Here is a 56421-nt window from a genome sequence, read left to right on the forward strand (position 1 = left end):
CCCGTGTGCACCCCGCCCCGCCGCCCGCTCTCCGGCCCGCCGTTCGCGGCGGTGACGATGCTCGCGGTGCTCGTGTCCGTTCTGGCGGGGTGCTCGCTGATCGCGCCCGTGGAGCCCGCCCCCGGCAGTCCGCCGGCCTCCGCGCTCGATCAGCTGTTGGCGCAGGTCGCGGTGGTACCGGAGCGCCCGGACGTGCCGGGGTATCAACGCAGCTGCAAGCAGGGCGACGCCTGCGTGTTCGGCCCGGCGTGGACCGACGATCACGACGGTCCCGGTGGTCACGACGGCTGCGGCACGCGGGACAACGTGTTGGCCCTGTCCCTGACCGACCTGCAGTTCCGTCCCGGCACCAACGAGTGCGTGGTGGTGGCGGGGACGCTGGCCGATCCGTACAGCGGCGAGGTGCTGCCGTTCACCAAGCAGAACGCGAACGACGTGCAGATCGATCACATCTACCCACTCGCGGCGGCCTGGGACATGGGCGCCGCGTCGTGGCCGCTCGAGACGCGGATCCGCTTCGCGAACGATCTCGACGTCAACCTCATGGCGGTGTCCGGCGCGGAGAACCAGGCCAAGAGCGACAAGACCCCGTCGGACTGGTTGCCGCCCGATCCCGCGTACCACTGCTTCTACGTGGGCCGGTACCTCACGGCGGCGGTGTCCTACGGGCTGCCCGTCACGGCCGCGGATCGGGACGCGATGGCGGCGGTGGCGCAGGGGTGTCCCTGACCGTGCGGAGGATTATCGTTGCCGACCATGTCGCGGATGCTCACCAAGGACACCCAGCTCTGCATGTCGCTCTCCGGTAGGCCGAGCAACATCGGGACCCGGTTCCACAACTACCTCTACGACGAGCTCGACCTCGACTTCGTCTACAAGGCGTTCACCACCGACGACCTGCCGAGCGCCGTCGCGGGGATCCGCGCTCTCGGAATCCGCGGCTGCGGGGTGTCGATGCCGTTCAAGGAAGCGGTCATCGAGCACGTCGACGTCCTGCACCGGTCGGCCTCCGCCATCGACTCGGTCAACACCCTCGTCAACGAGGGCGGTGTCCTGCACGCCCACAACACCGACTACTCGGCCGTGGCGGACCTCGTCACCGCAGCGGGCGTCGACACCGCCGCCCCGGTCACCGTGACCGGAAGCGGTGGCATGGCGAAAGCCGTCGTCGCGGCGCTGCGCGACAGCGGGTACACCGACGGTGTCGTCGCCGCGCGCAACGAGCGCACGGGCCCGGCACTGGCCGACGCCTACGGCTACCGGTGGCAGTCCGCCCCCGACCCCGCGCCGGGGTCCTTCCTGGTGAACGTCACCCCGATCGGCATGGCCGGTGGCCCGGACGCGGACGCCTCGCCGTTCACCACCGAGGCCGTCGCCGCGGCGACGGCGGTGATGGACGTCGTGGCCGTGCCGAGCGAGACCCCCTTGATCCGCGCCGCCCGCGCAGCCGGCAGGCCGGTGATCACCGGTGCGGAGGTCATCGCCCTGCAGGCCGCGTCCCAGTTCACCCTGTACACCGGAATCACGCTGCGCCCGGAACAGATTCAACGCGCGTCGGAGTTCTCCCGCCGCTGACGTCGGGGTTCTCCGGCGAGAGGAGTCACCAGCCCTGCCACGACGGCTTGTGCTCCGCCGCGTAGCGGTAGTAGTCCGCCAGGCGGAGCCGAGCCGCGGCCGGCTCGTCCACCACGACGGTCACGCGCGGATGCATCTGGATCACCGACGCCGGACAGAACGCCGAGACCGGGCCCTCGACGGCCGCGGCCACCGCGTCGGCCTTGCCGTCGCCGAGTGCCAGCAGCACCAGGTGGCGGGCTTCGCGGATGGTCCCCAGTCCCTGGGTCATCACGTGGTGCGGCACGTCCTCGGCGGAGTCGAAGAACCGGGCGTTGTCCCGCCGGGTCTGTTCGGTCAGCGTCTTCACGCGCGTCCGGGAGACCAACGACGAGCCGGGCTCGTTGAAGCCGATGTGCCCGTCGGTCCCGATGCCGAGCAGCTGGACGTCGATGCCCCCGGCGTCGGCGATCGCGGCGTCGTAGCGCGCCGACTCGGCGGGAATGTCGGCGGCCTCGCCGTTCGGACCGTCGATCGCGTCGAGGTCGATGTCCACCAGCGCCGCGAACTCGGTCCTGATCACCGACCGGTACGACTGGGGGTGCGCCGCCGGCAGGCCCACGTACTCGTCGAGCAGGAACGCCCGCGTCCGTGCGAAGGACAGCCCCTCCTCGCGGTGTCGCCGACCGAGCTCGCGGTACACCCCGAGCGGGGTCGACCCCGTCGCCAGACCCAGCACCGGCCGGTCCGCGTCCCGGCCGGTGCGCACGACCTTCTCCACGATGTCGGCGGCCAGCGCGTGCACCGCCGCGGCGTCGTCGCGAATGACGATCTCCACTCAGGTCACGTCCTCTCCTGCTCGGACCACGCGCACGGGCGCGAGGCGGTCGTCGGTGATCACCAGGTCCGCGCGCAATCCCGCTTCCAGCCGGCCGAGGGTGCCCGCCAGGGCGAGGAACGCCGCCGGGGTGGTCGACCCCATCCGCACCGCGGAGACGAGATCGATCCCGGACTCGTCCACCGCCCGACGGACGATGTCCAACACGGTCGACGTGCCACCGGCGATGGCACCGCCGGTCGTCAACCGCGCCACCCCGTCGGTGACGGTGACGTCGAGCGCGCCGAGGCGGTACGGGCCGTCGGCGGACCCGGCCGCGGCCATGGCGTCGGAGACGAAGGCGATGCGGTCCGGTCCCACCAGGTCGACGACGGTGCGCACGGTGACGGGGTCGAGATGGACTCCGTCGCCGATCAGTTCGAGCATCATCTCCCCGCGCGCGGCCGCGGCGAGGCACGCCGCGACCGGGCCGGGAGCCCGGTGGTGGAACGGCGGCATGCCGTTGAAGAGGTGCGTCGCGGACACCGGTCCGGCGAGTCGCCGCACGATGTCGGTGACGGTCTCCGCGTCGGTGTCGGTGTGGCCCACCGACCCTCGGACGTCGTGGTCGGCGAGCGCGTCGATCAGGTGCTCGACGCCGTCGACCTCCGGTGCGAACGTCATCGACCGCACCGCCCCGTCACCGGCGGCGAGCACCCGGCCCAGCATCGCCGTGTCCACCGGAACGATCGACGCGGGATCCTGTGCCCCGCACCGACTCGCGGCGAGAAACGGCCCCTCCAGATGGACGCCCGCGAGCTCGCCGGACCGCCACAGCGCCGCCAGTGCGGCGGTCTGCCGCACCATCACGTCCTCCGGCGCGGAGACGAGGGAGGCGAGCATCGTCGTCGTTCCTCGTCGGCGGTGGAACCGCACCGCGGTCGGGGCGGTCTCCGTCGACGCGTCGGGGAAGCCGACACCGCCGCCGCCGTGGCAGTGCACGTCGACCATGCCCGGCAGGACGGTGCGGGGGCCTGCCGGACCGGCCTCGTCGTCGAGGGCCGGACCGGTATCGGGGCACTCTGCTGCCGGGCCCACCCACTCGATCCGCTCGCCGCGGACCAGCACCACGCCGTCGTCGATCACGGCGTCGGCGGTGACGACGCGCCCGCGAAAGATGCGCTCGGTCACGCCTTTCCGGACGCGTCGTCCAGCACGGCGTCGTCCTCCCGACCGGGCGTGCGCAGGTTCCACTTCTTGATCACGACACTGAACAGGACGTAGTAGACGACCGCGTAGACCAGCCCGATCGGGATGAGCATCCAGGCCTTGGTGGCGATGCCGAAGTTGAGCAGGTAGTCGATGCCGCCCGCGGAGAAGAAGAACCCGTCGTGGATGCCGAGGGCGTTCGTCAGGGCCATCGACGTGCCGGTGAGCACCGCGTGCACCACGTAGAGGGGCCACGCGACGAACATGAACGAGTACTCGAGCGGCTCGGTGATGCCGGTGACGAAGGCGGTGAGACCGGTGGAGAGCATGATGCCGCCCACGACCTTCTTCTGCGACGGCTTGGCGTTGCGGTAGATCGCGAACGCGGCCGCGGGGAGCGCGAACATCATGATGGGGAAGAAGCCCGTCATGAAGACCCCGGCCGAGGGGTCGCCGGCGAAGAATCGGTTGAGGTCGCCGCGCACGATCTGTCCGCTGGCATCGGTGTAGTCACCGACGAGGAACCAGACGACCGAGTTCAAAATGTGGTGCAGGCCCGTGGGAATCAGCATGCGGTTCGCGAAGCCGTAGATGCCGCTGCCGACCACGGAGTGATCCGCGACGGTGGTGCCGACCCAGTTCAACGCGCTGTAGAAGAGCGGGTAGAGGAACGACATGAGGACCGCGACGATCAGACCCGTGACGGCGGTGAGGATCGGAACCAACCGGCGACCGCTGAAGAACCCCAGGTAGTCCGGCAGCTTCTGGCGGTAGAAGCGCTGCCAGAGCACGGCGGAGAGCAGGCCGATGACGATGCCCGCCAACACCCCGTAGTCGATGGTGGCGGGATCCCCGTTGGCGTCCACCTCACCGGCGAGGACCACGGGCGACATGGCCTCGAAGACGCCGTTCATCACCATGTAGCCGACGACGGCGGCGAGGGCGGTGGAGCCGTCGGCCTTGCGCGCCCACCCGATGGCGATACCGACGGCGAAGATGAGGGGAAGCCAGGTGAAGACGGACTGACCGGCCGCGGAGATGACGGACGCGGCCGTCTCCAGCGGCGAGAATCGTCCGAGCAGGTCGGGCTGGCCGAGGCGGAGCAGAATGCCGGCCGCGGGCAGTACGGCGATGGGCAACATGAGCGACCGGCCGAAGCGCTGCAGTCCGGCCAACGACCGGGACTCCTTCGTGACCGTCGAATCCGCGTTCGGCGCGGGCGTTCCTGTGGAACCGTCGATGGGGGCAGCCATGGGGACCTTCTTCTCGAAGAGTGTTGTGGACCGGCGTCTCCCACGGGTACTGTCCGGTCATAACCAGTTGTAGTTTGGCCAGGTCGGGCAATGATGTCAACCGCCTTCTGTGACCGCGACTACACCGAGAGCGAGAGGACCCCATCCATGGGCAAGGCGGAGCAGATCGTGGCCGGCCTCGGCGGCGCGAACAACATCGTCGAGATCGAAGCGTGCATCACCCGGCTGCGCACCGAGGTGCGCGACGGGTCCCTCGTGAACGAGGCCGCGCTGAAATCCGCCGGGGCACACGGCGTCTTCGCCAAGGGCACGGCCGTCCAGGTCATCGTCGGCCCGGAGGCCGACACGCTCGCCGAGGACATCGAGGACATTCTGTGACGACGGTCGCGGCACCTCTGGCCGGCACGGTGATCGCCCTGGCCGACGTGCCCGATCCGGTCTTCTCGGCCCAGATGGTGGGGGCCGGCGTCGCGATCCGACCGTCGGTGCGGACGGGCGTCGTCGACGTCGCAGCGCCCGTCGCCGGCCGCCTGCTCAAGCTGCACCACCACGCGTTCGTCGTCCTCACCGACGACACGAAGGGCGTCCTGGTCCACATCGGCATCGACACGGTGCAGATGAAGGGCGAGGGCTTCGAGCTCGTCGCCACCGAGGGCGACACCGTCTCGGCGGGCGACGTGGTGGTCCGCTACTCCCCCGAGGCCGTCGCCGCCGCCGGGTACGACGACGTGTGCCCAGTGGTGCTGATGGATTCGGCGGCCGACTCGGTGGACGCGTCGACCGTCGGCACGGACGTCACCCCGGGCGACACCGTGTTCGAGATCTGATCCGGCACACCCCGATTCGCGGGGGGTCAGGGCCGGCGACCCGGACGTCGCTGGCCCTGCACCTCCATCGACAGCTGGTAGCGGTCGCACCGGTACCAGCTCTCGCAGTGCTCGATCGGCTGATCGCCGTGGAAGGACACGCGATCGAAGTACAGCACCGGAGCCCCGCGCTTGGTGCCCAGGAGCGTCGCGACCTCGGAGTCCGCGGCGGTCGCACTGACGGTCTGCTCGGCGCGGTCGATGGTGCGGTCGTAGTGCACCGAGACCGCCTCGTAGATCGAGGCGCTGAGATCGAGGTCGATCAGACCCGGCAGCACCTCGGCGTCGTACCACCCGTCGTCCACGCTGACCGGCTCGCCGTCGGCGAGGCGAAGTCGCTTGATGTGGTACGCCTTTCGGCCCCCGTCGATGCCCAGGGCGGCCACCGTCGCCGCGGAGGGCTCCTCGAGCCGCGCGAACAGCACCACCGTGGTGGGCCGCAGGCCCTGCGCTCGCATCTCCTCCGAGAAGGACGCCAGATGCAGGCGCGACTGCACCGGCCGGCTGGCGACGAACGTCCCCTTGCCACGCACCCGCACCAGATGGCCCTCGTTGACCAGCTGCCCGATCGCCTCGCGCACGGTGATGCGACTGACCCCGTAGTCCTCCATGAGCCGCCGCTCGCTGGGCATGAGGTCCCCGGGCTGCAGTTCCTTGGTGCAGCGGTGCAGCAGGATCGCCCGCAGCTGTTCGTGTTTGGGGACCGCACTGTCCCGAAGATGGACGGGCATCACCACGAGCGTCTCCGGGGGTCTCGGCCGAGTAGGGCGGGGCTGGGCGGGGCGACGATGTCCACCCCGCCGCAGCGGTACGGACTGGTCCCGACCGATCGTAGTCGGGACGTCGTTCCTGCGCGCGCGCTTTCGGTCCGTCCCGCCGCATGATCCCGGGCGGACCGGAGGCCGGTCGCAGATTCCCGGGTGTGGCATTCTCCTGTGCCATGACCACTGCTCCCGAGGCCACCGACTACCCCGTGCTGTGGCCGGTGCCGACGCGGTGGGCGGACAACGATCACTACGGGCACGTGAACAACGTCGCCTACTACTCGTTCTTCGACACCGCGGTCAACGGCTGGCTCATGTCGGCCACGGGCACCGACATTCGCGAGCTGGACGCTGTCGGGGTCGTCGCCGAGACGTCGTGCCGCTTTCTCGCCCAGCTCAGCTTCCCCGACGAGCTGCGTGTCGGCATCGCGGTCGAGAAGCTGGGGACGTCGTCGATCGTGTACTCCCTGGCCGTGTTCCGGGTGCACCAGGACCAGCTCGTGGCGGCGGCGACGGGTCGATTCGTGCACGTGTACGTCGACTCCGCGACCCGCCGACCGGTTCCGATTCCCCCCGACATTCGCGCCGTCGTCGAGCCGCTCACGGCATGACGGAGCCCGCGGCGCGGCCGGTGAGCCTCGCGGTGCCGATCGGCGCCGGCGCGGTCACCGCGCTGGTGGGCTTCACGTCGTCGTTCGCCGTGGTCCTGACGGGGCTGCGCGCGGCGGGCGCAACGGACACCCAGGCCGCCTCCGGGCTGTTCGCCCTCAGCCTCATCATGGGCGTCGGCATCGTGGGTCTCGCTCTGCGCTATCGCATTCCACTGACCCTGGCGTGGTCGACGCCCGGCGCCGCGCTGCTCGCCGGCACCGGAGCGATCGTCGGCGGGTGGCCGGCCGCGGTGGGCGCGTTCGTCGTGGTGGGTCTCGCCATCGTGCTGACGGGCGCGTGGCCGCGGCTGGGTGCGCTGATCGCGTCGATTCCGGTCTCGCTCGCCCAGGCCATGCTGGCCGGCGTCATCCTGCCGCTGTGCCTGGAGCCCGTCCGGGCGCTGGCGGCGTCGCCGGTGGCGGTGGCGCCCGTGGTGCTGACCTGGCTGGTCCTGCAACGCTTCTCGCCGCGGTGGGCGGTCCCCGCGGCCTTCGGAGTCGCGGCGGTGGTCATCGGGGTGTCCCTCCTGCGCTCCGGCACCGCGGTCCCGGCCGACGCGCTGGTCCCGACGCTCTCGCCCGTCGCCCCGATCTGGACCTGGCAGGCCGCCGTCGGGGTCGCCCTGCCGCTCTACATCGTGACGATGGCGTCCCAGAACATTCCGGGTACCGCCGTCATGGCGTCCTTCGGCTACACCGTTCCGTGGCGGGCCTCGATGACGGTCACGGGGGCCGCGACCGCCGCGGCGGCCCCGGTGGGTGCCTTCGCCGTCAACCTCGCCGCCATCAGCGCCGCCCTCGCCGCCTCCCCCGACGCCGAGCCGGACCGGGACCGTCGCTGGATCGCCGCCGTCGCCGCGGGCGTCGCCTACCTGCTGCTCGCGGTGTCGTCCGCGGCTCTGGCCACCCTGGTCACCCTGGCCCCCGCCGGCATCGTCGAGACCGTCGCGGGGCTGGCTCTGCTGGGCACCCTCGCCTCGGCGCTTGCGGCGAGCACCCAGCATCCGGCCGACCGGGTGCCCGCCGCCATCACGTTCGTCGTGGCGGCGTCGGGCGTCGCGGTCGCCGGCATCGGCTCGGCCTTCTGGGCCCTCGTCGCCGGTCTGGCGGTGAGCGCCGTGACCGCCGACCGGACCTAGAGAATCCCTGCGTCCTCCGCGGTGGCGACGGCGCGCGCGACGATCCCGTCGATGAGCGACGTCGTCGGCCCCCCGTCCCGCGCACGGTTGCGCTCGTCCGTCATCGCGCGGCGCAGGACACCCTCGGCGATGATGGACAGCTTCCACAACGCCAGGGCGTGCCAGTACGGCACGGTGGCGGTGTCGCGACCCGTCGAGCGGGCGTAGGTCTCCACGAGGTCGTCCCGACGCGGGAAGCCCGGCAGGGTCGACGCCTGGAAGAAGCCCGGGGTGTCGTCCGACGCCTCGGACCAATAGGCCAGCAGCGCACCGACGTCCGCGAGCGGATCGCCCAGGGTGCACAGCTCCCAGTCGACGACGGCGACGATGGTGCCGTCGCCCCCGGTGATGACGTTGCTCAGATGGAAGTCGCCGTGGACCAGCGACAGCTCCGTCTGCTCCGGCGCGTGGTCGGTCAGCGCCGCGGCCAGCCGCTCGAGCACGGGGACCTCACGGGTCTTGGACTGCTCCCACTGGGCGGACCAGCGCTTGATCTGCCGCGCGGCGTAGGGCTTGTGGCTCGCCAGGTCGGTCAGACCCGTCGCGTCCAGGTCGACGTCGTGGATGCGGCCGAGGGTGGTCGGCATCTCCACCCCGATGGTGCGACGACGGTCCTCGGAGAGTCCGGCCGCCACCGACGGATCGTCCAGGACGACGCCGTCGACGTGGCTCATGAGGACCAGCGGCGCGTCGGTCACCGCGGGATCGTCGGTCAGGGCGATCGTGCGCGGCACCGGAACCGCGGTGTCCTGCAACGCCGACAGGATGCGGAACTCGCGGGCGACGTCGTGCGCGGACGCGAGCAACGTCCCCAGCGGGGGTCGGCGCAGCACCCACCGGTGACCGGCGTCGTCCGACACCAGGTACGTCAGGTTGGACTTGCCGTTGCCGATGCGCTCGTAGGCGAGAGCGCCCTGCGCGCCGACGTCCAACCCCGCGATCCACGACGCAATGCCGTCGGGATTCAGTCCGGCGGGAGTCGGGTCGGTCACGACGACACCTTCCGGTACGGCGCGAGTTCGGTCCGCGCGATGGTGCGCTTGTGCACCTCGTCGGGGCCGTCGGCGAGCCGCAGGGTCCGCAGGTGGGCGTACATCGACGCGAGCGGGAAATCGTCGGACACTCCGCCGCCGCCGTGCACCTGGATGGCGCGATCGACGATCTTCAGCGCCATGGCGGGAGCGGCGACCTTGATGGCGGCGATCTCGACCCGCGCCTCCTTGTTGGAGAACTCGTCCATCATCCAGGCGGCCTTGAGCGTGAGCAGCCGGGCCATCTCGATCTCGATGCGCGCCTCCGCGATCCAGTCCTGGATGTTGGCCTGCGCCGCAATGGGTTTGCCGAACGCGACGCGGGACGACGCCCGCTCGCACATCAGCTCCAGCGCCCGCTCCGCCATCCCGATCGCGCGCATGCAGTGGTGGATCCGTCCCGGGCCCAGGCGGGCCTGGCCGATCATGAACCCGGCCCCCGGACCGGCGAGGACGTCCTTACCGGGAACGCGCACGTTCTCGAACAGCACCTCGGCGTGGCCCTCGCGGTCCTGGTAGCCGAACACCGGCAGCCCGCGGAGCACCGTGACGCCGGGGGCGTCCACGGGCACCACCATCATCGACTGCTGCTCGTACGTCGCCGCCTCGGGCGCGGTCTTGCCCATGACGATCATGACCTTGCAGTTCGCGTGCAGCGCGTTCGAGGTCCACCACTTGCGCCCGTTCAGGATCCAGTCGTCCCCGTCGGCCGTCATCGACATGGCGATGTTGGTGGCGTCCGAACTTGCGACGGCCGGCTCGGTCATGGCGAACGCGGATCGGATCTCCCCGTTCAGCAGCGGGGTGAGCCACATCCGCTTGTGCTCGTCGGAGCCGAACCGGGTGAACACCTCCATGTTTCCGGTGTCCGGCGCCGAGCAGTTGCAGGCCTCCGGCGCGATGGCCGGGCTGCGGCCCATGATCTCCGCGAGGGGCGCGTACTCGGCGTTGGTCAGACCGGGGCCGAACTCGGGATCCGGGTGGAACAGGTTCCACAGTCCGCGGGCACGGGCCTCGGACTTGAGTTCCTCGAGGATCGCCGGCTGGTGGTGCGGGTCGCCGGACTCGCGAATCTGCTGCTCGTACACCGCTTCCGCGGGATACACGCGCTCGTCCATGAAGGCGAGGAGTCGCTCACGGTAGTCGAGACAGCGGTCGGTGAAGGAGAAGTCCATGCGGGTCAGCCCTGTCTGGTGTCGGCGGCGGGGTCGGGGGTGCTGTGTTCGAGAGTGCTTCGGTAGCGGCGCATTCCGGCGATCCACCGGTCGTAGTCGGCGCTCTTGTGCGAGTACATCGTCAGCACCTGCGGGTGCGGGAGAATCAGGAACCGTTCGGCCTCCATGGCCTCGAGCGTCGTCCGCGCGACGTCCTCGGGTTCGAGGACGTCGCCGGCGCTCGTCACCGCCGCGGCGGCCACGGACGCGCCCTCGCGGTCGCTGTCGAAGCCGGAGTTCAGCAGGGCCGTGTTCACTCCCATCGGGCACAGGCAGCTGACGGCGACGCCCCGATCGCCGTAGGTGACCGACAGCCACTCGGCGAACCCGACCGCCGCGTGCTTGGACACCGAGTAGGTGGCCGAGCCGATCTGGGTCAGCAGGCCGGCCGCCGACGCCGTCGTCAGGAAGTACCCGGGCGTCCCGCGCTCGAGCCACCGCGGAATCACCAGGCGCGCGGCACGCACGTGGGCGAGCACGTTGACGTTCAGCGCCGTCGACCACGCCGCGTCGGTGCTGTCGAGGCCCATCCCCGCCGTGGTGCCCGCGTTGGCGACGAACACGTCGAGCGGACCGAAGGTCGACTCCGCCAGATCCACCGCCGCGGCGATGACGGCGTCGTCGGCCACGTCGCCGCCGAGCGCCCGCGCTCGCTCACCGAGCCGATCCGCGACCGCCTGCGCCGCATCACCGTCGAGATCGACGACCACCACCCGATTACCCGCGTCGACCAGCGCCGACGCCAGTGCGGCACCGATGCCGGCGCCACCTCCGGTGACGACCGCGACCCTGTCCGTCATTCGCATCGTTCCGATAGTAGGCACGGGTGAGCCAGGTCACGACAGGAGGGGCGTGGTCCGACCGGAGGCGGCCGGGTCAGAACGAGGTGCGCTTCTTCTCCTGCTCGAGCACGGCGTCGAGATCCTTCAGCCGATCCATCGAACTGACCGCCCGGCGGGTGCGCATGTTCGAGGCCAGCAGATCCCGGTGGCGGTGGGTGAAGGCCCAGTACCCGGCGGTGAAGGGGCACGCGTCCTCGCCCAGCCGCTTCTTGGGGTCGTACGCACATCCCTTGCAGTAGTCCGTCATTCGGTCGATGTAGGCACCGCCCGAGGCGTACGGCTTGGTGGCGATGATGCCGCCGTCGGCGTGCTGGCTCATGCCGACCACGTTGACCGGCATCACCCACTCGTACCCGTCGACGAAGTGTTCGGTGAACCACCGCGTGAGTGCGCGCGGATCGTAACCCTGTTGCAGCGCATGGTTTCCCAGGATCATCAACCGCGGGATGTGGTGCACCCACCCGCGGTCGTGGACACCGGCGAGGGAGTCCGACAGGCAGGCCGCGGTGACCTCCTCCGCGTCGAGACTCGCGAACCACGGCGGCAGCGGCGTGTCCGCGCCCATCTCGTTCTTGTCGATGTAGCTGTCGTCGAGGTGCCAGTAGAGGTGCCAGACGTACTCGCGCCACCCGAGAATCTGTCGGACGAATCCCTCGACGCTGGCCAGGGGGGCGTCGCCGTCCCGGTAGGCCTTCTCCGCGGCGCGCGCCGCCTCGAGCGGGTGCAGCACCCCGAGGTTGAACGGCACGCTGAGCAGCGAGTGCGACATCGTCCAGTCCGCGGCCATGACGGCGTCCTCGTACGGACCGAACGTCGACAGCCGCGTGTCGACGAACGTCGTGAGCGCCTGGCGCGCTTCGGCGGCCGTCACCGCGAAGCGACGGGGGCCGTCCGTGCCGGACCATTGCACGTCCATCCCGTCGAGATCGCTCCGAACCTGCTCGTCGATCTCGTCCTCGGTGGGCCACCACGGTTCCGGGACGCCCAGCGTCGCCTGCTTCTTCGGCGGCTTCTCGCGGTTCTCGGCGTCGAGGTTCCACGTTCCGCCCTCGGGATCCTTGCCGTCCATGAGCACCCCGAACCGTCGCCGCTGATCGCGGTAGAAGTTCTCCATGACGAACGACGTGCGATTGCCCGCCCACTCGGCGAAGTCCTCGCGCGAGAGCGCGAAGGTGGGAGTGGGCAGAACCTCCTCGACCAGGCCCTCCTCCGCCAGGGCCGCGACGAACGCCTCGGCCCGGCGCGACGTCGGCTGATGGACCACCACGGGCCGGCCGACGTTCTCGAGCGCCTCGCGGTAGGTGTCGGTGCGCAGGTGGATCGCGCGGTCCCCGAGCTCGTCGGCGAGGTGCCGCATCCCCGACAGCAGCAGGTGCGCCTTCTGCCGATGCCCGCGCCGGCGCCCCAGCGCACGAGCGGATTCGACGATCACCACCTCGCGGTCCTTCGTCTCGTCGGACGAGTGCACGTGGGGTCCGAGCTGGTCCGCGAAGACCCAGAGCGGTGCGGGTGTGGCCATGGGTGATCATTCCCCGCCGCGTCCGTACCCAATCGAGGCCCGATCGCGGCCGGACCGGGGCCGGTGAAACGAGAGCGGAGGGGGTACGTACCAGCCATGACGTACAAGAAGGGCACCAAGGTTCAGTGGAAGTGGGGAGACAACACCGCCGAGGGCAAGGTGGTGGAGGTCCACAAGGAGAAGGTGAGCAAGAAGATCAAGGGGTCGGACATCACCCGCAACGGCACCGACGACAATCCGGCGTACCTGCTCGAGCAGGAGGACGGCACCCAACTGCTCAAACTGGACAGCGAGCTGGAGAAGGACTGACCGTGCACAGTGGCCGGTCGGCGCAGATGCCGACCGGCCCTACTGCGCACTCTGCCCTGTCGACGAAGTTTCTCTTGCGCATCCGGCTGTGAGGGGCATGCTGTGAAGCACGCCACAGGCGGCACGACCACAGCATGTCCTCGGCCGTTCACGAGACGGCCCGGGCCGGCGCAGGAGGGACACGATCATGACCCCGTCGCATCAGCGGCTCACCGACCTCGTCGGCGAGCCCACGACACCGCACGACCGCCGGTCACGACCGGTGGACCGCATCGCCCACCCCGTCCAGTTGGTGCAGCCCGACGGACGCCGCGTTCACGATCGGGAGTACTGGGACCTCGTCGCCGATGTGAGCGCCGCCGACATGCTCGCCCTCTACACCGACATGGTGGTCGCGCGTCGTATCGACACCGAGGCCACGGCCCTGCAACGACAGGGTGAACTGGGGCTCTGGGCACCGCTCCTCGGCCAGGAGGCCGCACAGGTCGGGTCCGCCCGCGCCCTCGCCCGCGAGGACTACGTCTTCACCAGCTACCGCGAACACGCTGTCGCCTACTGCCGCGGCGTTCCCGTCGAGAAGCTGACGGCGCTCTGGCGCGGGACCGCCCACGCGGGCTGGGACCCCACCGAGTACGGCATCACCAACCCGGCGATCATCGTCGGCGCGCAGGGACTGCACGCCACCGGCTATGCGATGGGGACGCGATTCGACGGCGTCGACGCCGCGACCGTCGCCTACTTCGGCGACGGCGCCACCAGCGAGGGCGACATCTCGGAAGCGCTGTCCTTCTCCGTCGCCTTCGGCGCCGGCGTGGTCTTCTTCTGCCAGAACAACCACTGGGCCATCAGCGAGCCCGTCTCCCTCCAGACCCCGGTCCCGTTGGCGACACGCGCCACCGGATTCGGCATGCCCGCCCTGCGGGTCGACGGCAACGACGTGCTCGCGGTCCTGGCGGTGACGCGGGCGGCCGCCCAGCGCGCCCGGACCGGCGGTGGGCCCACGTTCGTCGAGGCCATGACCTACCGCATGGGCCCGCACACCACCTCCGACGACCCGACGCGCTACCGCCCCGGCGCCGAGCGCGACGTCTGGGCCGCCCGCGACCCGCTCCAGCGGCTCGAACGGCTGCTCGAGCGTGAGAACGTCCTCACCGACGAGGCGCGCGCCGCAGTGGCGGCGACCGCCGACGACGTCGCGGCGCGTCTGCGCGCGGCCACCGTGGCGGCCCCGGATCCCGACCCCGCCACCCTGCTCGACCACGTCTACGCCGAACCTCACGCACTCGTCGACAGCCAGAAGGAGGCACTGCGATGACCACCGCCACCCCCATCCGTCCCGAGGGGCCCTCCTCCGACCGACCGGCGGACCGCGTCACCGGCACCCTCGGCGGAGCGATCAACGCCGGACTGCGCGCGGCGCTGGACTCGGACCCGAGAGTGCTCCTCATGGGTCTCGACATCGGCAAGCTCGGCGGAGTCTTCCGCATCACCGACGGACTGCAGAAGGACTTCGGCGAGCATCGCGTCCTGGACATGCCACTCGCCGAGTCCGGCATGGTCGGCACCGCCTTCGGCCTCGCCCTGCGCGGGTATCGGCCCGTCGTCGAGATCCAGTTCGACGGCTTTGTCTACCCGGCCTTCGACCAGATCGTTTCCCAGGTCGCCAAGATCCGATACCGCACCGCGGGCCGAGTCGGCGCCCCGATGGTGATCCGGATTCCGTACGGCGGCGGCATCGGCGCCGTCGAACACCACTCCGAGTCGCCGGAGGCGTACTTCGCCCACACCGCGGGCCTGCGCGTCGTCGCCCCCAGCACCCCGCACGACGCCTACTGGATGATCCAGCAGGCCGTCGCCTCCGACGATCCGGTGATCTTCTTCGAACCGAAGCGGCGGTACTGGGACAAGGGCGGCTGGTCTCCCGAATCCCCCGACCTGCCCCTCGATCGCGCCCGGATCATGCGCATGGGAACCGACGCCACCCTGGTCACCTACGGGTCGACCGTCGGCACCGCGATCCTGGCGGCGGAGGTCGCCGAGAAGGAGGGACGCAGTCTCGAGGTCGTCGATCTGCGGTCGCTCTCGCCGCTGGACATGGACACCGTGTGCCGCTCGGTGCGGCGCACCGGACGCCTGGTCGTCGTGCACGAGGACACCGGATTCCTCGGGATGGCGTCGGAGATCGCCGCGCAGGTCTCGCGTGAGTGCTTCTACTCCCTCGAGGCACCGGTGGAACGCGTGACCGGATTCCACGTCCCGTATCCGGCAGCGCGGCTCGAGCGGCATCACCTGCCGGACGTCGATCGCATCCTCGCGGGAGTGGACACCGTCCTCGCCTGACCCCAGCGGGGTGATCGAGCTCTCACAGACGGTTGCCAGGATGACAGTCCATCATGGTGTGCCGTGAGCACCTCGACCACCGAGCAGATCGTCCTGTCCGTGCAGCGGTCCACGCCGCGGCTGTGGCTGGCCGCGGCCGCCGGCGCGCTGATCCTCGCCGTTCTCTACGCCGTCCTGCCCCTGGCCGGGGTGGAGTATCCGGCAGCCCGGCCCGTCCCGGGTCCGGTGGCCGGCGGGGCGTCGCGGCTGCTGTCCGTCATCGACGTGACCTCAGTCCTCGTGGTGGTCGCCGCGCTGACGGTGGTGTCGATCGTGCGCACGCTCCCCTACGGCATCGGGGCCGTGCTGATGCTCTGTCCCGGCGCCCCGCTCACCGCCGCGGCCGCACGCTCGTGGTTGCCGGACTCCGTGCTCGCGTCCGCCCACCCCGACGGTCGGATCGTGGCGGTCGCCTCGCTGGTCGCGGCGGCGTCGCTGGTGGTGTCGCCGCGCGTCCGTCCGGCCGTTCTGGGACTGGGGCTCGCCGCCACGGTCGCCGTCGCCGCGGCGGCCGTCGTCACGGCCGCCGCGTCGGTCGTCGGCGTGCTCGGTGCGCTGGCGGTCACCGGAACCTGGTGGGCACTGGCCGCCGTGGTCATGGCGCACTCGCCGATCGCGGCCCGCCGCGAACACAAGAACCCTCTCGACACCGCAGCCCTGAAGCTCCGCCGCTGAGGGCGGGACTCCAGGGCTGCCGAGTGGTCGGGACGTGTCGCGGGCCGGAGGAACTCAGAGCGCCTTGAGCTCCTCGATGACCGAGTTGACGGACTTCTTCGCATCGCCGAACAGCATCGACGTGCGGTCCGCGGTGAACAGCGGATTCTCGATGCCCGCGTAGCCGGAGCTCATCGACCGCTTGAGCACGATCACCGACCGCGACTCGTCGACGTTGAGAATCGGCATCCCGTGGATGGGCGAGCTCGGATCGTTGCGGGCCGCGGGGTTGGTGACGTCGTTCGCGCCGATGACGAGGGTGACATCGGTGCGGGAGAACTCCCCGTTGATGTCGTCCATCTCCTTCATCGAGTCGTATTCCACGTCCGCCTCGGCCAGCAGCACGTTCATGTGCCCGGGCATGCGACCGGCCACCGGGTGGATCGCGTACTTCACCTCGACGCCCTTCGACTCGAGGATCGACGCCATGTCCTTGACCGCGTGCTGCGCCTGCGCGACGGCCAACCCGTAGCCGGGCACCACGATCACCTGCGAGGCGTAGGCCATCTGGATGGCCGCGTCCGCCGCGGAGGTGGACTTGACCGTTCCCCCGCCTTCGCCGGCGACACCCGCCGCGGCCGCACCGCCGCCACCGAACGACCCGAAGACGATCGCCGGGATGGACCGGTTCATCGCCGTCGCCATGAGGTTGGTGAGGATGGTGCCGGACGCGCCGACGATCATGCCCGCCACGATCATCGCGGTGTTGTTCAGCGCCAGACCCGCCGCTGCGGCCGACAGACCGGTCAGCGCGTTGAGCAGCGAGATGACCACCGGCATGTCCGCGCCGCCGATCGGGAACACCACGAACAGACCCATCAGGCCCGCCGCGACCAGCACGATGACGATCCACCAGACCGCCGTGCCCTCACCGGGAGTGGCGTGGATGCCGATCCCCACCGACGCGGCCACCGCCACGAGCAGCAGCACCATGTTGAGCAGCTGGAACGTGCGGGCACTGGCGACGAACGCCTTCTCCACCTTCTTGTTCAGCAACTCCTGCAGCTTGGCGAACGCCACCAGCGAACCCCAGAAGGACACCGACCCGATCACCGCGGCGAACAGCGACCCGACCACGATGTGGACCGTCGGCTCCTCCCCGTGCTGGAAGGCGGAGAACCCGTCGGTCTCGAGGAACTCCGACCACGCGATCAGCGCCACGGTGCCACCGCCGACGCCGTTGAACAGGGCGACCAGCTGCGGCATCGCCGTCATCTTCGTGCGCTTGGCCGGCGGCACACCCAGGATCACACCGATCGCCAGACCCGCGGCGATGAGGATCCAGTTGATCGCGGCGGTGTCGCGCACCTCGATCAGCGTGGCCACCACGGCCACCCCCATACCGACGGCGGCGATCCAGTTGCCGCGCACGGCGGTCTTGGGACCGGTCAGGCCCATCAGGCCGTAGATGAACAGGGCGAAGGCGGCGATGTAGAGCACCGCGACGAGGTTGTTCACTGCTCCGCCCCCTCACGCGCGACGGGCTTGGACTTGAACATGCCCAGCATGCGGTCGGTCACCAGGAAGCCGCCGACGACGTTGAGGGTGCCGAAGATCAGGGCGACGAACGCGATGATCCGCACGCCCCACGACGCGTCCTCGGGCAACCGCCCCAGGACGATCAGCGCGCCGAGCACGACGATGCCGTGGATGGCGTTGGTGCCCGACATCAGCGGCGTGTGCAGCGTGTTGGGCACCTTGGAGATCACGGCGAACCCCACGAACCCGGCGAGAACCAGGATCGCGATGTTCGCGAGCAGGGACAGGTACATCAGGCGTCCGCCTTCTCGGTGGTGGTGACGTTCCGGGTCACGCAGGACTTCTCGAGAACCTCGTCGGAGAAGTCGGGTGCGAACGTCCCGGAGTCGTCGAGCATGAGTTCGAGCAGCGCGGACACGTTCTTCGAGTACAGCTCGCTGGCGTGCTCGGGCATCGTGGCCGGCAGGTTGAGCGGCGAGCAGATGGTGACGTCGTTCTTCACCACGGTGCGGCCGGGCTCGGTGAGCTCGCAGTTGCCGCCCGTCTCCCCGGCGAGGTCGACGATCACGCTGCCCGGCTTCATCGCCGACGCCGCCGCGGCCGTGACGAGCCGCGGCGCGGGCCGGCCCGGCACCAGTGCGGTGGTGATGACGACGTCGAACGTCGCGATCGCTTTCTCGAGCGCCGCCTGCTGCTGCGCGCGTTCGTCCTCGGTGAGCTCGCGGGCGTACCCGCCCTCGCCCGCCGCGTCGATGCCCAGATCGAGCCACTGGGCACCGACCGACCGGACCTGATCGGCCACCTCCGGCCGCACGTCGTACCCGGTGGGCCGCGCACCGAGGCGCTTGGCCGTGGCGAGGGCCTGCAGTCCGGCGACACCGACACCGAGCACCAGCACCGTCGCCGGCTTCACCGTGCCCGCGGCGGTGGTGAGCATGGGGAAGAAGCGTGTCGACTCCGACGCGGCGAGCAGCACGGCCTTGTAGCCGGCCACGTTGGCCTGCGAGGACAGCGCGTCCATCACCTGCGCGCGGGAGATGCGGGGAATCGCCTCCACCGCGAACGCCTGGACGCCGGCCGCGGCGAGCGCCGGGATGACGGTGTCGGCGTTGCGGGGCGCGAGGAACCCGATGAGGGTGGTGCCCGACGCGAGCCGGCCCACCTCGGACTCCGACGGCGGCGCGACCTTGACCACCACGTCCGCCGACCACGGGTCGCCGATCTCGGCTCCCGCGTCGACGTACAGCTGGTCCGGGATGAGGGCGCCGAGGCCGGCACCGGCCTCCACGACCACCCGCACACCCTTGTTCACCAACGACGACACGACCTTGGGCACCAACGCCACCCGCCGCTCGCCCTCCGCGCTCTCGCGCACGACACCGACGAGCGGCCCGGCGCCCGGAGAGTTCTCCACCACTGACGACTTCCTCACGAACGACAATCGGGGTCCCGACGTACGACGAGACGTCGGGGGAACGGCCTGCGCATCGCCGACGCAGCCCGTGGTGGGGCCCGGTCGGCAGGGCCGTGGCCATGCGAGAAGGAACGACGGAGGACGGGGGCGGTTCGCTCGCGCCACGTCACCGATCGGTTCCGCATCACGGCCGGATACGGCCGACCAGAAACGTAACGCACACCACAGACACACAGAGCCATACCGGACACCGATTGTGAGAGAACTCATAACACCCGCCGGGTCCGGTCACCGGGCACACTCGACGGCGTGACCGCTTCCCTTCCCGACGACGTCCTCGCCGCCCTGGCTCGCGCCGACTCCATCACCGTGCTGACCGGAGCCGGCATGTCCGCGCAGTCGGGTATCCCGACGTTCCGCGACGCGCAGACCGGCCTGTGGTCCCGCTTCGATCCCGCCGACCTGGCCAGTCACGCCGCCTTCGTGCGTGACCCGGACCTGGTCTGGGGGTGGTATCGCCGGCGCGCGGCGCTGGCGGCCCGCGCGGAGCCGAACGCCGGGCACCTCGCGGTGGCCCGGTGGCAGCGGCACGCCGAGGACCGCGGCGCCCGGCTGACCATCGCCACCCAGAACGTCGACGATCTGCACGAGCGGGCGGGCGCCGTGGTCGCCGCGCACGTGCACGGGTCGCTCACCGCCGTGCGCTGTTCGATCTGCGAGGCGCCGTATCACGGGCCGCTCGACGACGTCGACGTCGACGACGCCGACGCCGACGCCGACGCGACCATCACCGCCGGCGAGGCCGGCACTGCCGACACCGAGGACGACATTCGGGTGCCGCCCCCGTCGTGCGCGGAGTGCGGCAGCCCGGTGCGGCCGGACATCGTCTGGTTCGGCGAGGAACTGCCCGAGGACGCGTGGCGCGCCGCCGAGAGTGCGGCCGAGGACGCCGACGTCGTGCTGGTGATCGGCACGTCCGGGGTGGTCTACCCCTTCGCCGGGCTGCCGGCGCTGGCCCGCAGTGCCGGTGCGCTGGTCGTCGAGATCGACCCCGCGGAGACGGCCGTCTCCGACATGGCCCACCACCACCTGCGCGGCGGCGCCGCCGACGTGCTTCCCGCGCTGCTGCAGAGCGTCCTGGACCAGGGAGACCCGCGATGACCCCCGAGTGCGTCTTCTGCGACATCGTCGCCGGTCGCGCCCCCGCCACCGTCGTCCACGAGACCGACACGACGCTCGCGTTCCTCGACATCCGACCCGTCACCACCGGGCACACCCTCGTGATCCCCAAGGTGCACTCGTCCGGCCTCGCCGACCTCGACCCCGCGGTCGCGGGCGAGGTCTTCCGGACCGGGCAACTACTGGCCCGGGCCGTGCGGCGCGGCCTCGACGCGGACGGGGTCAACCTGGTGATGAACGACGGTCGGGCGGCGTTCCAGACGGTGTTCCACTCGCATCTGCACGTCGTCCCGCGGCACGACGGCGATCGCATCCGATTCGTCGCGGGGTTCGTCACCCGGCGACCGGGGGATCTGGCCCGCACCGGTGACGCCATCCGGGCCGCTGCGGCGGCGGACTGAGTCGAGCCCGGCCGCGGGCTCTTGTTTGTCGATGTCGACCCCCGCCGCGGCCGAGTCAGCCCGCCGCTGCCTCCGCACCGGCCGCGAAGAACCACGCCACCGCCAGCGCGCCGGGGTCGACCACGTCGCGGGCCGCGTCGCCGACGTAGCTGGCGCGGCCCCGTCGTGCGGTCATGGTGGCCGTCGCCTCGGCTCCTCGCGCGGCGGCGTCCGCGGCCGCGGCGAGCGCCGCCGCGACGGATTCGCCGCGTGCGCCGTCGAGGGCGTCGGCCGCGGGCGCGAGGGCGTCGACCATCGTGCGGTCACCCGCCGACGCCCCACCCAACTGCACGACGATCTCCAGCGCCCCGCGGACGGCATCGGCGAGGACCTCGGCGGTGAGGTCGCGTCCGGCCGTCGCGTCGGCCATTCGGTGGAAGATCGCCCCGAACAGTGCGCCCGACGTGCCGCCCGCGTTCTCGAGGAAGCTGCGGGACAGCCGCGAGAACGTCGCGGCGGGCGAGAGCGGCGTCGACGGATCCGGGGCGTCCCGCAGTCCGGCGTCCATGGTGACGCCGAAGTCGCCGTCACCGGCGCGGCGGTCGAGGTCGGTGAGCTCGTCGACCGCGCCGCGCACCCGCTCGGTGAACCGGGCGACCCAGGCGGTCACCGTCGCATCCGCCTCCGCGGCGTCGTCCTCGCGACCGCCGTCCGCGTCGGACTCCCCGTCGACCACCGCGTCCTCGGCCGGCTCGCCGGCCGGTCGGCCGGGCCACGCGGGTGCCGCGGTGGGCGCGTCCCAGAGCGCGAGGACGTCGTCGATCGGGAGCTCGTCGCCGCACCGCACCACCGTCAGCGACACCCCTGCCATGTCGAACGCGGTCACGAACGTGCCCACCAGGTGCCGGCGCACCCGGATTCCGCGCGCGGCCAGCAGCTCGAGGGCGTCGCCGAACACCACGGCGATCTCCAGCGCATGCGTGCCGCCCAGACCGTTGACGACGAGGATCACGTCGTCGCCCTCGCCGGCGTCCAGCGCGTCGAGCACCGGACCGAGCAGCGCCTCGACCACCTCCCGGGCCGACAGGGTCCCGGTCCGCCCGGTCCCGCGTTCGCCGTGGATGCCGACGCCCAACTCCACCTCGTCGTCACCGAGGTCGAACGACGGGGCGGACGCGCCGGGCACCGTGCACGCCCGGAAGGCGACGGCCATGCTGCGCGCGGCGGCCGCCACCCGTCGGCCGAGCGCGGCGACGGCGGCGAGGTCGTCACCACGGGCGGCGGCGGCACCGCAGAGCTTCTCGACGACGACGGTCGCCGCCGTGCCGCGGCGACCCGGCCCGTCGGGGTCGGACGAGTCGGTGGCGACGTCGTCGTCGACCAGGACGGTCTCGACGTCGATACCGTCCGCGCGGCACAGGTCGGCCGCGACCCCGAAGTTGATGACGTCGCCGGTGTAGTTCTTCACCACGTGCACCACGCCGGCGCCGCCGTCCACCGCTCGGGTGGCGGCCGCGACGGCCAGGCTGTTCGGCGAGGTGAAGACCGCGCCGGGAACCGCCGCGTCGAGCATGCCCGCGCCGACGAAACCGGAGTGCATCGGCTCGTGGCCGGACCCGCCGCCGGACACCACGGCGACTCGGCCGGCGCGAGCGTCGTCGGCGGGAACCCGGCGGGTGAAGTACCCGGGCCGCTCGACCCAGCGCAGGCCCGCGGACGCACGCGCGGTGGCTCGGCAGGCGTCGGAGACCACGGAGCCGGGATCGACGATCTTCGAGGACGACATGGCCTCGACCCTACGGCCGACGGCCGTCCCGGACAGGTGGATGCGAGGCTGGACCCCATGCGACTGTTCCTGGCGTCCTACCGATTCGGCGCACACCGTTACCGCCTGCTCGACCTGGTGGGCACACCGGGCCGGATCGGCGTGATCGCCGCGGCCGCCGACGCGTGGCCGGCGACCGCGCGGGAGTCGGCGGTCACCAGTGAGTTCGCGATTCTCACCGCGGCGGGGTTCGACCCCGTCGAGGTCGATCTCCGGTCGGTGACACCGGCGACGGCGGACGCCGCCCTGCGCACCCTGCCGGCGGTCTGGGTCCGCGGCGGCAACACGTTCGTCCTCCGCCACCGGTTGGCGGCGTCGGGTGTCGATCGGGTTCTGCGCGAGCGGCTTCGGCGCGACGATCTGGTCTACGCGGGGTACAGCGCGGGCGCCTGCGTCATGGGCCCCTCGCTCACCGGCGTCGACGCCGCCGATCCGCCCGCCGAACTCGCGGAGATCACCGACGATCCGGTGCCGCGGGACGGACTGGGGCTGATCGACGACGTCCTGGTCCCGCACTGGCCGACGGCGACGGCGCCGTCGGAGCTCGATCCCGACGGCGCGGTCCGGGCCATGGCGGCGGCCTGCCGGGCGGCGGGCGTTCCGTATCGGACCCTGACCGACGACCAGGTGTTCGTGCGCACCGACGCCGACGACCGGGTGTACTGACGCCGTTCCACCGCGAAGGGCCTACCCGGCGGCTCTCACCCGATGTGCGCGATGGGGAAGGTGAAGGGGGCCAGTCGATCCATCGCGGCCCAGGCCAGTCGGCAGCGTCGGACCGTCATCTCGTCGGCGTCCGTGAGCAGCGCGTCGAGAAGCAGTGACGGCCGCTCGGACCACTCGCGGGCCACCGCGGCGACCTCGTCCGCACCGAGCAGGCCCGAGTGGGCGAGGGCTTCGATCCACGGGGTGATCTCCCCGCGGTGGAGGGCCTCGAGGGTGTCGTAGTCGACCCCGTCCTCGACGAAGTCGTAGGAGAACATCGCCGCGGCGACGGCCGTCGCACCGGAGCCGGACGTGCTGCGCACAGGCGCCGATGTCGGTGATCGTCGCGTGCTGTGAGACCTGGCCATGAGAACCCTCCTTACTCGCCCCCTCGGTGTCGGCGGAGGTGCCGAGTTGCCGTGGTCCCGACGCTAATCCCACGTCGCATCGTTGTCGGCAGCTCGCGAGGCACGATCTGGTAACAGAGTGAACACTGTGACTGTTGTGGACTGATGTGACTCGGCCCGTTCCGTGACCGCACCGCCGCCGACCGAGCACCTCAGCAACTTTCCTCGTCGCCCGGACGGGCGCGGGTAGCGTCGGTCGTCGGGCGCCCACGCAGGGGTGCCGCGCGTGGAGGGGACCGTAGATGACCGACGCACGAGTGCAGGAACTCATCGGGCTGCTGGACGAGAAGGTCGTGGTGACCGACCCCGACATCCTCGTCGGCTACCGGCAGGACTGGGCCCGCGATCCCGACGCCGGCACACCGCTGGCCGTGGTCCGCGCGCGCAACACCGACGACGTCGCGGCCGTGATGCGCTGGGCCACCGCGCATTCCGTCCCGGTGGTCCCGCGCGGAGCCGGCTCCGGCCTGTCGGGCGGAGCGACCGCCGTGGACGGCGGCATCGTCCTGTCCACGGAGAACATGCGGGCCATCACCGTCGACCCGATCACCCGGACCGCGGTGGTGCAGCCCGGTCTGCTCAACGCCGAGGTCAAGGCGGCCGCGGCGGAACACGGGCTCTGGTACCCGCCGGACCCGTCGTCGTTCGAGATGTGCTCCATCGGGGGCAACGCGGCCACCAACGCCGGCGGTCTGTGCTGCGTCAAGTACGGCGTGACCACCGACTACGTCCTCGGCCTCGAGGTGGTGCTCGCGGACGGCGTCGTCGTGCGGCTCGGGGGCGCTCGGCTCAAGGACTCGGCCGGTCTGTCGCTCACCAAGCTCTTCGTCGGCAGCGAGGGCGTCCTGGGCGTCATCACCGAGGTGACACTGCGCCTCATTCCGGCGCAGCCCCCCGCCAGCACCGTCGTGGCGACGTTCGCCGACCTGTCCGACGCCACCGACGCCATTCTGGCGATCACGCGGTCACTGCGCCCGGCAATGCTCGAGTTCATGGACCGCACCTCGGTGAACGCCGTCGAGGACGCGATGAACATGGGCCTCGACCGCGACGCCGCCGCCATGCTCGTCGCGCGCTCGGACTCCCCCGGCGCCCACCGCACCGAGGAAACCGAGATCATGGCCGCCGCGTGCACCGAGGCGGGCGCGGCCGAGGTGTTCGTCACCGACGATCCCGACGAGGGCGAAGCCTTCGCCGCCGCACGCCGTTTCGCCATCCCCGCCGTGGAGCGAACGGGATCGCTGTTGCTCGAGGACGTCGGCGTTCCACTGCCGGCGCTCGCCGATCTGGTGCAGGGCATCGAGAAGATCGCCGACGCGCGGCAGGTGACGGTGGCCGTGATCGCGCACGCCGGGGACGGCAACACCCACCCGCTGATCGTCTTCGACCCCGACGACCGGGAGATGGAGCAGCGGGCGCACCAGGCGTTCGGCGAGATCATGACGCTCGCGATCTCCCTCGGCGGCACCATCACCGGTGAGCACGGGGTGGGCCGACTGAAGAAGGCGTGGTTGCCCGACCAGGTCGGCGACGACGTCATGGAGCTCACCCGGCGAATCAAGAATGCGCTCGATCCGGCGGGAATTCTCAATCCCGGCGCCGTGCTCTGATCGCCTCGAATCATTTCGTCACGGACGCGTTGCTGAAAGGCAGCCCATACTCAGGTCAGCCTGACCTTGCTGGTGAGAGGCCTTTTTCTTCGTTACGGTCGTTCCACGACGACCGACCGCGTCACTCGAAACGGAGAATGTCATGGCCACTCTGGAAATGCCCGAAGTCACCGACTGTTCGGTGAGCAGCTGCTCCTACAACCACGACGGTTGCCACGCCTTCGCCATCAGCGTCGGCGGCTCCAACGGCACGGCGGACTGCGCCACGTTCATCCCCCTCTCCACCAAGGGCGGACTCGACGTGGTGTCCCCGCAGGTCGGCGCCTGCCAGCGCGCGGACTGCGCCCACAACAAGGACCTCGAGTGCACGGCCGCCGCGGTCCGCATCGGCGCCGGCGAGTCCTCCGACACCGCCAACTGCCTCACCTACAGCAAGGCCTGATCAGCTGAAGCCGAGGACCTCGTCGCCCCACACCTCGCGGAGTTCGCGATCGGGGTCCTCGACCAGCGAGTCGCGGGTGTCGATCAGCAGCGTCCGACGGCGAGAGTCGTACGGCGCCCAGTGTTTCGAGCCGTCCAGCGCGGCAGGTACCCCGTGCCAGGCGAAGGCGACCCAGCGTCGCTGGATCCGGCGGGAGACCTGCCGCGCTGCTCGTCGTCCCCCGAGCCAGAACGTCGGGTCGCGGTCGAAGGTCCCGAAGTTGCCGAAGACGTAGGGCAGTTCGGTGGCATGGCCCGCGCCGATCCGCGCGGCCCGCAGCACCGGCGTCGCGTGATCGAAGCGATAGACGAAGGTCGGTGACCGTCGGCAGTGGGCGTCGGCGATCCACAGGCTCGGCATCCGGAAGCCCGCGTCACGGGCGAGTCCGGCGGCCCCCGCGCTCGCGTCGCGTGAGAACGCCTGCAGCGCAGCGTGTCCGGTCGGATCGGGGTACGCGGCCATGATCTCCGCGATGCGCTCGGGGCTCAGATCCGGATGATCGGCGGCGATGGCCTCGAACATCGTCGCCACCGTGTCGGACGTGACCGGCATCAGCGGCGACTTCATCAGCCGGAACACCGAGGCCTCGTCCTTGTTGGACCCGATGATCAACGGAACGGGATGCGAGTACCCCTTCCGGAACGCGGCCACCGGGTAGCGGGGCACCACGTCGCCGTCCACCACCGGCGCCAATCCCAGTGTGCCCGGCACCTTCTCGGGAATTTCGTAGACCAACAGGTCGGACGCTTCCACGAGCCGCTCGACCGGCATGTCGCGCAGGTCCTCGACGTTCTCCGGACGCAGGTCCAGCAGCTCGAGAAAGCGTTCCGCCACCGTGCGCGCCCGGTCCGGCCCGTACACCGAGGTGGCCGGTGCGCTCTGCGCGATCGCCTTGTGGAACAGGCCCGCCGCGGGCGGCGAGGTCATCAACGTCGTCACCGAGGCACCGCCCGAGGACTCGCCGAAGATCGTGACGTTGCCCGGATCGCCCCCGAACGCGGCGATGGCCTCGCGCACCCACGTCAGCGCGGCGATCTGGTCCCGCAGCCCGATGTTCGTGTCGAAGCGGTCCCCGCCGAGCGTCGGGTCCGACAGGTCGAGCCAGCCCAGTGCCCCGATGCGGTAGTTGACGGTCACCACGACCACCTCGCCGAGATGGGAGAGGTGATGCCCGTCGTAGATGCGCTGCGCGGACGACCCCAACGAGTACGCGCCGCCGTGGATCCACACCATCACCGGACGCAACACGCCGTCGGGCACCGGCGCCCACACGTTGAGCGTCAGGCAGTCCTCGTCGACGGGCAACGTCGCGTCCATCGGCACCGGGCCGTCCCGGCCCTGCGGCGCCATCGCGCCGAACACCGAGCCATCGTGCTCGCCGTCCCACGAGACGGGCGGTCCGGGCCGACGGAACCGCCGCGGCCCCACGGGCGGCTCGGCGTAGGGCATGCCCTTGAAGGACACCACCTCGCCGCGCACCACCCCGCGCACACGGCCGAACGGACACTCGATCACCAGGGTGCTCTCGCTCTGCGGCACCCGGCCGACGCTACCCGCCGGCCAACGACCCCGACGCGGTGGCGATCACGGCCTGACCAGTCCCCCGAGCGCCAGGTAGGCGGCCGGGGCGTACGCCAGCACGATCGGCGCCAGACCGTCGACCGTGAGCCAGGTGGCGGACCCGCCGCCGCGCGCCTCCACCCCGTGTTCGAGGGTCAGGCCGGCACTACGGGCGCCGATCCACGCACGCCAGGTCCACGTCCGCGCGACCTCGTCGACGGCAAGGACCTCGAAGGACACGCGAACGCCCACCGGACCCTTCACCGTGCCCGTCGTCCCGGTCGTCAGACGATCGGTGGACGCGTCGACCCCCAGGATCTGCGGCGCCCACGTCGGCCACAACGAGATGTCCGCATAGCGCTCCCAGGCCGTGTCCGCCGAGGCCTGCCCGCGTCGTCGTAGCGTCGTTCTCACCGCGGGCGGATAGACCCGCCGGCGACCGTTCAAACCCGCGGCGACACCCGTGGGGAGTCTCGGACCACGGGGTACGCCCGCGGCGTAGTGTCCGAGAACGGACCACGTCGCTTCGAGAAACCAGGTACGCAGATGACCACTCAGGCTTCGGCCAACCACACCGCGAAAGTCATCGGCGTCACCGTCGCCGCGGCCGTGGGCGGCTTTCTCTTCGGCTTCGACTCGTCGGTGATCAACGGCGCGGTCGACGCCATTCAGGGCCATTTCGTCCTCGGTGAGTTCCTCACCGGCTTCACCGTCGCCATCGCCCTGCTCGGCTGCGCCGCCGGTGCCTGGTTCGCGGGCGGGCTGGCCGATCGGTGGGGCCGCAAGAAGGTGATGCTGCTCGGCTCCTTCCTGTTCATCGTCTCCTCGATCGGATCGGGCCTGGCGTTCAGCGTCCCCGACCTCATGGTGTGGCGCGTGCTCGGCGGACTCGGCATCGGCATCGCGTCGGTGATCGCCCCGGCCTACATCGCCGAGATCTCCCCGGCGCGCATGCGCGGCAGCCTCGCCTCGCTGCAGCAGCTGGCCATCACCGTCGGCATCTTCGCGGCGCTGCTGTCCGACGCCGTACTCGCCAACAGCGCCGGCGGCGCGTCCAACGACTACTGGTTCGGCATCGAGGCGTGGCGGTGGATGTTCATCGTCGGCGTCGTGCCCGCGGTGGTGTACGGCGTTCTGGCCCTGCTCATTCCGGAGTCACCGCGCTACCTGGTGGGCAAGCACCTCGACGAGGAGGCCGCCCGCGTGCTCGCCGAGGTCACCGGTGAACTGCACCCCGACGAGCGCATCCACGAGATCCGGCTGACCCTGCGCAAGGAGAAGCAGTCCTCGTTCGCCGACATCCGCGGTCCCCGCTTCGGACTCCAGCCGCTGGTCTGGGTCGGCATCATCATGGCCGTCCTGCAGCAGTTCGTCGGCATCAACGCGATCTTCTACTACTCGACCACCCTGTGGAAGTCCGTGGGCTTCAGCGAATCCCAGTCGTTCACGACGTCGGTCATCACCTCGGTGATCAACGTGGCCATGACGTTCGTCGCCATCCTCTTCGTCGACCGGGTCGGACGACGAAACCTGTTGATGGCCGGGTCCATCGGCATGTTCGTCGGGCTGTTGCTGGCCGCCGTCGCGTTCTCGCAGCAGATCGGCAGCGGCGACGACGTCTCGCTGCCCGAGCCGTGGGGCGTGGTCGCCCTGATCGGCGCCAACCTCTTCGTGGTCTTCTTCGCCGCCACCTGGGGACCGGTGATGTGGGTTCTGCTCGGCGAGATGTTCCCCAACCGGATGCGCGCCATGGCCCTCGGCATCGGCACGGCCGCCAACTGGGTGGCGAACTTCGTCATCTCGCTGATGTTCCCGCAGCTGACGCAATGGGTGGGACTGTCGATCGTCTACGGCGGTTTCGCATTCTTCGCCGCCGTGTCCTTCTTCTTCGTCAAGGCCAAGATTCCCGAGACCAAGGGTCTCGAACTGGAGGACATGAAGTTCTGACCGGTTCCCCACCGCGCACGACTCCGCCCGCGAATCCGCGGCCCCGCACCCGGGGGCCGCGGATTCGTGCGTCGTGCGCCCGCCCGCGCCGGTGACGGGGCCGCCCGCCGGCGGCGGTGCTGACGGGGCCGCCGTCGGCGGCGGCGGTGCTACTGTCGCGGCGTACCGACACGGGGTGCTTCGCCGAGTACGGCGAGGCTGAGAAGACACCCGCGAACCTGATGCAGATAATTCTGACGAAGGGATGTCCGGCGATGCCGCACACCACGCTGCCCGAGAACGCGCCACCCGAGAGCGCGGCGCACCCGCGATTCACCGACCACCTCTGGGACGTGACCGCCGATCTGCGCCAGGCGATCGACGATCTGGAGTTCCTGCGCCGACTCGGCGACGGCACCCTCCCCGTCGAGAGTTTCCGCACCTACATCGAGCAGGACGGTCTCTACCTCGAGGGCTACGCGAAGGCGCTCGCCCTGCTCGCGTCCCGCGCCCCGGACCCGGTCGACGGCGCCTTCTGGGCGACGTCCGCCGCCACCGCGGTGACCGTGGAGAAGTCGCTGCACGCCGACCTGCTCGACGATCCCCGCCTCGGCGTCGCCCCGTCCGCACCGGAACACAGCCCCGCCTGCCTCGGGTACGTCTCGTTCCTCACCGCCACCGCCGCCACGGACAGCTACGCCGTCGGCGCCGCCGCCGCGCTGCCGTGCTTCTGGATCTACGCCGAGGTCGGCCGCGCGCTCGCGGCGTCGGCCCGCGAGGTGCTCGCGGCGAATCCCGACCACCCCTACGCGCGGTGGGTGACCACCTACGACGCCGAGGACTTCCAGACCTCCGCCGCCCGCGCCCGCGAGGTGGTCGACGCGGCCGCACTCGCCGCCGGACCGGAGGAGCGCGCGCGGATGACCCGCGCCTTCGTCGTCGCGCTGCGGTACGAGCTGCTCTTCTGGGACACCGCACTCCACGTCACCCCGTGGCCCGCCGCATGAGGGCGCGCGCGGTGGCGGCCGCCGTTCTGGTCCTGGCGTCGTCGCTGGCCGGGTGCGCCTCGTCGGACGCCTCCGACGGCACCGTCCGGTTCGCGTTGGACTGGACCCCCAACACCAACCACACCGGCTTCTTCGTCGCCCAGCAGGAGGGCTTCTTCGCCGACGCCGGTCTCGACGTCGAGGTGCTGCCGTACAACAGCACCTCCCCCGACACCCTCGTCGACTCGGGCAACGCCGAATTCGGCGTCAGCTTCCAGAGCTCGGCCACGCACGCGAAAGCCGCCGGGGCGAACATCGTGTCGGTGATGGCGCCGCTCCAGCACTGGGCCACCGGCATCGGGGTGCGCGCCGACCGCACCGACATCGCGTCGCCGCGCGACCTCGACGGCAAGACCTACGCCGGGTTCGGCGACGCCGGCGAATCGGCGTCGCTCGCCGAGGTCATCCGCAACGACGGCGGCACGGGCGATTTCGAGACCGTCGTGCTCGGCACCAGTGCGTACGAGGCCGTCTATTCCGGCGAGGCCGACTTCACCGTGTCCTACTTCGCGTGGGAGGGGCTCGAGGCCGAGCGCGCCGGCACGCCGATGAAGTACTTCGACTACACCGACCACGGCTTCCCCGACGCGTACGCCATCGTGATCGACGGCAACGAGGACTGGCTGGCCGAGAACACGGACCGCGCACGGGCTTTCGTGCAGGCGCTGCAGCGGGGGTACGAGTTCGCGGCCGAGAACCCCGAGGCGGCGGCGCAGGATCTGATCGACGCGAATCCGGGCGCGTTCCCGGACGAGAACCTGGTGATCGAGAGCCAGCGCATCCTCTCCGAGCGGTACCTGCGCGACGCCGACGGCCGGGTGGGGACGCAGACCCTCGACACGTGGTCCGGCTTCTCCCGGTTCCTGTACGAGGCCGGTGTGCTCACCGGTCCCGACGGCGCACCGTTGAGCACCGAACCCGACTGGTCGACGTACTTCACCGATGAGTATCTCGCCGACTGATCGGGTCGCCAACGATCGACCTGCGGCGCCCGCCTCGCGTCGTCCGGCAGGCGTGCGTCCGGCGCGGTGGGCCCCGTCGATGATCCTCGTGGCGATCCTGATCGCGGTGTGGGAGAGCTACGTTCGGCTGGCCGACGTCTCACCGCGGGTGTTGCCGGCGCCGAGCCGCGTCGTCGTCCAGGGGTGGGCGAACCGCGAGGTGATCGCCGGTCACGCCGCGTCCACCCTGCAGGTGACTCTGCTGGGTTTCGCACTGGCGCTGGCGGTCTCGTGGATCATCGCGACGTGCGTGGACTTCTCCCCCTGGCTCCGCCGCGCCGTCGTTCCGCTGCTGGTGATCTCGCAGACCCTCCCGATCGTCGCCCTCGCCCCGTTGATGATCATCTGGTTCGGCTTCGGCATCCTGCCGAAGCTGCTCGTGGTCGCGCTGGTGACGTTCTTCCCGATGACGGTGGGACTGGTCGAAGGGTTTGCCTCCGCCGACCGTGATTCCGACCGACTGCTGCGCAGCATGGGCGCGTCGCGGCGTCAGCAGTTCCGCTACGTCCGGTTGCCGTCGGCGATCCCCCGCTTCTTCACCTCCCTGCGCATCGGCATCACCTACGCCGTGGTGGGCGCCGTGTTCGCCGAGTACGTCGGAGCCAGCAGCGGTCTCGGCATCTACATGAGCCAGCAGAAGAACGCGTTCCGGACCGACCTGGTGCTCGCGGCCGTCGTGGTGACGGCCCTGTGCTCGGTGGTGCTGTTCCTCTCGACCTACCTCGTTCAGCGGATCGTGGCGCCGTGGGCCGCCGAGGACGAGCGATGACGGCGCGGCCGGTGGTCGATCTGCGGGGTGTGCGGAAGGCGTTCGACGGCCGATCGGTACTCGACGGTGTCGACCTCTCCGTCGAGGCGGGTCGCTTCGTGTCGCTGCTCGGTCCGAGCGGTTGCGGAAAGTCCACGCTGTTCTCGGTGATCGCCGGGTTGGACGACGCCGACGCCGGGTCGGTGACGGCTCCGCGCTGCGCCTACATGCCGCAGAAGGACCTGCTGTTCCCGTGGCGCACCGTCCTGGCCAACACCACGTTGGGTCTCGAGGTGCAGGGCGTCCCGGCCGCGCAGGCACGCGCCGCCGCGAACGACCTGTTCCCGGTGTTCGGCCTGGACGGGTTCCAGGACGCGCGGCCGTCGGCCCTGTCGGGCGGCATGCGCCAACGCGCCGCGTTGCTGCGCACGGTGGTGCAGGGTCGGGAGGTGATCCTGCTCGACGAACCCTTCGGCGCGCTCGACTCCATCACCCGCGCGGCCATGCAGGACTGGCTCGAGGAGGTCTGGCAGCGCTACCGCTGGACGGTCCTGATGATCACGCACGACGTCCGCGAGGCGGTGCATCTGTCGGATCGCGTGGTCGTGCTGTCGCCGCGACCCGCCCGCGTCGTCGACGACGTCACCGTCTCCCTGCCCCGTCCGCGCGGCGCGGACCGCGTCACGACGCCCGAGTTCGCCGAGTACGAGCGTCGACTCACCGCGGCGCTTCGCGCTGTTCCTGCGCCGTCCGAGTACTCGTCGAGCACTCACCCGGGCCGGACCGGCCCGAGTAGATTCGCCCCATGACCGAATCCGGAGAGACCACCCGCGTCGAGCATCACACCGACCGGCAACGCTTCGAGATCCTCGTCGGCGACGAGGTCGCCGGCTACGCCGAGTACCGCCCGACCGCCGGGGAGCGCGACTTCGACCACACCGTCACGCTGCCGCAGTTCCGCGGACGGGGTCTGGCGGCGGTCCTCGTGCGCGAGGCGCTCGACGACACCCGCTCCGCCGGGTTGCGCGTGGTTCCCAGCTGCAGCTACGTGCGGCACTTCGTCGACACGAACCCCGAGTACCAGGATCTCGTCGCGGGCGCCTGACCCACCGGTCCGCCACGGGCGATTCTGTCGGTGGTCACCGCTACGGTCGCGGCATGAACGAGGTGGACACGCTCGACGGCGCGACCGACAGCGCCTGGGCGACCTTTCGCAGCCTGCTCGCCGACGGTCTGGCGTCGCTGGAATCGGGTGACACGCTGCTGATCTCCTGCCCGGAGACGCCGTCGGATTCGGCGCCGCCGTGCGTGCAGTTCCACGGCTGGGACGCCGACGTGGTCCGGTGCGAGGTGCTCGCCGACCCGTATCTCGCACCCCATCGCGCCTGGACTCCGGCGGGGGCGGCTCTCCTCACCGAGCTCGGTTTCCGTGCGCCGCCCGAGTCCGCGGGCGCGGCCCCGGAGGACCGGTCGGTGCCGGTCAACTGGTTCCTCGATCTCCCCCGCCGGTACGCGGACCGCGCCGCGGACGCGGCGGTGCGAGTCCTGCGGGACGGCTGGCAGGTGCTCCATCCGAGCTTCCTGACCGTGACCGGGCCCGCCGACGCGGCGGTGTGCGGGATCGGGGGGACGGTCGCCTCGAACGCGCCGGACGCGCCGCCCGTGCCGGCGTTCGACCCGTTCGTCGCCGTGCGCACCGCGGACGGTGCGGGCCGACGCGCCATGGTGGAGGCGACCCTCCGGCACCTGCTCGGCTTCCTGCCGGAGCCGGACGAGGACGGTGACTACCCGTTCCGGCTCGGCCCCGCGTGGCTGTACCTCTGCCCCACCGAGGACGCGCCGTTCGTGCAGATCCTGGCGCCGGTCGCCGCGGGCGTCGAGGACACCCGGCACGCGGCCGCGGTCGTCGCCGACGTCAACCGGCGGTGGCCGCACGTCAAACTGGTGCTCGACGAGGATCGGGTGGTCGCCACCATCGACATCACCGTCGTGCCGTTCGTGCCCCAGCACGTACTCGACATGCTCGCGGTGATGGAGAAGTTCGTCGCCGAGGCCGCGGACGGCGTCGTGGCCGCCGTCGGTGCGCGGCCCTACCTCGACGGCACGGGCGCCGTCACTGCGGATCGAGACCTGCGGCTGCCCCAGCTCCCGGAATCGTTGTGCCGCGTGGCCGAGGCGGTGTGGGAGCGCGGTGCGGACGTGACGGTGGCCGACGTCATCGCCCTGTGCGGGCCCGACCGCGCTCGGATCGCCGACCTGCTCGCTCTCGCCCGCGGCTGCGAGACCGCCTCGCTCACCCGCACGGTGCGGGACGACGAGCGCGTCGCCGCCGCGGCGGGCCTCGACGCGCGGGTGTGGCGAGTGACGGCGACGCTGCTGACCGCCGCGCACCGCCGCCTCGTGGCGGACGAGCGGGACGGATCGTCCACCGTGCAGCTCGACCTGTTCGGTGGGGTCGATCCGTCGGGCGGTGTCGGTGACACGCTGTTCGACTGACCCTGGCCGGCCGGGTGATCCGGTTCGCCCGGGTAGCCTCGGACCGATGGCCTCCCCCCTGGTGTCGGTGCCCCGCTACGGGGAGAGCACGCTGTCCGATCTGCTGCCCGCCGTCCTCGCGGGGTTGACGGGCGGGGAGGACCCGCTGGGGCTCGGTCTCACCGGGGTCCGCCGCGTCTGTGTCCTGCTGATCGACGGGCTGGGCGCGCTGCAGCTCGCGGCGCGGGCGGAGTACGCGCCGATGCTGACGTCGATGCGGGCGGGGACCTTGACCTCGACGTTCCCGTCCACCACGGCCACCAGCCTCGCCTCGCTCGGGACGGGCAGCCCGCCGGGGCGTCACGGCATCGTCGGCTATCTGACGGCGGTCGAGGGGTACGACCGTCCGATGAATCCGCTGCACTGGCGGTTGCACGGGCAGGCCGGAGGCCGGTCGGGAGGGGACGGGCAGGCCGGAGGCCGGTCGAAGAGTTCGCGGTCGGATCTGTTGTCCACCCTGGTGCCGGAGGAGTTCCAGCCGCAACCCACGGTGTTCGAGCGAGCCGCGGCGGCGGGCATCGCGGTGACGCGGGTGGCGCCGTCGTATCAGCAGGAGTCCGGTCTGACCCGAGCGGTGCTGCGCGGCGGGGAGTTCGCCGCGTCGGTGTCGGCGGGCGATCTGGTCGCGCGGACCGTGAGCGCGCTCGGCCGGGGCGACCGGTCGCTGGTGTACTCGTACTGGTCCGAGCTGGACCTCACGGGACACGTCCGGGGTCCGTCGTCGGATGCCTGGAGTCACGAGCTGCGCCAGGTCGATTCGATCGTCGAGGCCGTCGCGGCCCGATTGTTGGCGGACGCCGCCCTGGTGGTCACAGCGGATCACGGGATGGTGGACGTGGCGGACCGCGTCGACGTGGACACGACGCCGGCGCTGTCGCAGGACGTGACGATGATCGCGGGTGAGCCCCGCGCCCGGCACGTGTTCGCCCGGTCGGGCGCGGCGTCCGACGTCGCCGACCGTTGGCAGGCGACGCTGGGCGAGGACTATCTGGTGATCGGCCGGGACGACGCGATCGACCGCGGGTGGTTCGGGCCCGTCCGTCCGGCCGTCGCCCGCACCATCGGAGACGTCCTGGCGCTGGCACTGGGGTCCGGCGCCGTCGTGCGGTCCGGGGCGGAGCCGAATCAGTCCGCCCTGCTCGGTCATCACGGCTCACTCACCAAGGCGGAGGTGCGAATTCCGCTGCTGATCGCGCGGGGCTGACGTCCCAAAGCCGGTCGGGCGAGGGTTCGAATCGTGGCGAGCGCAATCGTGGTCGGGGTGTCCCACCGGTCCTAGCCTCGACCGAGTGACTGTCGACAGCGCGCCGCGCCTGCCCTCTCTGGCTCTGCACTGGTTCCTGCCCACCTACGGCGACAGCCGGTCCATCGTGGGCGGCGGTCACGGCAGCCGTGTGGGCGCCGCCGGTGGTGACCGACGCGCCACCATCGGGTACCTCTCCTCGATCGGGCGGGCCGCGGAGGAGTTCGGGTTCACCGGCGCGTTGACGCCGGCAGGAGCCTGGTGCGAGGACGCGTGGATCACCACCGCGATGCTCGCCCGGGAGACCGAGAAGCTGGCCTTCCTCGTCGCGTTCCGTCCCGGCCTGATCAGTCCGACACTGGCCGCGCAGATGGCGTCGACCTTCACCCGCCACGCCCCGGGCCGTCTGCTGCTCAACGTGGTGACGGGCGGCGAGGCGCACGAGCAGCGGCAGTACGGCGACCATCTGAGCAAGGACGAACGGTACGCCCGCACCGACGAGTTCCTGTCGGTGGTGCGCGGGCTGTGGCGCGGCGAGTCCGTCACCCATCGCGGCACCCACATCCAGGTGGAGGACGCGTCGCTGCCGTTCCTGCCCGATCCGATTCCGCCGCTGTACTTCGGCGGATCGTCGCCGGCGGCGGGTCCCGTCGCGGCCGACCACACCGACGTCTATCTCACCTGGGGTGAGCCCCCGGCGGCGGTGGCCGCCAAGATCGCGTGGATCCGCGACCTCGCCCGCGAGCGGGGACGGACGGTGCGCTTCGGTATCCGGCTGCACGTGATCACGCGCGACACGGCCGCGGACGCCTGGGCGCAGGCGGGCGCCCTGGTCGACGCCCTCGGTGAGGACACCGTGGCCACGGCGCAGGCGAATCTGGCCCGCAGCGAGTCGGTCGGCCAGCGGTCCATGCTCGCCCTGCACGAGGAGAGCCGCCGCGACGGGTCCTGGAAGGACCCCCGCGCCCTGGAGATCGCGCCGAACCTGTGGTCCGGCGTCGGCCTGGTCCGCGGCGGGGCGGGCACCGCGCTCGTCGGCAGCCACACGGAGGTCGCCGACCGGATCGCCGAGTACGCGGCCCTGGGCATCGACGAGTTCGTGTTCTCCGGCTACCCGCACCTCGAGGAGCTCTACTGGTTCGGCGAGGGTGTGCTGCCGATCCTGCGGCGTCGCGGTCTGGTGCCCGCCGACACGCGCACGGACGGTGCCGGCCACACCCCGTTCCTCCCGGCCGCCCGGTGACACCGCCCCTGCTCGACGACGACGCCGCGATCGCCGCCGCGGAGTCGCTGCGGCCCGTGATCGCCGCGGGCGCCGCGGCACGGGACCGCGATCGCATTCTGCCGCGCGCGGAACTGGACGCGCTGTCGCAGTCGGGGCTGCTCGGCATCACGGTCCCCGCCCGGTTCGGCGGCCGACCGGTCGCCACCGCCACCGTCGCGCGAGTGGTCGCGACGCTGGCGCGCGGCGACGCGAGCGTCGCCCAGATTCCCCAGAGCCACCTGACGTTCCTCGACGCGCTGCGCCGCACGGGTACCGACCTGCAGCAGAAGCGGTGGTTCGGCGAGGCGCTGAGCGGACGGCGATTCGCCAACGCGCAGAGCGAGCGAGGGACGCCGACGGTCGGCATCGACCACACGTCGTTCGTGCCGCGCTCCGACGGGTCCTATCGGCTGAACGGGCGCAAGTACTACTGCACCGGCGCTCTGCTCGCGCACTGGCTCGTCGTGCGCGGCGTCGTCGGCGATCACCGTGCGTCGGACGCACAGCGCCGAAAGGTGTTGGCCTACCTGCCCGTCGACACCCCCGGCATCGTCGTCGAGGACGACTGGGACGGGCTCGGTCAGCGAACCACCGCCTCTGGCACCGTCGTGCTGTCGGACGTCGACGTGCCCGCCGACGCGCTGATCCCGTACTCCGCCATCTTCACCGAGGCCTCCACCTACGGTGCTCGCGCGCAGCTCGTCCACGCCGCGATCGACGTCGGGATCGCCCGGGCCGCGATCGACGCGGCTCGGACCGCCGTGGCCGGCGCGCGTCCGCCGGTGGACGCCGGAGTCGAGACCGCCGATCGAGATCCGTTGCTGCTCCAGCAGTTCGGTGACCTCGAGATCACGGTGCGGTCCGCGGAGGCCCTGCTCGTCGAGGCGGGCCGGGCGATCGACCGTGCCGAGGATCCCCGAGCCGAGGGGCCGGGGACCACCGATCCCGAGGTGGCCGCCGCCGCGTCGATCGCCGTGGCCGCGGCCAAGGTGGTCGCCACCCGAGCCGCCCTGGACACCACCGCGTCACTGTTCGACGCGGGCGGAACGCGCAGTGCGGCAGCGTCGTCGGGCACGGACCGGTTGTGGCGGGACGCTCGAACGCACACCCTGCACGACCCGTCGCGGTGGAAGGTGCAACACGTCGGGCGTTACGCGCTCACCGGCGCGCACCCGCCGCGGCACGGCCTCGTCTGACCCGGAGCGGCGCAGCCGCAAGTCGAGTCACAGCGGCGCAGCCGCGGGTCGGGGCTCAGCGGCGCGGCCGCGGGTCAGGGCTCAGCGACGCGGCCGCGGTCAGGCCGGAGTGACACCGAACGGCCGCCCGAACTGCGTCCGCACCCCGGGCGACCACAGCACCGAGTCCGGCGCCCGGTCCGTGATGCCGGGCAGACCCGCCGCGGCGACCAGATCGTCCCGTAGCCGCACCACCTCGGCGTCGTACAGCGGCCACCGCCGGTGCGTGTTCGGGACGTGGAGCGGCCGACCCGCGACCGCGGTGTGCATCCCCCACCGGGCGGTGAGGAAGACCGCCAGCGGGTCGTTGCTGCGGTCGTCGGATCCACGTCGGACGGCGAAGTCGGTGGCGGCGCCGCGATGCGGCGGGGCGATCCGCGTACTCGCGTACCCGAACACGACGCCGTCGTCGGCGATTCCGATGCGCGAGAACCGATACGGCACACCCGCGAGATTGGTGCCGAGCACGACGGCGAGTCGCGTCGCCTCCAGCGACCGGAACACCACGCCGCGCCGACCGTCGCCGTCGCGACTGTAGAGACGGACGTTGATCTCGCCGAACGTGCCCAGGTACGGCACCGGCAGACCGTAGCCCGGCCCGGCCCCCACCATGTGGAACCCGATCAGGCCGACCCAGCTGGACCCGTCGTACTCGTCGGGTAACACTCCCGGCGGGAGCAGCGGCGCGACGTCGGCGGCGTCGACTCGCCAGTGCAAAAACAGCAGTCGTTCCCAGCGCTGGTCGAGCAGAACGGGTCTCGGCAGGATCGGAGGACGCGGCCAGAGCCGCGGGCCGTCCGACCGGTCACCCACCGAACAGGTTCTTCGCCTTGAGGATCAGCTCGTAGAGGCCCCAGGCGAAGGGCACGCCGACCCACAGCCAGGACAGGACGATCACCGGGGTGGCGACGGCCGACGGCGGCGACGCCTGACGATCGGTGCTCATGCGCGGACACCTTCCTCCCGCGTCGGGGCGGCTTCGGAGTACTTCGGATCGACCGGCTTGATCAGCTCGTTGGCGACGAACCCGATCGAGAGCAGGACGATCATGGTGACGAACGCCGGCACGTAACGGCCGGTGGTCCCCGCCTCGCCCAGGTCGGCGATGGCGTTGACGATCAGCGGTCCGAGCACCCCGGCGACGGACCACGCGGTGAGCAGGCGGCCGTGGATGGCGCCGACCTGGTAGGTCCCGAAGAGGTCGCGCAGGTAGGCGGGCACCGTCGCGAAGCCGGCGCCGTAGAACGAGAGGATGACCATGGCGCTGACCAGGAAGAGAACCTTGTTGCTGTTGGTGAACAGCGAGATGTACAGGTAGAGCAGCGCTCCCACCCCCAGGTACATCCGGTAGATGTTCTTGCGGCCCACCAGATCCGAGACCGACGACCACACGAAGCGGCCGAGCATGTTGGTCAGGGAGAGGAACGCCACGAACCCGGCCGCGGCCGTCGCGACGGACTCGGGGGCGACCGGATCCGGGAAGAAGTCGGTGTAGATGCCGGCGGCGCGCTCGAGGATGCCGATGCCCGCGGTCACGTTGAAGCACAGCACGATCCACAGCAGCCAGAACTGCGGCGTCTTCACGGCGTTGGCCGCGGACACGCGCTGGGTGTGCTCGCCCTCCTTCGGTTCCGGCGGGGTCCAGCCGGCGGGCCGCCAGTCGTCGGCGGGTACGCGGATGAGGACCACCCCGAGGGCCATGAAGATCGCGTAGCCGATCCCGAGGGTGAGGAACGTGGTGGCGATCGACGACGTCGTGTTGCCGCCGTAGGCGGACAGCAGCTTCGTCGTCAACGGGGACGCCACGAGGGCGCCGCCGCCGAAGCCCATGATGGCGATTCCGGTGGCCATTCCGGGCCGGTCGGGGAACCATTTGATGAGCGTCGACACCGGGGAGATGTAACCGATTCCGAGGCCGATGCCGCCGATCACGCCGTAGCCGACCACGACGAGCCAGAACTGCCCGATCGACATGCCGAACGCCGAGACCAGCAGGCCGGAGCAGAAGAACAGCAACGACATCGTCATGGCCCACCGAGGACCGTGTACCTCGACCTTGGTGCCGAGCACGGCGGCCGACAGGCCCAGCATGACGATGGCGAGCTGGAACGGCAGCGCCGTGGCGGTGCCGCTCAGACCCAGTGCGGTGTCGGACGAGATGGCGGCCTTGAACACGCTCCACGCGTAGGCCTGGCCGATGGCCAGGTGGATCGCGAGGGCGGCCGGCGGGATCAGCCATCGGCTCCACCCGGGTCGGGCGACGATGCGGGCACGTTCCAGAACAGCGGGCATGGGGCGACGCTTCCTCTCCGACCGTCGCCTCGTGGATCGGCGGCGACGCACCTATCCGATCATTCGGAGGGGGGGCTCATGTCGGATTCGCTCGGATCCACCGCTCACCATTGGTCGCGGGAGATCTGATCGGACACCGAATGGGTGTTGTCGGCCGAGATCTCGCGATCGCCGGACCGGCCCAGCAGATCCTCGATGCGCCGATCCAGCCCCTCCGTCTGCGCCAGCACGTCGAGCGAGCGGTGCTCGACCTCGGCGACGGCGATCTCGTCGACGACGCGCGACAGCGCGGCCACCCGGTCGATCACCTGATCCCACACCGGGATGAGATCGCCGCGGCGGCGCAGGATCTCGCGGCGACCCTCGTCGTCGATCGCGTCGCCCTGCGCCTCGAACGCCGCCGTCAGGTCGGCGTCGAGCTGCGCCAACGCCACCACGTCGACCGCGATGCCGACCAGTTCCAGTCCGGGGTCGAGCTGGGCCCTCGCCACCGCGAAGAGGTCGGTGTGCCAGATGCGCGCACCGAGAATGCGGTCGTGGTACGTCCCGGCGAGGAACCCGATCGTCTCGTAGCGGTCCGGGAAACGATCGACGTCGGTGCCGGCCACGGACCGGGCGAGCGCCGCGCCGCGCTCGTGCACGGGGTCGAGGCGCTCGGCCGCGAGTCCGCCGAGGATCTCGCGCGCCCGCCCCACGGGCCCCGGGCCCGCGCGGAGCGGAGCGGGCGTGTGACACAGCGCGTCGAACAGCGCGGTGCGTTGATCGACGTCGAGGTGCAGCCCGTCGCGCCGATCCCGCCGGATCGCCCGCACCCCCGTCGCGTAGTGGTCCGAGCTCATGACGAAACGCGTCCGCAGACCCCCGAGGCGCCGCGACAGCAGCGCCTTCCGCTGCATCAACGCCACCCGCGTCGGACCCGAACGGCCATGGGTCAGTCGCTCCTCGATCCAGTCGAGCTCGCGCACCAGCGGCCGCAACGCCGCGAACCCCCCGATGGCCGGAAACCGTCGCCCGGCGCGCAGGCGCGCGAGAGCCACGGTTCGCACCGTCTCGTCTACCCGGCCCATCGCGTAGAGCAGGGCGGCGCGGTCCGACAGCGGCTCGTGCACGGCGTCGATGCGGGCCGACTCCGCGATGCGGCGCACCGAATCCGCGCGACGCGCGCGGTCGTCGGTGGGATCACCGGGCATTCGTCTCACCTCGCAGCTGGATCGGGCCGGTCGCACCGGACATCACCATCGTTCCAGACCCGCGCCCCGGACCCCGGTCGTCCCCGTTCCCGCGATGCCGCCGTCGTCGGTACCCACCTCTACGATCGGTCGGGTGACCGACATCGACCGCCTCCGCACGCTCGCCGACCTCCACGGCGTCGCGACGTCGTACGAAGGGTGGGACAAGACCCGTCGCGACGTCGCCGAATCCACCCTCCGCGCGGTTCTCGGCGCGCTCGACGTCGACGCGAGCACCGACTCCGCGGCCGACGCCGCCATCGCCGCGCACGACGAGGCGCCGTGGCGACGCACGCTGCCCCCGTCCGTCGTCACCGTGGCGGGCGCGGACCGGGACGTGCCCGTGCACGTCCCGCACGGCGCGTCGGTGACGCTGTCGATCGAGACCGAGAGCGGCGGCCGCCGCGAGACGCAGCAGCGCGACGTGTGGGTCGATCCCCGGGAGATCGACGGCGCCCTCGTCGGCCGGGCGACGTTCGCCCTGCCCACCGACCTGGAACCCGGGTGGCACACGCTCGTCGCGGAGGTCGACGGTGCCGACGCGCCGTCGTCGTGCACCCTCGTGGTGACCCCGCCGGTGCTCTCGACCACCGCGGGCCTGGCCGACCGTCAGCGGTGGGGCGTTCTGGCTCAGCTCTACTCCGTGCGGTCCCCGCAGTCCTGGGGCGTGGGCGATTTCGCGGACCTGGCCGACATGGCGTCGATCCTCGGCGAGGACCACGGCGCGGACTACGTACTGGTCAACCCCCTCCACGCCGCGGCGCCGCGCCCGCCGATCGAGGCCTCGCCCTACCTGCCCACCACCCGACGGTTCGTCAACCCGCTCTACATCCGGGTCGAGAACATCCGGGAGACGGCGATGCTCCCGCGCGACAAGTACGCGCGCATTCGTGACGCCGCCCGGCGCCTGCACCGCGCGAACACGCGGACCGACACGATCGACCGGGACAAGTCCTTCCGCGCGAAGCTGCGCGCCCTCGAGGCCGTGTTCCTGGTGCCGCGCAGTCCGGCCCGTGAGGCGGCGTTCGCCGCGTTCCGCCGCGAGGAGGGCGAGGGGCTCTACAACTTCGCCACCTGGTGCGCGCTGACGGAGAAGTTGTCGCCGTCCGACGAGCGGTGGCGGACCAAGGCCGCCGGCCCCCGCACGCCGTGGGTCGAGCGGCAGCAGGTGAAGCTGGCGCACCGCATCGACTTCCACTGCTGGCTGCAGTGGATCTGCGACGAGCAGCTGGCCGACGCGCAGGCGGCCGCACACACCGCCGGCATGGACATCGGGGTCGTGCACGACCTCGCCGTCGGCGTCGCGCAGGGCGGCGCCGACGCCTGGTCGCTGGGCTCCGCGCTGGCGGAGGGAGTCACGGTCGGAGCCCCGCCCGACGACTTCAACCAGCAGGGGCAGCAGTGGAATCAGCCGCCGTGGCGTCCCGACCGCCTGGCCGAGCTGGGCTACGCGCCCTACCGCGACATGCTGCGCACCGTCCTCAAGCACGCCGGCGGACTGCGGGTCGATCACATCCTGGGGTTGTTCCGACTCTGGTGGATCCCCACCGACGCGGCGTCGCCGGCGGAGGGCACGTACGTCACCTACGACCACGAGGCGCTGATCGGCATCCTCGTCCTCGAGGCCGACCGGGCGGGCGCCGTGGTGGTCGGCGAGGACCTCGGCGTGTTCGAGCCCGTGGTGCAGGAGTACCTGGCGTCGAGAGGCGTTCTGGGAACGTCGATTCTGTGGTTCGAGCGGGACGAGGACGGTCCGATCGACCCGGCCGACTACCGCGAACTCTGCCTCACCTCGGTCACCACCCACGATCTCCCGCCCACCGCCGGATACCTGGCGGGCGAGCACATCGACCTGCGGGCACGCCTGGGACTGCTCGAACGCGACGTCGACTCCGAACGCGAGCAGGACGAGGCGCAGCGGGAGTCGGTGCTGGACCTCGCCCGTCGGCACGGACTGCTCGCCGACGACGCGTCGCCCGACGACACCGTCGCCGCGCTGCACCGCCTGATCCAGCGCAGCCCGTCGCGCCTGCTGGGCGTCGCGTTGGTGGACATGGTCGGCGAACACCGCATCCAGAATCAGCCGGGGACGGACGAGACGCAGTACCAGAACTGGCGGATTCCGTTGGCGGACAGCGCCGGCCGAGCGGTATCCGTGGAGGACCTGCGCCGTGTGCCGTCGCTGATCGAGGACTGAGCACGGCGCGGGTGCGGCGCTGCGCCGCACCCGGCCGGGGTCACAGGGCGCCGACGAGGTCCTCGCGGGAGCGCGGGGCGTCGGACTTCAGCATCTCCTTGGCCTCGTCGAGGCCTTCCCAGACGTTCCACATCAGCACCCCACGCAGCACCGAGTTCTCGTCCAGGTAGTAGACGACGCCTTCCTTGCCCGGCGTCTTCCAGTCCTCGACGGTGGTCAGCTCGGTGCTCATCGTCCCGACGGCCTGGTAGCCGTTGTCGTAGACGTCCGAGTAGAAGTACGGCGTGTACGTGTAGGGGTCGGTCGAGCCCGCCATGATGCGGCCCGCGGTCTTCCCCATCTCGTTGGCGTTGTCGACGTGCTCGATGCGGCGACGGCCGAGGATCGCGTCCGGGTAGTTGGCGACGTCGCCGGCCGCGTAGACGTCGGGATCCGCGGTCCGGAGGTGCTCGTCGACGACGATGCCGTTGTCGACCTCGAGACCGGCCTGCTCGGCGAGGTCGACGTTGGGCTTCACACCGAGACCGAAGACGACGGCGTCCGCGTCCAGCGTCGACCCGTCGTCGAGCGTCAGGGAGACCGACGAGCCCGACTGCTGTCCGGAGGACACCTTCACGCCCATGCGGATCGTGACGTCGTGGTCGACGAAGGTCCGGTGGAACTCGCGCGCGAGGGTCTCGGGGAACATGTGGCCGCCGACGACGTCGTCGCTGGTGACGAGGGTGACGGTGACGCCGTTCTGGGACAGCGCGGCCGCGATCTCGGTGCCGATGTAGCCCCCGCCGACGACGGCGACGTGCGTGCCCTCGGACGCGAGCGCCCGCAACCGGCGGTAGTCGGCGAAGGTGCGGAAATAGACGACGCGCTCCGACGGCGGCAGGTCGAGCTGCGTCGGCGAGGCACCGGTGGCGAGCAGGAGCGACCGGTAGGTGTGGGTGTCGCCCGCGTCGGTGGTGATCGTGTGCGCCTCACGGTCGAGGCCGGTCACCGTGGTGCCCGTGACCACCGTGGCGCCCGTCTCCTCGGTACCGAGGGGCACCTTGTCGGTGGTGAACTCCTCGTCGGTCCACAGCTTCTTGCTCAGCGCGGGACGGGTGTACGGCGCGTCGACGTCGTTGCCGACGACGAGGATCGAGCCCGTCGGGTCCTGCTCGCGAATCCCCTTCGCGGCATTGTCGGCGACCATGCCGCCCCCGACGATGATGTAGTCGTACTCGGACACCGCGAACCCCGTTCTGTCGTCTACCTGCGAACGCCGAGGGCGGAGTCGTCAGACCACCGCGCCCGGCCGTGACGGTCGAATAGCCGCACGCGTTCCTTCTTCAAACCCCCGGCCCTCCGAACCCCCGTCTCGCGACGTGACCGTGTCGGTGGCCTGTGGTGCGATGAGTTTCGAGGGCGGCGGCGGTCCATTCGGAGGTCGGCTCGGATTCGAGGATCGTCGAGCAGGGTCGAGCAGAGCAGGGACGCCGGGTCCCACCGGTACCGAGAAGGGGAGTCATGGGTACACGCGGAGAGGCCGAGACGGCCATCAGAGCCACGGGCCTGGTCAAACACTACAAGGACGTTCACGCCCTCGACGGGCTGGATCTCGAGGTCCAGCAGGGCACCGTCATGGCCCTGCTCGGGCCCAACGGGGCGGGCAAGACCACCACCATCCGCGTGCTGACCACTCTCCTGCGGGCGGACAGCGGCGCGGCCACCGTCGCCGGGCTCGACGTGGTGAAGGACGCGGCCGAGCTGCGCTCGCGCATCGGGGTGTCGGGGCAGTACTCGGCGGTGGACGAGTACCTCACCGGGTTCGAGAACCTCGACATGGTCGGTCGGCTGTATCACCTGGGCGCCAAGCGCAGCCGAGCGCGGGCACGGGAGCTGCTCGAGCGGTTCGACCTGGTCGACGCCGGGGATCGGCCCGTCAAGGGCTATTCCGGCGGCATGCGTCGGCGGCTCGATCTGGCGGGCGCGCTGGTCGCGGATCCGCCCGTCCTCTTCCTCGACGAGCCGACCACCGGACTCGACCCGCGGGCTCGCATCGATCTGTGGGCGGTCATCGACGAGCTCGTGGCGGCCGGCACCACCCTGCTGCTCACCACGCAGTACCTCGAGGAGGCGGACCGACTCGCGGATCGCATCGCGGTGATCGACCGCGGCGTGGTGATCGAGCGGGGTACGGCGGACGATCTCAAGTCCCGCGTGGGTGGCTCGCGCATCGACCTGACCCTCGCGACGGCGGAGGACCTGAGCGCAGCGGTGGAGATCCTCGGCCGACCGGCCGGTGAGGTCACGGCCGACGAGTCGTCGCGGCGACTCACGCTGCCCGCGTCCGACGGGGCCATCACCCTGTCCGACGCGTTGCTCGCCCTGCGGGAGCGAGGAATCGTGCCCACCGACGCCTCGCTGGCCAAGCCCAGCCTCGACGACGTGTTCCTCACGCTGACCGGTCGCGCCACGGCCGACAGCGCCGATGCCACCCCTGCCACCGACGCCACCCCTGCCACCGACGCCGGCGCGTCCGCCTCGACAGGATCCACCCGATGACCACTCCCCTGCTCGCCCTGTCCGACGGCGCCACCATCGCCCGCCGCAATCTCATCAAGCTGAAGCGCGTACCGGACCTGATCGTGTTCACGCTGCTCTCGCCGATCATGTTCGTGCTGGTGTTCGCCTACATCTTCGGTTCGGCCATCGACGTCCCCGGAACGTCGTACCGCGAGTTCCTCATCGCGGGCATCTTCGTCCAGACCGTGATCTTCGGGTCGACGTGGACCGGCCTCGGGCTGGCCGAGGACATGCAGAAGGGCATCATCGATCGGTTCCGCACCCTGCCGATGGCGCCGTCCGCCGTGCTGGTCGGACGGACCAGCAGTGACATCGTGATCAACGTGATCTCGCTGGTGGTCATGTCGCTGACCGGGCTGGTGGTCGGCTGGCGGATTCGCTCGTCGTTCCTCGAGGCCCTCGCCGGGTTCGCGTTGCTGCTGCTCTTCGCCTACGCGCTGTCGTGGGTCATGGCGGTCATCGGGCTGTGGATCCGGACACCGGAGGTGTTCAACAACGCCACCTTCATCGTCATCTTCCCGTTGACGTTCATCGCGAACACCTTCGTTCAGAGCTCGGACCTGCCGGGTCCCCTCCAGACGGTGGCCGAGTGGAACCCCATCTCCGCGATCACCCAGGCGTGCCGCGAACTGTTCGGCAACACCAGCGCGCAGGTACCGGTTCCGGAGGCGTGGCCGCTGCAACACCCCGTCCTCGCCACCCTGGGGTGGTCCCTGTTGATCCTGGTGGTGTTCGTGCCGCTCGCCATCCGTCGTTACGCCAAGGCGGTCAGCCGCTGACCCTGCCCGGGGTCGTTCACAATCGCGTCTCACGAATGTCGTGTAAACACTGAGGGCTGTGACGGCCATCGAGAACGCGTCGACCTCTGCTGCCGCATCGGCACCCGCCCGTGCCGGTGCGGCAGCCCGTGCGCGGGCGTCGGGGTCCACCGCAGCGCGAGTGGGACGCTCGCGGTTCGGGCGTGCCGAGGTCCTGCTCCCGGCCGTGGCGTTCCTTCTGCTGGCGCCGCTCTACGCCGCCCTATCGGTGACGGGCCACTACCAGGGCCGCACGTCCGGGTTCGACCTCGGCATCTTCGTCCAGCAGATCTCGTCCTACGCGGACGGGCGTGCCCCCACCTCGGATCTGCTCGGTACCGGCTGGAACACGCTCGGTGACCACTTCTCGCCGATCACGGTGCTCCTCGCCCCGCTGTACGCGGTGGCTCCCGCTCCGGACACGCTGCTGGTGGCGCAGGCCGTGCTGTTCGCCGTCGGTGTCGTCCCGCTGACCCGATGGGCGCATCGCACGCTCGGCGTCGTTCCCGCGGTGGTGGTCGCCGTGGGGTACGGACTGTCGTGGGGACTGCAGTCCGCCCTGAACTTCGACTTCCACGAGATCGCGTTCGCCGTCCCCCTCCTCGCGTTCGCGATGTCCGCCCTGGGCCAGGGGCACTGGCGCAGCGCAGCCCTGTGGACGCTGCCCCTGGTCTGGGTGAAGGAGGACATGGGCCTCACGGTCGTCGTCATCGGAGCGCTGATCGCCGTGTGGACCGGCGGGCGCGACCGGCTGATCGGCGTGCTGACCGCGGCGTGGGGCGTCCTGTGGACCGTGCTCGCGGTGGCGGTGATCGTGCCGGCGCTCAGCCCGGACGACGCCTACGGACAGGGATCCAAGCTGCCGCCGCTCTCGGAAGGCATCGCCGACACCACCCACGGTCTGGTCAGCGGCGACCCCCGCGCCGCGACCATCCTGCTGCTGCTCGCGATCACCGGCTTCGCCGCCCTGCGGTCCCCACTCACGCTCGTCGCGGTCCCCACGGTCGCGTGGCGCTTCCTCAGCGACAACACCAACTTCTGGAAGCCGATCTTCCACTACAACGCGGTGCTCATGCCGATCCTCTTCGCCGCCCTGATCGACGCGCTGGTCCGCGGTCGGACGCGGCGCGAGCTGTCGCCGCGCGCGGAACGCATCGTGCTCAGTGCGGTCGCGGCGGTCACTCTCATCGCGCTGCCGTTCCAACCGTTGGCGCGGCTCGCCTCCGCGGACGGATGGCGGATGGACCCGCGCATCGACACGGTGCGCGACGTGAGCGCGGACATCCCCCGTGACGCGCGCGTCGCTGCGTCGAACGATCTGGTTCCGCACCTCGTCGCCACCCACCCGACGACGGTCTTCCCGCAGCGGCCGTCGGACTCCACGACCCCGGAGTGGATTCTCGTCGATGAGGCGAATCCGCCCGGGTGGCCGCAGAATGCGGAGGGTGACCGGAAGGCCGTGAGCGAGGCCCTCGCCGACGGCTACCGCGTGGTCGACGACGTCAACGGCATCCTGGTCCTGCGGCGCTGACCTCGCTGCGGGGCCGGCAGGTGGCCTCGGCGCCGAAACGGGGTATCAGGCGCGTATGGCAACGACGACGTCCTCCCTGTTGACCCGTGCACCGCGCGTGCTCGGCGCCCTCACCGTGGCGTACAGCGCCGTGGTCCTCGCGTCCCCGCGCACCCTGGCCGTCCCGGCCGGTCTCACCTCCGACTCCGGGTTCGTCTCCCCGTCCGTCGCCACGGCGGTCCGGGGCATCGCGCTGCGGGACATCGCAAGCGGCGCGGCGATGGTGGTCGCACGGCGGGGCGGTCCGTTGCGCACCGCGATCGGCGTTCGGGTCGCCTCGGACGTCGGCGACGCGGCGTTGTTCGCGCTCGCCGCTCCCGACGCGACGACGCGGGCCAAGGCCGTCGGCGTCGCTCTCGGCTGGGGTGCGCTGTGCGCGGCGTCGTCACGCGTCGCGGGCTGACACCGGCCGCGCTGTTCGGATTCGCGCCCGGCGCGGCGGTCAGCGGGGCGACGGGTTGATCCACCCCGTGTCGCCGGGACGGCCGCTGTCCCCGGTGTCCGGGGGTGCCGGATTGGCCCACGACGACGTCTCCGACGCGTCGCCCCCGTGACGACCGCTGTGACGATCGGCGTGACCGTTGCCGGCGGAGCGGTCGGGCCCGTCGGGGCCGTCGAGATCGCGACCGTCGTGAGTGTCGTCGGGCGTTCCGGGATCGGACCGGTCGGGATCGGGCCCTCCGGTGTCGGGATCGGGGCCGGGCGCACCGCCGCCGTGCGGTCCGGTCCCGCCGCTCGGCGCCGTCGGCGCCGACTGGACCTGCGGAGTGGCCGGCAGCGGTGCCGGGCCGGGCGCCGGAGCGCGCTGCGGTTCGGGGGCGGGTGCGTCGCCGGGCGCGCCGGGCACGCCGGGCCCGGCCGACGCGGCAGGATCCGGGGACTCCGTGGGTGGAGCGGGCGCCGGCAGCTCGGGGGGCGCCGGCAGCTCGGTGCCGGTCGACCAGGACTGCTCGGCCGCCGGGTCGACGGGCGTATCGACGGCCGGGGGTGCAGGCGCCTCGGTGACGGCCGGGTCGGGCACCGGCGCTGCGGGCGGTGGCGGCGGGGTCAGGCCCGGCACGGCGAACGGCAGAGTCGGGAGAGGTGGCAGCGGCAGAACCCACGGCGCGGGCGCCCCCGGGTCCGCTTCCGCGTCGGCCGCGACGGCGTCGGCGAGTGCGTCCCGCTCCACCCGCGCCTCGTCCTCGCGCCGCTCCTCCTCGGCGCGATCGTCCGCGGCTCGGTCTCGTGCGATGTCCTCGCTGACCCGTTCCTGGAAGGTCATGTGCGAGCGCCGCTCGTCGTCCGCCTTCTGCTCCGACAGCGACATCGCGTCGCGGTCGGCCGTGGACGGATCCTCCTCGTCGGAGGACGACGGGGCGGCCACGGCCGAGCTCGGTGCCGCGACCGCCGTGGCCAGCACGCCGCCGGTCACCAGTCCGGCGGCGGCGAGCACCGGCATCACGCCTCGGGTCAGTCGCGGCCATCGGGCTCCGCGCAGCGACGTCATGGTCATCTTCCTGTCTCCCCGGTGGTGTCGGTGGTCGCGGAACACGGTGCGCTGCACTCGATCTTGCGGACGATCGTGTACCCGTCGGCGCCGCGGCGGACGGTGAACTGCTGGTCGTAGTCGAACCGTCGACCGTCCGGCGTGGTGAGGGTGAGCAGGGCGTCGTAGACGTCCGGCGTCACGGTCGGGCGCAGGTCGAGCCGGTGGGTGGTGCCGCGTTCCACGGCGTCGATGGACGCCTCGAGGTCGGCGACCATGCTCGCCCGGTCGACCCCCGCGGGCAGCTCCCACAACGCCGCGGCGGCCGCGGCGTCCCGGTCGCGGTAGTAGAGGTCGTCGAAGCGGGCGATGACTCCCGGACCGTCGAGCGACTCGACACCCGACGTCGCGCTCGCCGCATCCGTCCGGGCCGAGACGGGCGGCCCGTCCCCGCGTGCCGTGGATACCGCGACGGCGGCACCGAGGCCCACCACCAGGGCGACGATGGCCGCCGCGGCCGTGACCCCGACCGGTCGGCGCCGATGCTCGTCGCGGCCGACCCGTCGCCGGTCGCCGGTCGACCGCGCCCGCAGGGTGGCCGTGGTGTCCTCGAAGGACGTGGCGGGGTCCACCGGCGCGTCGGTCCCGGCAGTCGGTCGCGGTCGCAGTATCACGGACGCGGCGCGGGACCACTCGGCGGCGACGTCGTCCGAGCGCTCGGCGGTGTCGTCGGCCGAGCGCTCGGCGGTGTCGTCAGTCGTGGCACCACGGCCGACGTCGAGGACGGTGCCGATGCCGGCTTCGCCGAGACGGCGACGCACGTCGGTGGAGCGGTCGGCCGACCCCGTGGGCCGGATCACCGTGATCCGCCGGGCGGCGACGACGGCCGTCAGCGCGATCGCACGGGACACCGCGTCCTCGTCGAGGACCGGAACCACCACCGCATCCGCGTCGTCCGCGAGGACACCGAACCACGGCTCGTCCGGGCACGCCCGGACGACCACGGTCTGGCGAATCGCGGACAGCGTCGCGGCCGCCGCCGCGACGTCGGCGCTGGTGAGCGGGCGCGCCGCCCGCCCCGCCACCACCTCGTCGACACCCGAGCGTCGGGGGCGGAGGACCTCGCGCGAGGGCGCGACCACAGCGGAGCCGTCCGGAGCCACCACGGCGAAGCCATCCGAACCCAGCGCGAGAGTGGCAGACACGTCGTCGGCGGGATGCCAGAGAACGACACTGCCCGGCCGGTGCCGCGCGATCGCGTCCGCGAGGCCGACCGCGACGCGGCACGCCGCGTCGGGGTCGGCGACGCTGCGCGCCGCGTCGGAGGCGTGGGCGCGGCACGCCGCGTCGGGGGCGTGGCCCGGGTCGACGATCACCACGCGCTGACGCAGTGGCAGCGGTCCTGCGAGCACGCGCTCGACGCCGCGGTCGGCGCGATCGCCGCGGGCACTGCGCGTCGAGGCGCCGTCACCGCGCCCGCTGCGACCCGCGGAACCGAGCCCCGCGACCACCGACGACCTCATCAACCGCCCCCCGCCGCCGTTCGCGGCATCAGTGCAGTCCCCCCGACTGCGAACGCCGGTGAATATAGCGCACACGCACGACACCCGCCGGGCGTCGCGCGCGGCCCGCGGCCGCTAGGAGCCGTGCCCCACGGGAGTCCCCACCTCGCGGCGAAGCCCGCTGGCGCGCAGGACCCGACGCCCGACCCCGCTGCGGACGGCGTCCTCCGACCCGAGCACGCGAACCACCGTCTTCGCCCGGGTCACCGCCGTGTAGAGCAGTTCGCGGGTGAGCAACGACGACGTGTCGTCCGGAAGCACCACCGAGACGGTGTCGTACTGACTGCCCTGTGATCGGTGGATGGTCATGGCGTGCACGCTCACGACACCCGACAGGCGACTCGGGTGCACGGTGAGCGGGCTCTCGCCGCGGGCGAAGGCGGCCAGTACACCACCGGCCCCGTCGCTCACCACCACCCCGGTATCGCCGTTGTAGACCCGGTTGTCGTGGTCGTTCACGGTGACCAGCAACGGGCGTCCGACGTACCAGGACTCCTCGTCGAGGAACGATCCGCGGTCCGCTCCGATGCGCTCGGCCGCGCGAGCCGACCACTGTCGGACCCCGTGCGGGCCCTCGCGATGCGCGCACAGAATGCGGTGCTGCTCGAGGGCCGCCAATGCCCCGGCGGCGTCCCCTGCATCGGCGGCGGTGAAGACCGCCCGCGCCGTGGCCACCACGTCCCTATCGACGGCGTCCGTCGCCGCGTCGGGGTGGAACTCGATCCCCGGCGGCCCGGCGCGCAACAGGTCGATCGCGGCGTCGGCGTCCCCGTCGCGCACCGCCACGGCGAGGTCGGCGATGGCGCCACCGAAACGCCGGCCGCGACTGAGCCGCACGATGCCCGCGGCCAGCCGGTCGCGCTCGCGGGTGCCGAGCGCCCGTTCCGGTCCGTCCCCCGGGAAGTCGTCGGCGAGGTCCCGCCCGGCCAGGCGCGCCACCGCGTCCGGTATCGGACCGGTCACCGGCCGCGCCACCAGGTCGGCGAGCACGGCACCGGCGTCGACCGACGTGAGCTGGTCGGGGTCGCCCACCAGAATCAGGCGGGCATCGCTGCGCATCGCCGCGAGCAGTCGGCTCATCATCGTCGAGGACACCATCGACGTCTCGTCGACCACGACGACGTCGTAAGGCAGGCGGTTGTGCGCGTCGTGTCGGAACCGGCTGCGGCCCGGCCGCCACCCCAGCAGGCGGTGCACCGTCATGGCACCGGGGACGTTCTGCAACCCCAGTTCGTCGCTCTGGTCCTCGACCGATTCCCGCAGCCGCGCGGCGGCCTTACCGGTCGGTGCGGCGAGACCGATCCGGAGCCGGGGCCCGTGCATCGACTGCAGCAGCGCGAGGATGCGCGCCACGGTGTGCGTCTTGCCGGTGCCGGGACCGCCGGCGATCACCGTGGTCCACGCGGTGGCGGCCACGGCCGCGGCGAGTCGTTGCCGGTCGGGCGGCGCGCTGCCCGGGAAGTACCGGTCGAGCGCGGCGGACACCGCCTCGACGTCTACCTCGGGCGCACTGCGCGCCCGCTCGGCGAGAACGTCGCGGATGATGCGTTCCTGCAGGTAGTAGCGCTGAAGGTAGAGCAGGGGGCCGTCGGCGGTGTCGATCAGCAGGATGGGGCGCAGCGGTCCGGCCTCGCTCCCGAGCACCAGCGGACTGCGTCGAACGGCGTCCAGCACGGCGGCGTCGTCCGGCCAGGGCAGTGCGTCGAGGTCGACGTCCTCGTCCGCCGTGACGTCCCGCATTCGCGTCATGTCGAGACACACCGAGCCGGCGCGGACGGCCCGGACGGCGAGCGCCACCGCGAACAGGGCGACCTGGTCGTCCTCGCCGCCGAGCTTGCCCAGCCGGAGGGCGACGTGGACGTCCGCGGCCGTGAGCACCCCCGCCTCGTCGAAGGCGCGGAGCAGACCCTTGCCGCGTTGCGCGACCGACACCGGGTACCGATCGTGGTCGGTCATCCCACCCCTCCCGCCACGAGATCCGACAGGTCCGTCACCAGAGCGGGCGAGGGCTGCCAGGCGAACACGCCCCGACCCGGTGGGGTGCGGGGCCCGGCCATCCCCCGGACGAAGTGGTACTGCACTCCGCCCAGATGCACCTCGGGCCGGTATCCGGGCAGCCGCCAGCGCAGGAACCGATGCAGCGCCACCGAATACAGCAGCGCCTGGAGCGGATAGTGCGCCGCGATCATCTCTCCCGCCATGGCATCGGTGGTGAAGTGATCGACGGTGAGGTCGCCCGCCACGATGCGATTGGTCTTGTAGTCGACGACGACGAACCGCGGCTCGCCTCCGCCCTGTCCCCCACGCACCCGGATCACGGAATCGATACTGCCGGTGAGGTACCCGCGCAACTCGCGGTCGTCCAGGCGACGGAGTCGAGTCGAGTACGCGCCCAGGACGTCGTGGGTCGGCACGTGACGGTCCAGCAATTCGGCGATGTCGTGGACCGAGGCACAGCGGCGTCCCGCCCGGTCCCCGCCGGCGAGCGGAAGCTCGAAGTCGAGCTCCGACAGCCTGTCCGCGGGGGCGACGTCGGCCAGCGTCCCGAAGCCGAGCGGAGTCCGGAGCACCGCGCCGAGCGCGTGGGCGAGATGGGCCGGATCGAGGTCGGCCCCGTACCGCGTCACCGCGTCCCGACAGCGAGCGTCGAGCTCGGCATCGAGGTCGGGTGCGGCGGTGTCGACGAACTCGAGGACGTCGTGCACCAACGTGCCGAACGCCGCGCCCGCCGGCAATCCGTTCATCGGCGACGCCAGGGCGGCCTCGGCCGGGGCCACGCGCTCGCCGCCGGCGACGAGCACGCTCTCCGGCTCGTCGACGACGCCGGGAACCTCCGACTCGTCGACCGCGTCCTCGGCGTCCGCGCCGTGATCGTCGTGCGCGCCGGCGGTCAGTGCCGTGTACGAGGTGCGATGCCAGGCGTGATCGAGTCGGCGGTCGAACACCGCGGCAGCGAGGGGCGCGGGGCTACCCGCGGCGCCCCGTCGAGTCAGGCGTGCACCCGTCGGAGCGCCCACGGCCTCGACGGTCGTGCTGTCACCGGCCCGCGCGACGAGAGCCGACAGCGCGGCCTCGTCCGCCGGCAGCCGAATCGACCGCTCCGGAGCCGGCACCCCGTCGACCCGACCGAACAGCAGACGATGCAGCGGGCCGTTCTTGGTGGTGTACGAGGGCGCCCACCACACCACGACCTGGCTGCGGGCGCGGGTGAGCGCGACGTACAGAAGGCGGAGTTCCTCCCCCGCCGCCTCGTCGTCGTGCAGCACACGCCGCGCGGCGTATCCCCGGGCGGTGGGGCCGCCGACGTCGAGGATGCGGCGGCCGTCCTCGTGATACAGCAGGGTCGGCTGATCGAATCCCCCGCTCGCGGCCCACGCGAACGGCACGAAGACCACGGGGTACTCGAGGCCCTTCGCCGAGTGCACCGTGGCCACCTGCACCGCATCGGCGTCGCTGTCGAGGCGGCGACTGCGGTCCGACGCCGACCCGAGCGACGGGTCGGCCACCCGATCGGCCAACCACCGGCACAGCGACGCGACACCGTGTCCGGCTTCCTGGAACTCGCGGTCGAGCAGCTGAGCGACGTGGGTCAGATCGGTGGCGTCGCGCTCACCGCGATCGCGGGCCAGCAGGCGGGCCTGCAGGTCGGTCGCGCCCGTGAGCACCTCGACCATGGCCGCGAAGCCGACCCGCTCGACCACCCCGGCCAACTCACGGAAGCGGGCACTGAGCTCGGAAGTGGCGGCGTCCCCCGCCGCGTCGAGACGATCGGCCGTCCACCCCAGCAGCGGCGTCAGCGCCGCCCGGCGCACCACGTCGGCCCGGTGCGGTTGCTCCACGGCTTCGAGCACCCGGAGCCACTCCGCGGCCGCGGGCGTCGAGAACACGTCGGCCCCGCCCGTCAGCACGGACGGCACCGCCGCGTCGTCGAGCGCCGTGCGCACCAGTTCCGCCTGCACCTTCGTCCGTACCAGGACGGCCACGTCGCCCGGCCCCACGGGAGTGCCGTCGACCGCGGCGCCGCTGGTCAGCAGCGCGACGATCTGGTCCGCCACGTCCGTCGCGATGCGCTGCCGGATACGCGGCGCCGAGGGGAACCCCGACTTGTTGAGCGGCCCGCACCCGGTTCTCGGGAGCACCCGCAGACGCATCGGATCCGTCGTTCCCGCCGGTCCCGTCAGCCGACGGCTCCGGTGGGACGCCGACACACTCGTCACCACGATCTGGTCGGCACCGAGGGCGGCGCCCTCGTACAGGTGGGCGAGCGAGCGCACCACGGCCTCGTCGCTGCGCCGGTTCGTCGTCAACGCCAGGCGGTGGTCGGCCACCGCGACGGCGTCGAGGTAGCTGGTCACCTCCGCCCCGCGGAAGGCGTAGATGGCCTGCTTGGGGTCGCCCACCAGTACCAGG

General features: G+C 71.5%; 54 protein-coding genes (1 of these 54 only partly in view). 30 read left to right on the forward strand and 24 right to left on the reverse strand.

All coding sequences use genetic code 11. The features are described 5' to 3' along the window. The first annotated feature begins 57 nt into the window (after positions 1–57). Positions 58–729: an HNH endonuclease family protein gene (locus tag HQ603_RS06495; RefSeq protein WP_222683961.1), complete on the forward strand. Its 672-nt coding sequence runs from the start codon at positions 58–60 to the stop codon at positions 727–729. A gap of 27 nt (positions 730–756) precedes the next feature. Continuing rightward, complete coding sequence (locus HQ603_RS06500) at positions 757–1575, forward strand: shikimate 5-dehydrogenase (protein ID WP_222683749.1); 819 nt, start codon at positions 757–759, stop codon at positions 1573–1575. Between the two features lie 25 nt (positions 1576–1600). Here the strand turns inward: HQ603_RS06500 and nagB are convergent, their stop codons facing one another. From nagB to HQ603_RS06515, 3 genes are read right to left on the reverse strand one after another with little or no spacing between them, the layout of a single operon-like run. Next, positions 1601–2392: a glucosamine-6-phosphate deaminase gene (nagB, locus tag HQ603_RS06505; RefSeq protein WP_222683750.1), complete on the reverse strand. Its 792-nt coding sequence runs from the start codon at positions 2390–2392 to the stop codon at positions 1601–1603. Beyond that, complete coding sequence (locus HQ603_RS06510; protein ID WP_308126386.1) at positions 2393–3562, reverse strand: N-acetylglucosamine-6-phosphate deacetylase; 1170 nt, start codon at positions 3560–3562, stop codon at positions 2393–2395. Further along, positions 3559–4722, reverse strand: coding sequence for a PTS transporter subunit EIIC (locus HQ603_RS06515; protein WP_261773511.1), 1164 nt, complete (start codon positions 4720–4722; stop codon positions 3559–3561). Before HQ603_RS06515 ends, HQ603_RS06510 begins: the two co-directional genes overlap by 4 nt. Before the next feature lie 204 nt (positions 4723–4926). On the opposite strand from HQ603_RS06515, the gene HQ603_RS06520 reads away from it, so the two are divergent. Then, a complete protein-coding gene (locus tag HQ603_RS06520) occupies positions 4927–5211 on the forward strand; it encodes a glucose PTS transporter subunit EIIB (RefSeq protein ID WP_222683964.1) in 285 nt (94 codons plus the stop codon). Further along, the gene (locus HQ603_RS06525) at positions 5208–5660 is read left to right on the forward strand and encodes a PTS sugar transporter subunit IIA (RefSeq protein WP_222683751.1); all 453 of its coding nucleotides are present in this window, start codon (positions 5208–5210) and stop codon (positions 5658–5660) included. Before HQ603_RS06520 ends, HQ603_RS06525 begins: the two co-directional genes overlap by 4 nt. Positions 5661–5686: 26 nt before the next feature. Here the strand turns inward: HQ603_RS06525 and HQ603_RS06530 are convergent, their stop codons facing one another. Further along, positions 5687–6433: a GntR family transcriptional regulator gene (locus tag HQ603_RS06530; protein ID WP_308116000.1), complete on the reverse strand. Its 747-nt coding sequence runs from the start codon at positions 6431–6433 to the stop codon at positions 5687–5689. A 206-nt stretch (positions 6434–6639) separates the two neighbouring features. Between HQ603_RS06530 and HQ603_RS06535 the strand changes: the two genes are divergently transcribed. Together HQ603_RS06535 and HQ603_RS06540 are read left to right on the forward strand one after the other, a co-directional pair. Then, entirely contained in the window at positions 6640–7074 is a 435-nt protein-coding gene (locus tag HQ603_RS06535) for an acyl-CoA thioesterase (RefSeq protein ID WP_222683752.1), read from the forward strand. Further along, entirely contained in the window at positions 7071–8252 is a 1182-nt protein-coding gene (locus tag HQ603_RS06540) for a benzoate/H(+) symporter BenE family transporter (protein ID WP_222683753.1), read from the forward strand. Before HQ603_RS06535 ends, HQ603_RS06540 begins: the two co-directional genes overlap by 4 nt. Here HQ603_RS06540 and HQ603_RS06545 read toward each other — a convergent pair. From HQ603_RS06545 to HQ603_RS06560, 4 genes are all read right to left on the reverse strand, one after another. Next, a complete protein-coding gene (locus tag HQ603_RS06545; RefSeq protein WP_222683754.1) occupies positions 8249–9283 on the reverse strand; it encodes a phosphotransferase family protein in 1035 nt (344 codons plus the stop codon). The genes HQ603_RS06540 and HQ603_RS06545 overlap by 4 nt on opposite strands. Further along, a complete protein-coding gene (locus tag HQ603_RS06550; RefSeq protein WP_222683755.1) occupies positions 9280–10497 on the reverse strand; it encodes an acyl-CoA dehydrogenase family protein in 1218 nt (405 codons plus the stop codon). The genes HQ603_RS06545 and HQ603_RS06550 overlap by 4 nt, the downstream gene beginning before the upstream one ends. A gap of 5 nt (positions 10498–10502) precedes the next feature. Beyond that, on the reverse strand, positions 10503–11342 hold the full coding sequence (locus HQ603_RS06555; RefSeq protein ID WP_222683756.1) for an SDR family oxidoreductase: 840 nt from the start codon (positions 11340–11342) through the stop codon (positions 10503–10505). A 70-nt stretch (positions 11343–11412) separates the two neighbouring features. Next, positions 11413–12897: a cryptochrome/photolyase family protein gene (locus tag HQ603_RS06560; protein ID WP_222683757.1), complete on the reverse strand. Its 1485-nt coding sequence runs from the start codon at positions 12895–12897 to the stop codon at positions 11413–11415. Between the two features lie 96 nt (positions 12898–12993). Here HQ603_RS06560 and HQ603_RS06565 point away from each other — a divergent pair, with 96 nt between their 5' ends. The 4 genes from HQ603_RS06565 to HQ603_RS06580 all read left to right on the forward strand — a co-directional run bounded on the left by HQ603_RS06565 (position 12994) and on the right by HQ603_RS06580 (position 16260). Then, the gene (locus HQ603_RS06565) at positions 12994–13206 is read left to right on the forward strand and encodes a DUF2945 domain-containing protein (protein ID WP_222683758.1); all 213 of its coding nucleotides are present in this window, start codon (positions 12994–12996) and stop codon (positions 13204–13206) included. Between the two features lie 187 nt (positions 13207–13393). Then, positions 13394–14521, forward strand: coding sequence for a pyruvate dehydrogenase (acetyl-transferring) E1 component subunit alpha (pdhA, locus tag HQ603_RS06570; RefSeq protein WP_222683759.1), 1128 nt, complete (start codon positions 13394–13396; stop codon positions 14519–14521). Continuing rightward, entirely contained in the window at positions 14518–15546 is a 1029-nt protein-coding gene (locus HQ603_RS06575; protein ID WP_222683760.1) for an alpha-ketoacid dehydrogenase subunit beta, read from the forward strand. Before pdhA ends, HQ603_RS06575 begins: the two co-directional genes overlap by 4 nt. A 63-nt stretch (positions 15547–15609) precedes the next feature. After that, complete coding sequence (locus tag HQ603_RS06580; protein WP_222683761.1) at positions 15610–16260, forward strand: hypothetical protein; 651 nt, start codon at positions 15610–15612, stop codon at positions 16258–16260. Between the two features lie 54 nt (positions 16261–16314). Here HQ603_RS06580 and HQ603_RS06585 read toward each other — a convergent pair whose 3' ends face one another. Genes HQ603_RS06585 through HQ603_RS06595 form a run of 3 tightly spaced genes read right to left on the reverse strand, consistent with a single transcriptional unit; the run spans position 16315 to position 19210 of the window. Further along, a complete protein-coding gene (locus HQ603_RS06585; protein ID WP_222683762.1) occupies positions 16315–17757 on the reverse strand; it encodes an NAD(P)(+) transhydrogenase (Re/Si-specific) subunit beta in 1443 nt (480 codons plus the stop codon). Beyond that, on the reverse strand, positions 17754–18071 hold the full coding sequence (locus tag HQ603_RS06590) for an NAD(P) transhydrogenase subunit alpha (RefSeq protein WP_222683763.1): 318 nt from the start codon (positions 18069–18071) through the stop codon (positions 17754–17756). The genes HQ603_RS06585 and HQ603_RS06590 overlap by 4 nt, the downstream gene beginning before the upstream one ends. Beyond that, entirely contained in the window at positions 18071–19210 is a 1140-nt protein-coding gene (locus HQ603_RS06595) for a Re/Si-specific NAD(P)(+) transhydrogenase subunit alpha (protein WP_308126387.1), read from the reverse strand. The genes HQ603_RS06590 and HQ603_RS06595 overlap by 1 nt, the downstream gene beginning before the upstream one ends. 291 nt (positions 19211–19501) lie before the next feature. Between HQ603_RS06595 and HQ603_RS06600 the strand changes: the two genes are divergently transcribed. Next, positions 19502–20353 (forward strand): SIR2 family NAD-dependent protein deacylase, encoded by an 852-nt coding sequence (locus HQ603_RS06600; protein ID WP_222683764.1) that lies wholly within the window; start codon positions 19502–19504, stop codon positions 20351–20353. Further along, positions 20350–20772, forward strand: coding sequence for an HIT family protein (locus tag HQ603_RS06605; RefSeq protein WP_222683765.1), 423 nt, complete (start codon positions 20350–20352; stop codon positions 20770–20772). The genes HQ603_RS06600 and HQ603_RS06605 overlap by 4 nt, the downstream gene beginning before the upstream one ends. Before the next feature lie 55 nt (positions 20773–20827). Here the strand turns inward: HQ603_RS06605 and HQ603_RS06610 are convergent, their stop codons facing one another. Further along, positions 20828–22537, reverse strand: a complete 1710-nt coding sequence (locus tag HQ603_RS06610) for a dihydroxyacetone kinase family protein (RefSeq protein WP_222683766.1) — start codon at positions 22535–22537, stop codon at positions 20828–20830. A gap of 57 nt (positions 22538–22594) precedes the next feature. Here HQ603_RS06610 and HQ603_RS06615 point away from each other — a divergent pair, with 57 nt between their 5' ends. Then, entirely contained in the window at positions 22595–23242 is a 648-nt protein-coding gene (locus tag HQ603_RS06615; RefSeq protein ID WP_222683767.1) for a Type 1 glutamine amidotransferase-like domain-containing protein, read from the forward strand. 35 nt (positions 23243–23277) lie between these two features. Here HQ603_RS06615 and HQ603_RS06620 read toward each other — a convergent pair whose 3' ends face one another. Then, the gene (locus HQ603_RS06620; protein ID WP_371830986.1) at positions 23278–23649 is read right to left on the reverse strand and encodes a hypothetical protein; all 372 of its coding nucleotides are present in this window, start codon (positions 23647–23649) and stop codon (positions 23278–23280) included. 281 nt (positions 23650–23930) lie between these two features. On the opposite strand from HQ603_RS06620, the gene HQ603_RS06625 reads away from it, so the two are divergent. After that, entirely contained in the window at positions 23931–25298 is a 1368-nt protein-coding gene (locus tag HQ603_RS06625) for an FAD-binding oxidoreductase (RefSeq protein WP_222683768.1), read from the forward strand. 142 nt (positions 25299–25440) lie between these two features. After that, on the forward strand, positions 25441–25740 hold the full coding sequence (locus tag HQ603_RS06630; protein ID WP_068099845.1) for a DUF1540 domain-containing protein: 300 nt from the start codon (positions 25441–25443) through the stop codon (positions 25738–25740). Here the strand turns inward: HQ603_RS06630 and HQ603_RS06635 are convergent, their stop codons facing one another. After that, on the reverse strand, positions 25741–27318 hold the full coding sequence (locus tag HQ603_RS06635; RefSeq protein WP_222683769.1) for a carboxylesterase/lipase family protein: 1578 nt from the start codon (positions 27316–27318) through the stop codon (positions 25741–25743). It lies immediately after the preceding gene. Positions 27319–27363: 45 nt separating this feature from the next. Next, entirely contained in the window at positions 27364–27753 is a 390-nt protein-coding gene (locus HQ603_RS06640) for an SRPBCC family protein (protein ID WP_222683770.1), read from the reverse strand. A gap of 132 nt (positions 27754–27885) precedes the next feature. On the opposite strand from HQ603_RS06640, the gene HQ603_RS06645 reads away from it, so the two are divergent. The 10 genes from HQ603_RS06645 to HQ603_RS06690 all read left to right on the forward strand — a co-directional run bounded on the left by HQ603_RS06645 (position 27886) and on the right by HQ603_RS06690 (position 38298). Further along, positions 27886–29286 carry a sugar porter family MFS transporter gene (locus HQ603_RS06645; protein ID WP_222683771.1) on the forward strand — a complete coding sequence of 467 codons (1401 nt, stop codon included), beginning with the start codon at positions 27886–27888 and terminating at the stop codon, positions 29284–29286. Between the two features lie 254 nt (positions 29287–29540). Continuing rightward, the gene (locus tag HQ603_RS06650) at positions 29541–30272 is read left to right on the forward strand and encodes a TenA family protein (RefSeq protein WP_222683772.1); all 732 of its coding nucleotides are present in this window, start codon (positions 29541–29543) and stop codon (positions 30270–30272) included. Next, on the forward strand, positions 30269–31273 hold the full coding sequence (locus HQ603_RS06655; RefSeq protein WP_222683773.1) for an ABC transporter substrate-binding protein: 1005 nt from the start codon (positions 30269–30271) through the stop codon (positions 31271–31273). Before HQ603_RS06650 ends, HQ603_RS06655 begins: the two co-directional genes overlap by 4 nt. Positions 31274–31352: 79 nt before the next feature. Next, positions 31353–32081: an ABC transporter permease gene (locus HQ603_RS06660; protein ID WP_261773514.1), complete on the forward strand. Its 729-nt coding sequence runs from the start codon at positions 31353–31355 to the stop codon at positions 32079–32081. Continuing rightward, entirely contained in the window at positions 32078–32869 is a 792-nt protein-coding gene (locus HQ603_RS06665; protein WP_222683775.1) for an ABC transporter ATP-binding protein, read from the forward strand. Before HQ603_RS06660 ends, HQ603_RS06665 begins: the two co-directional genes overlap by 4 nt. Beyond that, on the forward strand, positions 32866–33165 hold the full coding sequence (locus HQ603_RS06670; protein WP_222683776.1) for a GNAT family N-acetyltransferase: 300 nt from the start codon (positions 32866–32868) through the stop codon (positions 33163–33165). Before HQ603_RS06665 ends, HQ603_RS06670 begins: the two co-directional genes overlap by 4 nt. A gap of 53 nt (positions 33166–33218) precedes the next feature. Then, entirely contained in the window at positions 33219–34556 is a 1338-nt protein-coding gene (locus HQ603_RS06675; protein ID WP_222683777.1) for a T3SS (YopN, CesT) and YbjN peptide-binding chaperone 1, read from the forward strand. A gap of 46 nt (positions 34557–34602) precedes the next feature. Further along, a complete protein-coding gene (locus tag HQ603_RS06680; protein ID WP_222683778.1) occupies positions 34603–35799 on the forward strand; it encodes an alkaline phosphatase family protein in 1197 nt (398 codons plus the stop codon). 85 nt (positions 35800–35884) lie between these two features. Beyond that, complete coding sequence (locus HQ603_RS06685) at positions 35885–37081, forward strand: LLM class flavin-dependent oxidoreductase (RefSeq protein ID WP_308126388.1); 1197 nt, start codon at positions 35885–35887, stop codon at positions 37079–37081. Further along, a complete protein-coding gene (locus HQ603_RS06690) occupies positions 37078–38298 on the forward strand; it encodes an SfnB family sulfur acquisition oxidoreductase (RefSeq protein ID WP_222683779.1) in 1221 nt (406 codons plus the stop codon). Before HQ603_RS06685 ends, HQ603_RS06690 begins: the two co-directional genes overlap by 4 nt. A gap of 99 nt (positions 38299–38397) precedes the next feature. Here the strand turns inward: HQ603_RS06690 and HQ603_RS06695 are convergent, their stop codons facing one another. The 4 genes from HQ603_RS06695 to HQ603_RS06710 form a co-directional block, all read right to left on the reverse strand. Next, complete coding sequence (locus HQ603_RS06695) at positions 38398–39150, reverse strand: YqjF family protein (RefSeq protein ID WP_308126389.1); 753 nt, start codon at positions 39148–39150, stop codon at positions 38398–38400. After that, a complete protein-coding gene (locus HQ603_RS06700) occupies positions 39143–39283 on the reverse strand; it encodes an MFS transporter small subunit (RefSeq protein WP_222683780.1) in 141 nt (46 codons plus the stop codon). The genes HQ603_RS06695 and HQ603_RS06700 overlap by 8 nt, the downstream gene beginning before the upstream one ends. After that, positions 39280–40629 carry an OFA family MFS transporter gene (locus HQ603_RS06705; RefSeq protein ID WP_222683781.1) on the reverse strand — a complete coding sequence of 450 codons (1350 nt, stop codon included), beginning with the start codon at positions 40627–40629 and terminating at the stop codon, positions 39280–39282. The genes HQ603_RS06700 and HQ603_RS06705 overlap by 4 nt, the downstream gene beginning before the upstream one ends. Before the next feature lie 104 nt (positions 40630–40733). Next, positions 40734–41819: a hypothetical protein gene (locus tag HQ603_RS06710; protein WP_222683782.1), complete on the reverse strand. Its 1086-nt coding sequence runs from the start codon at positions 41817–41819 to the stop codon at positions 40734–40736. Positions 41820–41913: 94 nt separating this feature from the next. Here HQ603_RS06710 and malQ point away from each other — a divergent pair, with 94 nt between their 5' ends. Then, positions 41914–44055, forward strand: a complete 2142-nt coding sequence (malQ, locus tag HQ603_RS06715) for a 4-alpha-glucanotransferase (RefSeq protein ID WP_261773486.1) — start codon at positions 41914–41916, stop codon at positions 44053–44055. A 40-nt stretch (positions 44056–44095) separates the two neighbouring features. Here the strand turns inward: malQ and HQ603_RS06720 are convergent, their stop codons facing one another. Next, positions 44096–45277, reverse strand: coding sequence for an NAD(P)/FAD-dependent oxidoreductase (locus HQ603_RS06720; RefSeq protein WP_308126390.1), 1182 nt, complete (start codon positions 45275–45277; stop codon positions 44096–44098). A 278-nt stretch (positions 45278–45555) separates the two neighbouring features. On the opposite strand from HQ603_RS06720, the gene HQ603_RS06725 reads away from it, so the two are divergent. The 4 genes from HQ603_RS06725 to HQ603_RS06740 are packed head-to-tail and all read left to right on the forward strand — an operon-like array spanning position 45556 to position 49384. Next, positions 45556–46593, forward strand: a complete 1038-nt coding sequence (locus HQ603_RS06725; RefSeq protein WP_222683784.1) for an ATP-binding cassette domain-containing protein — start codon at positions 45556–45558, stop codon at positions 46591–46593. Further along, a complete protein-coding gene (locus tag HQ603_RS06730) occupies positions 46590–47393 on the forward strand; it encodes an ABC transporter permease (protein ID WP_222683785.1) in 804 nt (267 codons plus the stop codon). Before HQ603_RS06725 ends, HQ603_RS06730 begins: the two co-directional genes overlap by 4 nt. 58 nt (positions 47394–47451) lie before the next feature. Beyond that, the gene (locus HQ603_RS06735) at positions 47452–48942 is read left to right on the forward strand and encodes a DUF2079 domain-containing protein (protein ID WP_308126391.1); all 1491 of its coding nucleotides are present in this window, start codon (positions 47452–47454) and stop codon (positions 48940–48942) included. Between the two features lie 55 nt (positions 48943–48997). Beyond that, positions 48998–49384: a hypothetical protein gene (locus HQ603_RS06740; protein WP_261773487.1), complete on the forward strand. Its 387-nt coding sequence runs from the start codon at positions 48998–49000 to the stop codon at positions 49382–49384. A gap of 39 nt (positions 49385–49423) precedes the next feature. Here the strand turns inward: HQ603_RS06740 and HQ603_RS06745 are convergent, their stop codons facing one another. From HQ603_RS06745 to HQ603_RS06760, 4 genes are all read right to left on the reverse strand, one after another. Next, entirely contained in the window at positions 49424–50476 is a 1053-nt protein-coding gene (locus HQ603_RS06745; protein WP_222683786.1) for a hypothetical protein, read from the reverse strand. Continuing rightward, positions 50473–51960 (reverse strand): hypothetical protein, encoded by a 1488-nt coding sequence (locus HQ603_RS06750; protein ID WP_222683787.1) that lies wholly within the window; start codon positions 51958–51960, stop codon positions 50473–50475. Before HQ603_RS06750 ends, HQ603_RS06745 begins: the two co-directional genes overlap by 4 nt. A gap of 126 nt (positions 51961–52086) precedes the next feature. Continuing rightward, on the reverse strand, positions 52087–53967 hold the full coding sequence (gene recD / locus HQ603_RS06755; RefSeq protein WP_222683788.1) for an exodeoxyribonuclease V subunit alpha: 1881 nt from the start codon (positions 53965–53967) through the stop codon (positions 52087–52089). Next, positions 53964–56421: the 3' portion of a UvrD-helicase domain-containing protein gene (locus HQ603_RS06760; RefSeq protein WP_308126392.1), read on the reverse strand. 860 nt of this gene lie beyond the right edge of the window; the window shows 2458 of its 3318 coding nt (coding positions 861–3318); its start codon lies off the right edge, out of view; the stop codon is at positions 53964–53966. Before HQ603_RS06760 ends, recD begins: the two co-directional genes overlap by 4 nt.

The sequence above is a fragment of the Rhodococcoides corynebacterioides genome, assembly GCF_019834675.1.
In the GTDB taxonomy this organism is placed as follows: Bacteria; Actinomycetota; Actinomycetes; order Mycobacteriales; family Mycobacteriaceae; genus Rhodococcoides; species Rhodococcoides corynebacterioides_A.

Bases quoted from the DNA above. Each gene is read 5' to 3' on its own strand.
- HQ603_RS06495 (WP_222683961.1), top strand. From the start codon at position 58: ATGCTCGCGGTGCTCGTGTCCGTTCTGGCGGGGTGCTCGCTGATCGCG.
- HQ603_RS06500 (WP_222683749.1), top strand. From the start codon at position 757: ATGTCGCGGATGCTCACCAAGGACACCCAGCTCTGCATGTCGCTCTCC.
- HQ603_RS06515 (WP_261773511.1), bottom strand. From the start codon at position 4,722: ATGTTGCCCATCGCCGTACTGCCCGCGGCCGGCATTCTGCTCCGCCTC.
- HQ603_RS06520 (WP_222683964.1), top strand. From the start codon at position 4,927: ATGTCAACCGCCTTCTGTGACCGCGACTACACCGAGAGCGAGAGGACC.
- HQ603_RS06535 (WP_222683752.1), top strand. From the start codon at position 6,640: ATGACCACTGCTCCCGAGGCCACCGACTACCCCGTGCTGTGGCCGGTG.
- HQ603_RS06540 (WP_222683753.1), top strand. From the start codon at position 7,071: ATGACGGAGCCCGCGGCGCGGCCGGTGAGCCTCGCGGTGCCGATCGGC.
- HQ603_RS06550 (WP_222683755.1), bottom strand. From the start codon at position 10,497: ATGGACTTCTCCTTCACCGACCGCTGTCTCGACTACCGTGAGCGACTC.
- HQ603_RS06555 (WP_222683756.1), bottom strand. From the start codon at position 11,342: ATGCGAATGACGGACAGGGTCGCGGTCGTCACCGGAGGTGGCGCCGGC.
- HQ603_RS06560 (WP_222683757.1), bottom strand. From the start codon at position 12,897: ATGGCCACACCCGCACCGCTCTGGGTCTTCGCGGACCAGCTCGGACCC.
- HQ603_RS06565 (WP_222683758.1), top strand. From the start codon at position 12,994: ATGACGTACAAGAAGGGCACCAAGGTTCAGTGGAAGTGGGGAGACAAC.
- pdhA (WP_222683759.1), top strand. From the start codon at position 13,394: ATGACCCCGTCGCATCAGCGGCTCACCGACCTCGTCGGCGAGCCCACG.
- HQ603_RS06575 (WP_222683760.1), top strand. From the start codon at position 14,518: ATGACCACCGCCACCCCCATCCGTCCCGAGGGGCCCTCCTCCGACCGA.
- HQ603_RS06590 (WP_222683763.1), bottom strand. From the start codon at position 18,071: ATGTACCTGTCCCTGCTCGCGAACATCGCGATCCTGGTTCTCGCCGGG.
- HQ603_RS06605 (WP_222683765.1), top strand. From the start codon at position 20,350: ATGACCCCCGAGTGCGTCTTCTGCGACATCGTCGCCGGTCGCGCCCCC.
- HQ603_RS06610 (WP_222683766.1), bottom strand. From the start codon at position 22,537: ATGTCGTCCTCGAAGATCGTCGATCCCGGCTCCGTGGTCTCCGACGCC.
- HQ603_RS06615 (WP_222683767.1), top strand. From the start codon at position 22,595: ATGCGACTGTTCCTGGCGTCCTACCGATTCGGCGCACACCGTTACCGC.
- HQ603_RS06620 (WP_371830986.1), bottom strand. From the start codon at position 23,649: ATGGCCAGGTCTCACAGCACGCGACGATCACCGACATCGGCGCCTGTG.
- HQ603_RS06625 (WP_222683768.1), top strand. From the start codon at position 23,931: ATGACCGACGCACGAGTGCAGGAACTCATCGGGCTGCTGGACGAGAAG.
- HQ603_RS06630 (WP_068099845.1), top strand. From the start codon at position 25,441: ATGGCCACTCTGGAAATGCCCGAAGTCACCGACTGTTCGGTGAGCAGC.
- HQ603_RS06645 (WP_222683771.1), top strand. From the start codon at position 27,886: ATGACCACTCAGGCTTCGGCCAACCACACCGCGAAAGTCATCGGCGTC.
- HQ603_RS06650 (WP_222683772.1), top strand. From the start codon at position 29,541: ATGCCGCACACCACGCTGCCCGAGAACGCGCCACCCGAGAGCGCGGCG.
- HQ603_RS06655 (WP_222683773.1), top strand. From the start codon at position 30,269: ATGAGGGCGCGCGCGGTGGCGGCCGCCGTTCTGGTCCTGGCGTCGTCG.
- HQ603_RS06660 (WP_261773514.1), top strand. From the start codon at position 31,353: ATGATCCTCGTGGCGATCCTGATCGCGGTGTGGGAGAGCTACGTTCGG.
- HQ603_RS06665 (WP_222683775.1), top strand. From the start codon at position 32,078: ATGACGGCGCGGCCGGTGGTCGATCTGCGGGGTGTGCGGAAGGCGTTC.
- HQ603_RS06670 (WP_222683776.1), top strand. From the start codon at position 32,866: ATGACCGAATCCGGAGAGACCACCCGCGTCGAGCATCACACCGACCGG.
- HQ603_RS06675 (WP_222683777.1), top strand. From the start codon at position 33,219: ATGAACGAGGTGGACACGCTCGACGGCGCGACCGACAGCGCCTGGGCG.
- HQ603_RS06680 (WP_222683778.1), top strand. From the start codon at position 34,603: ATGGCCTCCCCCCTGGTGTCGGTGCCCCGCTACGGGGAGAGCACGCTG.
- HQ603_RS06700 (WP_222683780.1), bottom strand. From the start codon at position 39,283: ATGAGCACCGATCGTCAGGCGTCGCCGCCGTCGGCCGTCGCCACCCCG.
- HQ603_RS06705 (WP_222683781.1), bottom strand. From the start codon at position 40,629: ATGCCCGCTGTTCTGGAACGTGCCCGCATCGTCGCCCGACCCGGGTGG.
- HQ603_RS06710 (WP_222683782.1), bottom strand. From the start codon at position 41,819: ATGCCCGGTGATCCCACCGACGACCGCGCGCGTCGCGCGGATTCGGTG.
- malQ (WP_261773486.1), top strand. From the start codon at position 41,914: ATGCCGCCGTCGTCGGTACCCACCTCTACGATCGGTCGGGTGACCGAC.
- HQ603_RS06725 (WP_222683784.1), top strand. From the start codon at position 45,556: ATGGGTACACGCGGAGAGGCCGAGACGGCCATCAGAGCCACGGGCCTG.
- HQ603_RS06730 (WP_222683785.1), top strand. From the start codon at position 46,590: ATGACCACTCCCCTGCTCGCCCTGTCCGACGGCGCCACCATCGCCCGC.
- HQ603_RS06740 (WP_261773487.1), top strand. From the start codon at position 48,998: ATGGCAACGACGACGTCCTCCCTGTTGACCCGTGCACCGCGCGTGCTC.
- HQ603_RS06745 (WP_222683786.1), bottom strand. From the start codon at position 50,476: ATGACCATGACGTCGCTGCGCGGAGCCCGATGGCCGCGACTGACCCGA.
- recD (WP_222683788.1), bottom strand. From the start codon at position 53,967: ATGACCGACCACGATCGGTACCCGGTGTCGGTCGCGCAACGCGGCAAG.